Origin of the sequence: Gordonia neofelifaecis NRRL B-59395 (assembly GCF_000192435.1) — a bacterium.
In the GTDB taxonomy this organism is placed as follows: Bacteria; Actinomycetota; Actinomycetes; order Mycobacteriales; family Mycobacteriaceae; genus Gordonia; species Gordonia neofelifaecis.
The window spans coordinates 1-57,671 of record NZ_AEUD01000021.1 but is presented as its reverse complement, the minus strand read 5'-3'; the positions used below and the strand labels follow the sequence as shown (position 1 = coordinate 57,671).

Below are 57,671 nucleotides of genomic sequence, written 5' to 3'. Positions count from 1 at the left end.
GCGTCTCCGTCGACGACGTCGCGAAGCGCTTGGCCGACTACGGCTTCCACGCGCCGACGATGAGCTTCCCGGTCGCGGGCACGTTGATGGTGGAGCCCACCGAGAGCGAGAACCTCGCCGAGCTCGATGCCTTCATCGACGCGATGATCGCGATCCGCGGCGAGATCGACAAGGTGTCCGACGGTACCTGGGCGGTCGACGACAACCCGCTCGCCGGAGCCCCGCACACCGCGGAGTGCCTGGTGGGCGAGTGGTCGCACGGTTACGACCGGCTGACCGCGGTCTACCCGAACGGCCTGCCGTCGTCGGGCGCTCGTGCCAAGGTGTGGCCTGCCGTCCGCCGGATCGACGGCGCTTTCGGCGACCGCAACCTGGTGTGCAGCTGCCCGCCGATCGAGGCCTTCGCCGAGTAGGCCCCGGGTCGGTCCCCGGCTGATCGAGAACCTTCGCCAGGTGCCTGTGCCGTTGATCGTGACCACCAGATGGTCACGATCAACGGCACAAGCACTCCTCGTGCAGCGCACCCGGGTCGACTAACGTTGGCGGCACCGACAGGAAGGCCGCGATGTCCAAGGTCCGTGTTCACAACCTCAACATCTCGCTTGACGGGTTCAGCGCCGGCGGAACCGTCACCTACGACAAGCCGATCGGTGAGGCGTCCCGCCTGTTCGATCACTTCGACGGCCGCGTCATCTGGGGCGTGCACGGCATCGGCGGCGAAGCGATCCGCGCCGACCACATGCTGACCAGCGCCTGGAACCAGGGGATCGGCGTCGAGATCATGGGACGGCGCAAGTTCGGCCCGCAGACCGGCCCATGGGGCGACGACGACTGGCGCGGATGGTGGGGCGATGAGCCGCCGTTCCGGACGCCGGTGGTCGTACTGACGCACCACGAGCGTGCGCCGATCGAGTTCGAGAACGGTACCGTGTTCCACTTCGTCGACGCGCATGCGGCGGAGGCGCTGGAGTTCGCGCGAGGACTCGCCGACGGCGATGTTCGGCTCGGCGGCGGACCCACGTCGATCCGAGAGTTCCTGCAAGCGGACCTGGTCGACTTCATGCATCTGGTGACCGTGCCGGTGGTCGTCGGTGCCGGCGTGTCGATCTGGGACGGCTGCGCGGACTTGCAGGACCGATTCGACGTGGAATCGGTGACGACCGGCAGCGGCCTCACTCACCAGCTGTGGAACCGGAAGCGCTGAGGGGCTCGATGCGGCGGTCTCGATGCGCCTCGTCGCTGCGCTCCTCGGCTTACTCGACCGGCCTGAAGGGGCCGCCCGTGCCTACAGCGCCGCGGCCGGGTAGACGATCTTGCTGACGGCTACCGAGGCGGCCGGTTCGGGGAGCGGCATCTGGTCGGTGACCTCGCCGAAGCCGATCGTCGCTGTCGGTGCGGGCAGCGGGCCCGAACCGCGGAATCCGGCCCTGGTCAGGATCTCCATCTGCGGAGGCTTGCGCGCAAAGGTGATGAACTGCGAGATCGCGTCGCTCACGTGCGCCGGAACGAGTGGTCCGGCCAGCTTGACGACCGGGTAGTCGGCGACCGGAGTCGGGCCCTTGGGGGCGACCGCCGCGACGCGGGCCGTCTGATCGTCCTTCGTGAGAACGTACAGATGCTGTTCGGTGACGGAGACGGCGCGAACCGGCGCGTCCGCCGGATCGGTGGTGTCCGCGATGGACCTGACCGCGGCGTCGATGGAGCCGTCGCCGACCTTCGGCGGCGCCGACATCAGCTGATCGAGAGCGCCGACGACCGGTGGCGACTGCGCCTGGGCGAGGGTGAGCGACTGCTGCGTCGGCACGGTCGCAGCCGCGACGGCCTGGGCGCCGAGCGCGGTCGCGTCGGACTGCGGACCGGTCGGCATGGCGATTCGCATCGAGCCCCACGACGCCCTGCCGTACTGTGCGAGCGACCGTGCCTTGGTCTGGTCCGGGAGTTCGGCCCAGGCGATCTGATCGGCGCCCGCCTTCGCGATCTCGGGCTCCATGGCGAGACGGATCGGCGACGACACGAGCGACTCCGGCTGCCCTTGCAGCGCATCGGGCTTGGCGGTCTGCAGGGCCGCCGACCAGATCGACGACTCGGGAATCCACGCCGCGGGGAACTCGCCGTAGGTCTGCGCGTCCCAGTCCTTCGCGGTCAGGCCCTCGAGAGTCGCGCGAGCGTCGGCTGGCCGGACCTCCACGGTGATGCAGTGATCGCGGACGATGGGCTTGGTGGCGTCGAAACTCTCGGCGATCTTCTGCAGTCCGGGGGCGATGGCGGGATCGGCGAGCACGGACACCTTGGCCGGGCCGTCGAGGCATTCGCTCGCGGCCACCGGCTGCTCGTCGTCGATCTGATCGCCCAATTGACGCCACGCGGTGACGATCCCGGCGACCAGAATCAGCGCGAGCGCGAACGCCACCAACGGGCGACTGACGTAGTGCCGACTGCGTTCACCCGAATTGTGCTTCGCCACTGGTCGTCCCTTCCTCAGGCGATTTCCGTTCACATGCCAGGTCGATACACGTTCACCGGGAAGACGCACCGAGCCCGGACCGAGATTCCGGTCCGGGCTCGGTGGTCTACACCTTCTCGTGTATATCAGGCGTTGGCGGCCTTGTACTCGCGGCGCGCGGCGTGCAGCAGCGGTTCGGTGTAACCGCTCGGCTGCGACGTGCCCTTGAGGATCAGATCCTTGGCGGCCTGGAACGCGATGTTGCCGTCGAAGTTCGGAGCCAGCGGACGGTAGTCCGCATCGCCTTCGTTCTGACGATCGACGACCGGAGCCATGCGCTCGAGTGCGGCGACGACGTCGGCCTCGGTCACGACGCCGTGGCGCAGCCAGTTGGCCATGTGCTGGCTCGAGATGCGCAGCGTGGCGCGATCCTCCATCAGTGCCACGTCGTGGATGTCGGGCACCTTGGAGCAGCCGACTCCCTGATCGATCCAGCGGACGACATAGCCGAGGATCGACTGGCAGTTGTTGTCCAGTTCCTCGCGCTTCTCCTCGTCGCTCCAGTTCGGGGTCGGGGAGAGCGGGATGGTCAAGATGTCGTCGACCGACGCCGGGTCGCGCTTGGCGATGTCGTCCTGACGCTCGAAGACGTCGACCTCGTGGTAATGCAGAGCATGCAGGGTCGCGGCGGTCGGCGACGGCACCCACGCGGTGTTCGCGCCTGCCATCGGATGACCGATCTTCTGCTTGAGCATGTCGGCCATCAGATCCGGCATGGCCCACATGCCCTTGCCGATCTGCGCCTTGTGCTGCAGGCCCGCGTGCAGGCCGGTGTCGACGTTCGAGTCCTCGTAGGCGTTGAACCATGTCTGCGCCTTGATCTCGGCCTTGCGGACGAACGGTCCGGCCTCCATCGAGGTGTGGATCTCATCGCCGGTGCGGTCGAGGAATCCGGTGTTGATGAAGACGACACGCTCTGAAGCGGCCTTGATGGACGCCTTGAGGTTCACCGACGTGCGGCGCTCCTCGTCCATGATGCCGACCTTCAGCGTGTTCTTCGGCAGGCCGAGGACCTCCTCGACGCGACCGAACAGCTCGCTGGTGAAGGCGACCTCGTCGGGGCCGTGCATCTTCGGCTTCACGATGTAGATGGACCCGGTCCGCGAGTTCTGCAGGCCCTCCGAGCTCATGCCGTGGATGCCGATCGCCGAGGTGACCAGCGCGTCCATGATGCCCTCCGGAACCTCGTTGCCGTCGGCATCGAGGATGGCGGGGTTGGTCATCAGGTGCCCCACGTTGCGAACGAACAGCAGCGACCGTCCGTGCAGCTCCACCTGGCCGGAGCCGTCGGGGGAGGTGTACGTGCGGTTCTCGTTCAGTCGTCGGGTGAAGGTCTTGCCGCCCTTGCTGACCTCTTCGGCGAGATCGCCCTTGTTCAGGCCGAGCCAGTTGTGGTAGCCGAGGACCTTGTCCTCGGCGTCGACCGCGGCGACCGAGTCCTCGAAGTCCATGATCGTGGTGACCGCGGACTCCACGGCGACGTCCTTGACGCCCGCGGCGTCGGTGGAGCCGATCGGCGACGCGGCGTCGATCTGGATCTCCAGGTGCAGGCCGTTGTGGCGCAGCAGGATCCCGGTCGGCGCGGCGGCGTCGCCGGTGTAGCCGGCGAACGCGGTCGGATCGGCCAGGGCGGTGGTCTGACCGTCGCCGAACACGGCGACGACGTCGCCGTCGACCACGGTGTACGAGGTCACGTCGGCGTGGCTGCACTGCTCGAGCGGCACGGCCTTGTCGAGGAAGGCCTTGGCGAAGGCGATCACCTTGTCACCGCGGACCTTGTTGTAGGAGCGGCCCTTCTCGGCGCCGTCGGTCTCCGGGATCGCATCGGTGCCGTAGAGCGCGTCGTACAGCGAACCCCAGCGGGCGTTCGATGCGTTGAGCGCGAAGCGGGCGTTGAGGATCGGTACCACCAGCTGCGGGCCCGGGATGTTCGCGATCTCGTCGTCGACGTTCTCGGTGGTGATCTCGAAGTCTTCGGGGACCGGCACGAGGTAGCCGATCTCGCTCAGGAAGGCTTTGTACTCGGCGAAGTCGACGGTGTCGTGGTCGCGGTGCCAGGCGTCGATCTTGTCCTGCAGCTCCTGCCGGACCGCGAGCAGCTCGCGGTTGCGCGGAGCGAGGTCGTTGATCACGGCCGCCGCGCCTGCCCAGAACTTCTCGGCGTCTACGCCCGTACCGGGAAGGGCCTCGTTGTTGACGAAGTCGTACAGGACCTCGTCGACCTGCAATCCGTTGACGTTGACGCGTTCGGTCATGGCAACCTTTCCTTTGCGAAGTGCGTGTTGCGGGAACGTCGACCGCGTGCCGAGATGTTCCGGGGCGCGGTCTGCCCACAATCATCCATGTTACAAGGGGTTACCAGCGAGTATTTATTCGAGGTCCGCTGCTGTGAGCAGCTCGTCGCAGGTTGTGACCAGGGCCTCACGCAGTTCCGCGCCGCGGCGGGCGAGTGCGGCCTGCTCGCGCACGTACTGTGCGCGCCCGTCCGGGGTCTCGATGGGAACGGGCCGGTATCCGTACTCGGCGAGGTCGTACGGGCTGGCTCGCATGTCGAGTTCGCGGGCGTGGAGCGCCAACTCGAAACAGTCCGCGAGCAGTTCTCCCGGGACCAGCGGGGTCAGCCGCAGGGCGTATCGATACAGGTCCATGTTGGCGTGCAGGCATCCCGGCTGCTCGTTGTCGATGGCCGCGGCGCGGGTCAGCGGGGTCGCGTTGAGCGGCACCGCATCATCGGTGAAGAAGCGGAAGGCGTCGAAGTGCGTGCATCGGATGGGGTGAGCGCGCACCACGGCGTCGGTGCCCGCCGATCCCAGTCGCAGCGGCACCTCGTGCCGGGTCTCGTCGGTCCGGTAGACCATCGCCCACTCGTGCAGCCCGAAGCAGCCGAAGCGGGGTGCGCGGCCGGCCGTCGCCCGGGCCATCGCGACGGTCGCGGTCAACAGTGAACGACGTGACGACAGATGATCCCGCGTGACGCGTGCGGTGCCGTCGCGGTCGACGTGGTACCCACGCAGGCCGTCGTACCGCTGCCCCTGCGCGAGCCCGGCGCCGTAGCCGGGATGCCACCGCGTGACCTGTCCCGGCCGCGCGGAGTAGTAGGTGAAGAGGAAGTCGATCACCGGATGTTTGCGGCCCTGTCGCCGAGCGGTCGAATACGGTTCGATCAGCGACTCGATCCGGTCCCGGTGGGCCCGGGCGCGCGGCATCCACTCGGCGTGCGGAAGGACGAGGTCGGCGGACATTCAGATCCGGTGCGTCGAGTCCCGCAGGTCGCCGACGAAGGCCTCGGCGAGGTCGGCCAGTGCGATCACCCCGACGATCGCGCCCGCACCGTCGACGACAGCGCCGAGATGCGCGCTGCTTCGGCGCAGGACCACGGCGGCCTCGTCGAGCGGGGTGGTGGCGTCGACCTTCGGCAGGGGACGGATCTGGTCGACGCCGATGAGGGACTCCGGGCCGACGGATTCGTCGAGGATGTCGTCGAGGACGTCCTTGATGTGCAGATAGCCGATGAGCGAGCCGTCGAGCCCGCGTACCGGGAATCGGGAGTAGCCGGTCTCGCGAACCGCTCGCTCCACCGAGCCGAGGCGGGGTCCGAGGCCCCCGGTCGCGGCGTCGAGCTGGACACGCACGCTGCGGACCGTCGTCAACGGGATCATCAGCTCGGCGACGGTCCGCTCGACGGTCGTCAGCGCGCGGGTGAGCCGCTCGTGCTCGTCCGCGTCGAGCAGACCGAGCTCGCGCGACTCGCCGATCATGTCGGCGAGCTCGGCTTCGTTGACCGTCGAGGCCAGTTCGTCCTTCGGCTCCACGCCCATCGCCCGCAAGGAGATGTTGGCGAGTGCGTTGTAGAACCAGATCAGTGGGCGAGCGATCCGCATGAAGACCAGATGCACCGGAACCACCAGCATCGCGACGGTCTCGGGGCCGGCGAGGGCGATGTTCTTCGGGACCATCTCGCCCATCAGGATGTGCAGCACGACCACGATCGCGAGGCCGACGGCGAACGCGATCGGGTGCAGCAACTCGCTCGGCACGTGCAGGAACTCGAGCGGCGCGCTGATCAGGTGCGCGATGGCCGGTTCGGCGACGCGGCCGAGGAGGATCGAACAGATCGTGATGCCGAGCTGTGAGCCCGCCAGCATGAGCGAGAGGTGCTCGGAGGCCTCGATGACCGTCCTGGCGCGCTTCTTACCGCTCTCCTCGAGCGCCATCAGCCGGTCGCGACGCGCGGCGATCAGTGAGAACTCGCCGGCGACGAAGAATGCGTTCGCCGCCAGCAGTACGACCGTCAGCAGGATTCCCCACCAGTCACCCACGATCGGCCTCGTCTCCATCGGTCTTCGCGGTGCCGTCGATCACCGTCATCCAGACCTTGTCGACGCGGCGCTGGTCCATCTGGACGACCGTCGCACGCCAACGCGGTTCGGGATCGTCGAACGTTGATTCGCCGCCGGCCTCGCGCTGAGGGAGATCGACGACGTCTCCGGTCCGCGGAATGCGGCCGAGGCAGAACATCACCAGGCCGCCGAGCGTCTCGTAGCCGCCCTCGGGTGCGCGATAGCCGATGCCGCTCTGCAGTTCGTCGAGCCGCAGCAATCCGGAGCAGCGGAAGCCGTTGCCGACCGGGGTCACGTCGGACTCCTCGACGTCGTGTTCGTCGGTGACGTCGCCGAGGATCTCCTCGACGATGTCCTCGGACGTGACGAGACCGGCGGTGCCGCCGTATTCGTCGATGACCACGCACACCTCGAGACCGTTCGACGAGATCCGGTCCATCAGCGAGTCGCTGTCCAGGCTGTCGGGCACGCGCGTGATCGGCCGTGCCAGCGATCGCAGGGAGGTCGTGGCCAGACTCTGCGGGGGCAGAGTGAAGGCTTGCTTGATGTGAACGACGCCGACGAGATTATCGAGGTCCCCACCCTCGGCGATCAGGAAGCGCGAGTGGCCGGTGCGCGACGCGGCGGCGATGAGATCGCGTACCGAGTCGGAGGGTTCCAGTGACTCGATCCGGACGCGCGGGGTCATCAGGTCCTCGGCGGTCAGCTCGCCGAATCGCAGGGAGCGGTCGACGAGCACCGCGGTGTCCGGGTCGAGCGCGCCACGCAGGGCCGAGTTGCGGACGAGCGCCGCCAGCTCGGCGGCGGAGCGAGCGGACCCCAGTTCCTCGGTCGGCTCGATGCCGAGCCGGCGGACGAGCGCGTTCGCCGCACCGTTGAGCCCGTTGATCGCAAGCCGGAAGAACGACGAGAACACTGCCAGCGGGCCCGCGGTGGCGCGGGCGACCGCGAGCGGCTTGGTGATCGCGAGATTCTTCGGGATCAGCTCGCCGAGCACCATCGACAGCGAGGTCGCGATGATGAGCGCCAGCGCGAGCGAGATCCCGCCCGCAACACCCTCGGGGATCCGCATCGCTTCGAGGACCGGCCCGATGAGCGTGTCCAACACCGGCTCGGCGAGATAACCGGTGATCAGCGTGGTGATGGTGATGCCGAGCTGGGCACCGGACAACTGGAACGACAGTGAGCGGTGCGCACGGTCGACGGCCCGTGCGCGACGGTCGCCGCGACGTGCGACGTCGCCCGCGATGGTCGAGCGTTCGAGCGCGGTGAGCGAGAACTCGCCTGCGACGAACAGCGCGGTACCCAGCGTGAGCGCGATGAACCCGGCCAGGCTCGCGATGATGATGAGAATGTTCACCGGGGCGGATCACCACCCGCCCGGCAGCGGGCGGCCCTCGGCGAATCCGGCGGCGGACTGAACGCCCAGAACCACCTCGTCGTGCAGTTCCTGCAGGGTCGACGCGCCGGTGTACGTAGCGGTGCTCCGGACTCCGGAACAGATGTGATCGATCAGGTCTTCGACGCCGGGACGTTCGGGGTCGATGCGGATGCGCGAGGACGAGATGCCCTCCTCGAACAGCGCCTTGCGCGCACGGTCGTAGGCGGCGTCGGCCGAGGACCGGGCGGCGACCGCGCGCTTCGACGCCATGCCGAAACTGACCTTGTACTCGCCGGACGCGTCGGTGCGCAGGTCTCCGGGCGATTCGTAGGTCCCGGCGAACCAGGAGCCGACCATCGCGTTCGAGGCCCCCGCGGCGACGGCCAGGGCGACGTCGCGGGGATGGCGGATTCCACCGTCGGCCCAGACGGCGGCACCGTGCTCGCGAGCGACGGCGGCGCATTCGGCGACAGCCGAGAACTGGGGGCGACCGACACCGGTCATCATGCGGGTGGTGCACATGGCACCCGGACCGACGCCGACCTTGACGATGTTCGCACCCGCGTCGATCAGGTCGAGCGTTCCGCGTGCGGACACCACGTTGCCTGCGGCCAGCGGGACGCCGAGGTCGGCGTCCGCGATCGCGGCCAGCGCGGTGAGCATCTTCTCCTGGTGTCCGTGGGCGGTGTCGACGACGAGCAGATCCGCGCCGGCGTTCACGAGACCGCGGGCCTTGCCGAGCACGTCTCCGTTGATGCCGACGGCGGCGGCGACCCGCAGGCGCCCGCTCGCATCGACGTTGGGCCGGTAGATTCCCGCGCGCAGTGCGCCGAGCCGTCCCAGCACGCCGGCGAGTGCGCCCGATTCATGGGTGAGGACGGCGAGGTCGGCGTTCGCGTCGACCAGCGCGTCGAACACCACCCGCGGATCGGTGTCCGCGGGCAGCACCACCGGCATCGGCTCGGCGGCGGAGGCCAGGTCGGTGAACAGGTCGACCTCGTGGCCCGGCGCGGTGCGAGCGACGAGGCCGATCGGCTCGTCGCCGTCCAGGACCACCGCGTAGCCGTGCGAGCGCTTCGGGATCAGCGCCTGTGCGTGCGCCATCACGTCGTTCGCCGACAGCGTCACCGGGGTCTCCGCCACCAGGTGCCGTGCCTTCACATAGCCGATGGTCTGCGCGGCGACGTCCAACGGGACGTCCTGCGGCAGCACCACCAGCCCGCCGCGGCGTGCCACGGTCTCCGCCATGCGCTTGCCCGCGATGGCGGTCATGTTCGCCACCACCAGTGGAATCGTGGTTCCGGTCCCGTCCGAGGTGGCCATGTCGACGTCGAACCGGGAGGTGACGGCCGAGCGGTTGGGGACGATGAAGACGTCGTCGTATGTCAGGTCGTAGTGGGGTGCGTGGCCGTCCAGGAAGCGCACGGGGAGCCTTTCACGTCGGTCTCGAGTCGGTTCAACTGTGGGAGATCAGGCGGCTGAGCTCAGTGAGCCAGGGGATGGCGACGGCCATCGTCGGGATGATGAGGATCGCCGCGGCCAGCGTGTATGCGGTGACGGAGATGGTCCGGGCCGAATGCAGGTAGGCGAGGCGACGGACGCGGACCAGGGTGGTCGGTCCGCCGACGGCCATGGCTCCGCGCGGGGCGGTGGCGTCGGCGCAGGCGACGAGCGCGCGACCGAGTGTGGTCGGTGTGGTGGCGCGTGCGGCCTGATCGTCGGCGAGGGCCTCGGCCAGCAGTTCGACGGACCCCAGCGCGGACTTGGACCGGACGAACCGGGGGAACGCTTCGTGGAGTGCGATGAAGGCCTCGAGGACGAGGTCGTGCCGGGCGCGTAGGTGGGCGCGTTCGTGTTCGATGACCGCGGCGAGCTCGCGGTCGTCGAGCCGGGCCAGCACGCCCTCGCTGAGCACCACGCGGCGTCGAAGACCCGGGAGGCAGTAGGCGAGCGGCGCCGGGACGTCGAGGATCCGGATGTCGCGTCCCGCTTCGAGACGGCGGTCGACGTTGTCGACGAGGTCGATCAACTGGCGGTGGGCGTTCCGGCGGGCGCGTGTGCGGATTCCGACTCGAAGCACCGTGTACATGAGTCGCGCGCCGATCAGCAGGGTCACCGCGAACACTGCGACGTACACGGTCCAGAGGAACCAGCCCAGGCGGTGGATCTCTTCGAACGGATTGCTCGTCGGTGCGCCGTCCGGGCCGGGCGACAGCAGGTTGGCAGCGATGGCGAGTCCGGTGCTGAAGGCCGACAGGACGGCGGCCAGCGCGATGGACTGCCAGAGCGTCATGGCCGCACGCGGCGCATACAGCGGCCAGGTGGCACGTGAGAGAGCGGAGGGGATCGGTCCGACCAGGGCGATCGTGAGGATGCCGAACAGCAGCGCCGTCATGGCCCTCCTCGCTTGGTCGGTGGTCTCAGATCAGGGTAGTCAACGATGGCTGGGGCGCGTGGCTTCCAACTCGTCGAGTGCCTCGCGGAGTGCTGCCGCCTCATCGGCGCCGACACGTCCGACGAAGGAGACGAGTGCCGCGTGGCGAGATCCGGGCGCGTCGGCCGAGCTCAGCGCGTCGACCATCAGCTTGGCGACCAGATCCTCTCGCGGCGAGGTCGCGGTGTACTGGTGCGCGCGGTCGTCGCGGATCTGGGTGACCAGGCCCTTCTTGGTGAGACGCTGGAGGACCGTCATCACCGTCGTGTAAGCGAGAGTCCGGCTCTTGGCCAGCTCGGCATGGACCTGGCGCACCGTCTGCGGCGTCGCCGAAGCCCACAACGTGTCCATGACCGCACGCTCGAGGTCACCCAATCCGTTCATCTTCTTCATCTTACGTCGGCTTCCTGTCTTCTCGGCTTCGGGTCGGTCACACCGCCTCGGGAATGCTCCCGTGACCGTTCACGACTGTGCAACGTACGGCGGCGTGTAGTAGTTCCCGCCGCGGCGCCGGCGGATGTTTGACACTGGACTAAGGGTAGCCTACATTCAGTTGCAAGGATCGCGAGAGAGTCCTGAGGGCTGCAGAGACCCCCGATCCGCGGCGGTGGCCCCCGTGTTCGAGGATGAACGCGGGGGCCACTGGTGTGTCGTCTTCGGGTGGTGGCAAGGTGCAGAGCATGGATACTCCCGCACACGCGCTCGATGCGACCGAGGCTCGCGGCCTCGACAAGCTCCTCGGATTCACCGTGACGCACGCCGACGGCGAGGGGGTGCGCGGCACTCTCGACATCTCCGAGATCCACCACCAACCGTTCGGGATCACGCACGGCGGCGTGTACTGCGCGCTGGCGGAGAGCGCCGCGAGCATCAGCGCCTACTGCTGGCTGCAGGAGACGGGGATCGGCGGATCGGCGGTCGGGGCCAACAACTCGACCGACTTCCTTCGGCCGGTCGCCGGCGGCGTGCTGTCGGTGTCAACGACGCCGATTCACCGCGGCCGCAGGCAGCAGCTGTGGCAGGTCGACATGACCGATGCGGACGGCAAGCTCGTCGCGCAGTCACGCGTGCGGCTGCAGAACATCGAGATGCCGACCGCCTGAGCGCGCTGCGCAGAACGATTCGAGCGCCTCGCCGTAACGGCGAGGCGCTCGATCTGTGCCTTGTGTCAGCCGGCGTCGTTCGCCTGCTGACCTCCTTCTTCGGCTTTCGCCGCCTCAGCGAGTCGGAGGCGTTCGAGATACGACAGCTCGGTCAGCGCCGAGCGCGCATAGACCTGCTGCTCGGTGACGGCGAGCTGGGTGCGTCCGCGCGAGTTGAACGCGAAGAACCAGTTGATGATGGTGTTCAGCCGATTTCGGAAGCCGACCAGATACACCAAGTGGAGGGCGAGCCAGCCGAGCCAGGCGATGTAGCCCTCGGTCTCGAACTTCTTGCTGGTGCCCGGGATCGGGACCTGCATCACGGCGCTGAACCGTGAGACCGTGGCCATCGAGCCCTTGTCGAAGTAACTGAACGGCTTGCGCTGATCGGGAGTCTGTCCCTTGCGCATCTCGGCGAGGATCGCGTCCGCTGCGTAGCGACCGCCCTGGATGGCGCCCTGCGCGACTCCGGGAACGCCGTCGACGGCCATCATGTCGCCGACCACGAACACGTTCGGGTGGCCGGGAATCGTCAGGTCCGGCCCGACCTGCACGCGGCCGGCGCGGTCGAGTCGGGTGTCGGACTGATCGGCGAGCACCTTGCCGAGCGAACTCGCCTGAACACCGGCGGACCACACCTTGCACTGGCTCTCGATGCGCCGGGTGGACCCGTCCTTCTCCTTGACGGTCAGTCCGTCGTAGTCGAGATCGGTCACCATGGCACCGAGCTGGACGTCGACGCCCAGGCTCTCCAGGCGTCGCTTGGCCTTCTCGCCGAGCTTCGGGCCGAACGGCGGAAGCACCGCGGGCGAGGCGTCGAGGAGGATCACCTTGGCGTCGGTGGGGTCGATGTTGCGGAAGGCGCCCTTGAGGGTCTTCTCGCTCATCTCGGCGATCTGGCCTGCGAGCTCGACGCCGGTCGGTCCCGCGCCGATCACCACGAACGTGAGGAGCTTCTGCTGCTCGGCGGGATCGTCGGACAGCTCGGCCTGCTCGAAGGCGCCGAGGATGCGTCCGCGGAGTTCGAGCGCGTGATCGATCGTCTTCATACCGGGTGCGTACTCGGCGAAGTGGTCGTTGCCGAAATACGACTGGTCGGCGCCCGCGGCGATGATCAAGTCGTCGTACGCGGTCTCGGTGACCCGCTCCAGGAGCTGGGACCGGACCACCTGGGTCTTCAGATCGATGTCGAAGACCTCGCCGAGAAGGACGCGGGTGTTCTTCTGCTTGCGGAGGACGACGCGGGTGGCCGGCGCGATCTCACCTTCGGCGATGATGCCGGTCGCCACCTGATAGAGCATCGGCTGGAAGAGGTGGTGGGTCGTCTTCGCGATGAGCGTCACGTCCACGTCGGCCTTCTTGAGGCGCTGCGCCGCGAACAGGCCGCCGAAGCCGGAGCCGATGATGACGACCTGACGGCGGCGGCGCAGGCTGGTGGCAGGGCTGCTGGTCATTGAATCTCTCCTGGGTATGGGTTCAATCGACGAGGTGTAGCGGATCGTGCGCGTCGGTGCCCGATGCTGCGGTCGAAGCCGGACCGGGCCCTCCGACCAACGGTAGTCCGCCGCGCTCAGGCGGTCATCTCGGCCGTCCCGGGTCCTCGCGGTCGATGCCTGCCCGGCCGGGCGGCCGCCGCGGGCAGCCGGTTACGTCGCCAATCGGCCCGGATCACCTCGTACTCCACGTCGTGCCCGATGAACGCGTCGTCGAAGTGCTCGGGTCGCAGATGTTCGGTCGCCAGCCGCATGCCGAGCTTCTGCATCACGCGCTGCGACCGCACGTTGTCGGGGTGCGTGCTCGCGAAGATCCGTTCGGTGTCGGTCGTGGTGAACGCGACGGTGATCAACGCCGTCGCCGCCTCGGTGGCCAGCCCCCGGTGCCACGACTCGCGCTGGAGCCGATAACTCAGCTCGAGTTCGGGAACCGCAGAGTGCCGGGGGACTCGCAGCCACACCCAGCCGGCGAACCGCGCGGTCCGCCGGTCGAAGGCGACCCACAGCCCGGTTCCGTGGTCGCGGAACTGGGCTTGCGAGCGCGGAATCACCCAGTCGGTGATCGTCGCGGCCGACGTCGCGGCCCCGCCGGTGACGAACTGCATCACCGCGGGGTCGGTGTCGAGCCGGTGGAGGAGCGGGGAGTCCTCGGGCAGCACCGGCCGCAGCCGAAGTCGTCGAGTCCCGATGTCCACCAGGGGAGTGTATCGGCGACGTCCGACGATGCGTCGCCACTCGGGTCGCGTCGGCGAGGCGCGGGTTCGGCGACGCCGGGCCGACATCCGGCGGGCGGCGGTGTCGGAGGTGAGCGATATGGTGCACGCATGTCCGACTCACCGTTCGTCGTCGAGATCCAGTTGCGCTGGGGCGACATGGATCCGCTCAGCCACATCAACAACGTGCAGTTCGCGCGTCTCCTCGAGGAGGCACGAGTGCGCACCATGCACGCCTGGTTCCCGAAGGACGAGCGACAGCTGGGCTTCCTGATCGCCCGCCAGGAGATCGAGTTCGTGACACCGCTGCTCTATCACCACGATCCGGCGCAGATCGAGATCTGGGTGTCGCGGATCGGTGAGAAGTCATTCGACTACGGCTACCGGATGCGGTCGCCGCACGGTGAACTGACGGCCCTGGCGGAGACGACCTGCGCCGTCATCGACAAGCAGACCGGGCGTCCGGCGCCGATCCCCGAGGCGATTCTGGCGGGCCTGCGCAGGCACACGGGCGACGAGGTGGAGTTCCGCCGACGCCGGTGAGACGCACCGCCGACGGCCGGAGACGAGAAGGAGACCGACAGTGCTGACCGTGCATCGTGCCGAACAGGCGGGGCAGTTGGTGGATGCGCTGGCGCAGACGCTTCGGACACCGCTCCGGGACCCGATGCAGACCGAGGTCGTGGCGGTGCCCGAGCGCGGGGTCGAACGCTGGCTCCGGCAGCAACTGTCGACCCGCCTCGGGACCGGCATCGGCACCGACGGCATCGCAGCGAACATCGCCTTCGACTCGCCGGCGTTCCTGCTCCGGCAGGTGCTCGACGCGACCGCGGCCGACCCGGACGCGGCGGAGAGCTGGTTCGCCGATCGGCTGCGCTGGCCCGTGCTGCGAGTGCTCGACGCCAACCTCGAGGATCCGCGGCTGAAGGTGCTCGCAGCGCACGTCGCGGGCCGAGAGGGAGACGGGCTCGCGCGCGGCGGTCGCCTGTCGACGGCGTCGACCATCGCCGGGCTGCTGAGTTCGTACGGCTGGCAGCGTCCGTCGATGATCGCGCAGTGGGCCGAAGGCGCGGACACCGACGGGGCCGGCGAGCCGCTGGCCGAGCACCTTCGCTGGCAGCCGTGGCTCTGGCGCCTGGTCCGTGACGAGGTCGGACACCCGCATCTGGCGGAGGAACTGCCGCGGGTGGCCGAACGACTCCGCGAGGAGCCCGCCGCGGTCGCGCTTCCGGATCGTCTGGCACTGTTCGGGGCGACGCGGATTCCGGCGACTCTGCGGACGGTTCTCGCGGCGCTGTCGGAACGCCGCGAGGTCGCCCTGTATCTGCCGCACCCGTCACCGGAACTGTGGACCGCGGTGGCGGCCGCGGCACCCGATGCCGGCGTGCGGCCGCGGTCGGCGCGCACCTCGGTGCGCGTCCGGCATCCGCTCCTCGCGAGCCTGTCTCGCGACGTTCAGGAGCTGCAGGAGGTGATCGCGCCGGCGGTGCGCGAGAGCGTCCATCACGCGGCGACCGGCGCGACGTGCGGCACGTTGTTGTCCGCACTCCAGGACGGCATCCGCCGGGACGACCCGGGCCCGGCGGCGACCGCAGCGGACGGCAGCCTGGAAGTGCACGCATGCCACGGCCCGCAGCGCCAGGTCGAGGTGCTGCGCGACCGTCTGCTGCACCTCTTCGACGCCGACCCCACGTTGGAACCGCGCGACGTGCTCATCATGTGCCCCGACGTCGAGGCCTACGCGCCGCTGATCGGCGGCGTGTTCGGGCAGTCGAGCAGGAGTGGTGACCACCCGGCGTTCTCGCTGCGGGTCCGATTGGCCGACCGCGGAATCCGCAGGCAGAACGCCGTGCTCGACGTCCTGGCCCGGGTACTCGACCTCGCGGCCGGACGGGTGCGGGCCGGCGATCTGCTGGACCTGGCCGCAGCCGAGCCCGTCCGTCGGCGGTTCGGATTCAGCGACGACGACGTCGACACCATCACCGGCTGGGTTCAGCGGTCGGGCATCCGGTGGGGAGTCGACGACACTCAGCGGCAGCGGTTCGGTCTCGGCGGGTTCCCGCAGGGGACGGTCCGCACCGGTCTCGACCGGATCCTGCTGGGCGTCGTCGCTGAGGAGTCGGAGAACGAATGGCTGGCGACGGCCCTGCCGTTGTCGGGCATCGATTCCACCGACACCGATCTGGCCGGCCGATTCGCCGAGTTCGCCGATCGGCTCACGGCGACGCTGGGAACGGTGTCCGCGCGGCACACCACGCACGAGTGGCTCGAGCTGCTGATCCGCGCCGTCGACCTGCTGACGGACACCGACTCCGACACGGAATGGCAGCGCGCGCAGACGGTCGGCATGATCACCGATGCGCTGACCGTCGGCGGCGAGGCTCAGGCGTCGGAACTGGAACTGGCCGATCTGCGAGACCTGATGGGGCAGCTGCTGCGCGCGCGGCCGACCCGGTCGAACTTCTGCACCGGCGAGCTCACCGTCTGTTCGATGGTGCCGATGAGGTCGGTGCCGCACCGCGTGATCGTCGTGCTCGGCATGGACAGCGGGGCGTACCCGCGTGCCGGAGCGCTGGACGGCGACGACATCCTGCAAGTGGTCCCGATGGTCGGCGAGCGACACGTCCGCGATGAGGACCGCCAGGTCTTTCTCGATGCGATCTGCGCGGCTTCGGACAACCTGCTCGTCTTCTACACCGGAGCCGACGCCCTCACCGGGGCGCAGGTGCCGCCCGCGGTGGTCGTCTCCGAACTGCTCGACGCGGTCCGCCGAGTTCTCGGTCTGCACACGGGGGACCCGGTGCCGGTGCTGCATCGTCACAGCCTGCACGCCTTCGACGAGCGGAACTTCGTCGTCGACGGGACCGGCCCGTTCAGCTACGACGCCGCGCTGCTTCCCGGGGCGAGGGCGCTCAGCGAGTTGGCCCGCTCCCGGGCGCGCGGGCCCGCCGTGCCGGTGATCGCCGACGAGTCGCTTCCGCCGACCGACCTCACCGGCGACCTGGACCTCGACGAATTGATCAGCTTCTTCGCCGCACCGGTCGACGGTTACGCGAGGCAGCGACTCGGTGTCGGGTTGCCGGACGAGACGGACGAGCACCGCGACGAGTTGGCCGTCGAGCTGGACGGCCTGGAGCGCTGGGGGGTCGGCAATCGGTACCTCGGAGCACTTCTCGGCGGAGCTGACGCCCGCGCCGCGCAGGGCGCGGAACTGCGACGGGGAAGCCTGCCGCCGTTCGCCTTCGGCGCCCGCGAGTTCGGTCCGATCCGTGACAAGGCGCAAGCGGTGGCGACTGCCGCGCACGGCTATCGCAGCGACGCCGCCGACGCCGTCGACGTGCGGGTCACGCTCGCCGGCGGTCGTCGACTGTACGGAACCGTCGGCGACGTCTTCTCCGGCCGACTGGTGCCCGTGGCCTATTCGCGACTCGGACCGAAGCATCGTCTCGCCGCATGGATTCGGCTGCTCGCGATCGCGGCCGGATCCGACGAGACGGTGGCCGAGGCGATCGTCATCGGAAGCGCGTCGGGACGCTATCCCTCGGCGAAGGTCAGCAGACTCAGCACGCCGTCGGAGGCGACCGATCTGCTGAACCTGCTCGTCGCCGTCCGCGACGCCGGTCTGACCGCACCGATCGGCCTCACCCTCGACGCCGCGGAGGCCGCCGCGTCGGAGTTCACGAGATCGGGGTCGCCGGACAAGGCGCTCCGGCGTGCGGAGTGGGCGTACAAGAAGTCGTACGCGGACGGCAGCGGTTACGCCGGTCTGGTCTTCCACGGAGACCCGGATGCACCGGTCGACTTCCCGACGCTGCGTCGTGCGGTGCCCGCCGCGGAGTCGTTGGCGAGCATCGGCGCCTGGTTGCCGGGCGACGAGTCGACCGACATGTACATCCGTCTCGCCGCGGCCCTCTTCGGTCCGCTGCGCATGCACGAGGAGGATCGATGACCGTCGATCACGGCGCCGTCGCCTTCGACCTCACCGGTCCGCTCCCGGACCGGACCCTGGTGCTGGAGGCCAGCGCGGGCACCGGCAAGACCTACGCGATCGTCGCTTTGGCCGTGCGCTACATCGCACACGGGGTGCCGGTCGCCGACCTGCTGATGGCGACCTTCTCGAACGCGGCCTCGGCGGAGCTGCGCGACCGGACGCATTCGCGCCTGACCGAATGCGTCTCCGCGCTGGCCGATCCCGAGGCGGCCCGGACGTCCGACGACGATCTCGTCGCCTTTCTCGCCGACGCGGACGTCGCCGAGGTCGTCCGTCGGCGCGAGTATCTGACCGACGCGCTGTCGGACTTCGATGCGGCGACGATGGCCACCACGCACACCTTCTGCAATCGGATGCTCGCCGTGCTCGGCTTCCTCGGCGGCCGCCAGCAGCAGTTTCCGATCTTGGAGAACGTCGACGAGATGGTCGCGGAGATCGCGCGCGATGCATACCTCTCACGGTTCTCCGGCGACCCCGACAACGCCCCGTCCTACGCGGAGGTGGAGCAGATCGCCGTCGCCGCGGTGCGCGATCCGGCAGCTGTCCTCGCACCGGATCGGGAGGACGAGCGGACCGACGAATCCGACATCCGGGTGTGGATGGCAGAGCAGGCGCGCAAGCACACTGCGATGCGCAAGCGGTTGGCCCGGATTCGGACGTACGACGACCTGCAACAGGCGTTGTACGAGATCGTCACCGATCCGGATATCGGCGACGAGGCGTGCCGACGGATCAGGGAGCAGTTCTCCGCGGTGCTGATCGATGAGTTCCAGGACACCGATCCGCAGCAGTGGGAGATCGTCAAACGCTGCTTCCACGGTCATCTGCCGCTGATCCTGGTCGGCGACCCGAAGCAGTCTATCTACGCCTTCCGCGGTGCCGAGGTGCTGAGTTATCTGAACGCCGTCGAGGCGGCGGGCGAGCAGCGCAGGCTGACGGTGAACTGGCGGTCGGACGCGGCGGTCGTCGACGGGCTCGCGGCGATCTTCGAGGGGTCGACGCTCGGTCACCGGCAGATCGCCTACCAGCCGGTGCAGGCGCGACGCGCCGGCTCGCGGGTGCACGGTGCGCCGGCGGTCCGCATCCGCGGATTCATGCGGGGCGACTTCACCACGTTCACCCAGGACGGCACCGCGCCGCTCGTCGCAGAGGTTCGCAGCCGCGTGACAGAAGACGTCGCCGACGACCTGGCCCGGCTGCTGAACAGCGACGTGACCATCGACGACGGCGGTCGGACGCGCCCGGTGAGACCGGGTGACGTCGCCGTCCTGTTGCGCGCCAATCGCACGATCGCGCCGCTGCAGCAGGCGCTCGGCGATCGCGGCATCGCCTCCGTCGTCACCTCGGGGACCTCGATCTTCGCGACGCCCGCGGCGCGCTACTGGTGGTACGTCCTGTCCGCCATCGACACGCCGTCGCGTCAGCCGCGGGTGCGGCTGGCCGCCTTTACGCCGATCATCGGGCTGTCGGCCACGACCCTCGAGCGTCAGGGCGACACCGGCGTCGGCACACTGTCGGGACAGCTGGCCGAACTCGGCCGGGTGTTCGTCGACGGCGGTTTCGCGGCGATGGCCGCCCGGCTGTTCGGTCAGTTCGGCACCGCCGAGCGGCTTCTCGGGATGGACGGCGGGGAGCGACTGCTCACCGACGTTCTCCAGATCTCGGAATTGTGCAACCGTCAGGCGTCCGACACCTCGGCCGGGATCGCCTCGCTCGTCGACTGGCTGGGCGGGCAGATCGACGACGGGGCGCAGTGGGGCCAGCAGCGGGACGCGACCCGCAGGCTCGACCGCGACACCGAGGCGGTTCAGATCATGACGGTGCACGCGAGCAAGGGGCTGGAGTTCCCGATCGTCTACGTCCCGTTCGGGTGGGACGGTGCCAGCCACCCCAACCCGGCGACCTTCCTGTTCCACGAGGACGATCGGCGTCATCTCGACGTCGGCGGCAAGCAGGCTCGCGGCTACGCGCGCCGAGACCGTCAGTCGCGGATCGAGGGCGCGGGTGAGGACCTGCGACTGCTGTACGTGGCGGCCACCAGAGCACGGAGCCAGGTGGTGCTGTGGTGGGCACCCAGCACGACCACCGCGCGTGGCGCGCTGCACCGACTGCTGTTCACCGCCGAGGACCGTCGGATCGCGGCGCGATCGGGAGAGATCTCGCCGATACCCGAGACGGTGCCGATTCCGCCGATCGACTCCGACTGCGTCGCAATCCTCCGGGGCGTGGCCGCGGCGAGTCCGTCGGTCGTCGTCGAGCCGGCGGCCCGGACCGGCCGTGTCGAGTGGCGACCGCCCGCGCCGAGCGCGACGTCGCCGATCCTCGACGTCGCACGGTTCGGGCGGCGGATCGACCAGCAGTGGCGGCGGACGTCGTACTCGGCGATCGTCGCTGCGGCGCACGCGGCCGTTCACGCCGAGACGCCGCCCGCTGCGGCGACGGTTCAAGCGGGCAGCGAGCCGGAGGACGTCCATCGGCCGGACGAACCCGACGACGCGGGCCTCGCCGCGCCGGGCGCGGCGTCCGCCGAGATGACCGGGCCGCCGTCGTTGATGAACGGACTGCCGTTCGGCGCGGCATTCGGCACCCTGGTCCACGAAGTGCTCGAGCACGTCGACACGTCGTCGGCGGATCGGGACGAACACGTCCTCGCCATGTGCCGGCAGGGCGCCGCCGCGCGGGCCGTCGACATCGACGTCGACGTCCTGGCGCGCGCCCTCGTAGGCGTCCTGACCACACCGCTCGGCTTCGGCGATCTGTGGAGCGTTCAGCCGAGCAGACGGCTGGCAGAACTCGACTTCGAACTGCCGTTGTCGGCGGAGGGCGGCGGATTCGGCCTCGGTGCCGTCGGCGATCTGCTCGCGCGGCATCTGCCCGCAGACGATCCGCTCGTCGCCTACTCCGACTCAGTGCGGACCGTCTCCTCGGAGACCTTCAGCGGATATCTGACCGGCAGCATCGACTCGGTGCTGCGGACCGACGACGATCGATTCGTGGTGGTCGACTACAAGACGAACCGGCTGCGTGCGGGCGACCTGTCGGTCGAGGACTTCGACCGGGAGTCGATGGCCGCGGAGATGATGTCCGCTCATTATCCGCTGCAAGCCCTGTTGTATTCGGTCGCATTGCACCGCTATCTCCGCTGGCGGCTCGCCGACTACCGGCCGGAGCGTCATCTGGGGCCGGTGCAGTATCACTTCGTGCGCGGGATGGCCGGGCCCGAGACTCCTCCGGGATGCGGGGTGTTCGAGTGGAACCTGCCGTGGCGACTGGTGGTCGAGATGTCGGATCTGTTGGCCGGACGAACCGAGGGAGCGACGCCGTGACGACATCCGAACACCATGCGCAACACGTCGCGTACGGCGCCGACCGGCTGACGGCGTTCAATGCGGCGGGGGTGCTCAGCGCGGCCGACGTGCACGTGGCCCGGCGGGTGGCGGCGCTGTCCGGTGCACCGGTCGACGACGACGTGCTGCTCGGCGCGGCGCTCGCCGTCCGCGCGGTCCGGACCGGCTCCACCTGCGTCGAGTTGGATCGGATCGAGGAGCTCGCACCGCCGACGCCCGACGGCGCGGAGCCGCTGTCGTGGCCGCGACCCGGCGCGCTCCGCGAGGCGTTGACCGCGTCGCCGCTCGTCGTCGGCGCACCCTCCGGCCCGCTGCGTCCGCTGGCACTGGCCGACTCCGACGAGGGGCCGTTGCTGTACCTGCGGAAGTTCTTCCGCCAGGAGCAGAGCATCCGTCGCATTCTCGACGAGCGGGCGGCGAGTCGGCCGGAGGTGGATCCGGCCGTCCTCAGCGCCGCGCTCGACATCGCGTTCGGCGACGGCGACGCGGGCGGCTACGACCGCCAGCGCGCTGCCGCGGCGCTGGCTGCGACATCGTGGACGACCGTCCTCGCCGGCGGACCCGGCACCGGGAAGACCTACACGGTGGCCCGGATCCTCGCGGTGATGGAGACGCTGTTCGGCGGCGACCTCCGCATCGGACTGTGCGCCCCGACCGGTCGCGCGGCCGCCCAGCTCCAGTCGGCCATCGGGGAGTACCGGCGGGAGCATCAGACCCTCCGCAGTGACCCGGTCGCAGTGACGGTGCACCGGCTGCTCGGTTCGCGGCCGGACGGCACGTTCCTGCGCGGGTCCGGCAACCGATTGCCGTTCGACGTGGTGGTCGTCGATGAGACGTCGATGCTGCCGGTGACGATGATGTGCCGCCTGCTCGAGTCGCTGCGGGCCGACACCCGGCTGATTCTCGTCGGCGATCCGCACCAACTGGTGTCGGTGGAGGCCGGTGCCGTGCTCGCCGACCTGGTGGACCGTGATTCCACGTCGCACGTGCAGGCGGAACTGCCGGACGCCTTCGTCGCGACCACCTCGCTCGACTCGGCGGACTTCGATCCGGCCGAGGAGTCGTCGCTCGGTCGCGGTGTCATCACCCTGCGTCGCGGACACCGGTACGGCGACCGCATCGGTGAGGTCGCCGAGGCGGTCAACGCGGGCGACGCGGACCGGGTGCTCGAGCTGATCGGTGCGGGCGCCGGATCCGACCACCCGGTGCGACTGATCCCGCCGGACGCCGACGACAGCGTTCGCCGCGAGGCGGTCGAGTGGGCTCGAAGCCTGCGCGAGGCGGCCCACGCGGGCGACGCCCACGCCGCGGTCGTCGCGCTCCGTGGACACCGGGTCCTCTGCGCGCATCGCGACGGCGCATACGGCGTCGCCGGCTGGTCCAGGCGGGTCGTCGGGTGGATCGCCGACGATCTCGGCGGCGGCCTCGGCGCCGACCGCTGGTACCCGGGCGAGCCGCTGCTGGTCACCGCGAACGATCGCGCGCAGGGCGTCTACAACGGCGACTCCGGCGTGGTGATCGCCGACGGTCAGGGGGTGGCCGCGGTCTTCGAGCGCGGCCACGAGATCAAACGACTGCACCCGAGCCAGCTGGCGGACGCGGTTCCGGTGTACGCCATGACGATTCACCGCAGTCAGGGCAGCCAGTTCGGCACCGTGACGGTCGTTCTGCCGCCACCGGATGCGGAGTTGCTGACGCGCGAGCTCCTGTACACCGCGATCACCCGAGCCGAGCGGGAAGTCACCATCGTCGGGACCCCTGAGTCGCTGCGCGCCGCGGTCGGCCGCCGAGTGGCTCGCGCATCGGGACTGCGCACCGACCTCACCGAGTACGTGGCTCCGGGTGGCGGCTCCGCCTGAGTGAAGCCAGGCCGTGACGCGGCCTACGCGAGGTCCGCGCCACCGGGGACCAGGTCGCGCCGCAGGTACGACTCCCAGCGCAGGAAGAGCTGCTGCGGATCGCGGGGCAGGGCGCCGAAGTCCTTCATCGACGCGCTGCGGGAGATCTCCGTCTTATGCGCCAGGATCGCGCGGATCTTGTGACCGAGGCAGTCACCGATGTCGAGAGCGAGGTCGATCCGCTCGTTCGGCGTTCCGGTCAGCGGCAGGTGCGAATCCTCCTTCAAGTGAGGCCGCAGCGCGGTGACGGTCGCCTCCGGAATGGTGATGAAGTAGAGCGAGGACGGTTGCCAGGGATCGCCGAGCTCGGGGTGGTAGGCGCCGATCGCGGCGGCATCGGCGGCCGCACAGGTCAGCCGGTTGGCGTGGATGTGGTCGGGATGGCCGTACATGCCGAAGGCGTCGTAGGTGACCAGGATGTGCGGCCGGAGCTCCCGGATGTGTGCGACGAGCGCGGTGACCTGCTCGTCGAACGGCGCGAGCACGAACGATGTGGCGCCCGGCGCCGATTCGGGGACGAAGCTGTCGGCGTAGCCGAGCATGATGGGCTCGCGGGCCAGGCCCAACTCGTCGGCGGCGTCGAGCAGTTCGCCGTGGCGCGTCGTCCCGCGGTCCCACGTGCAGGTCACCAGGGAGACCTCGCCGCCGCGGCGCGACGCTCGCGCGATCGTGCCACCGGTCCACAACGATTCGTCGTCGGGATGGGCGTGAACGAACAATGCACGTGGGACGCCAGACACGTCCCTCACAGTACGCGTCGGCTCACCGGTAAACTCGTCGGCGCGAAATCAGCTCAACGATGAGGAGTCATGCGGTGACCTCGCAGGTGTACGAGTTCCAGGCCCAGGCGCGACAGCTTCTGGATCTGATGGTCCATTCGATCTACTCCAACAAGGACAGCTTCCTTCGGGAGCTGATCTCGAATGCTTCGGACGCGGTCGACAAGCTGCGGCTGGAAGGACTGCGGGATAAGGACCTCGACGCCGATATCTCCGACCTCGCGATCCGCCTCACTCCCGATGCCGAGGCCCGCACGCTGACGGTCTCCGACAACGGCATCGGCATGACCCGCGACGAGGTCATCGACCTCATCGGCACGGTCGCCAAGTCGGGTACGGACGAACTGCGCCGCAAGCTGGCCGAGACCGACGCGAAGGACGCCGGTGAGCTCATCGGTCAGTTCGGCATTGGCTTCTACTCGGTGTTCATGGTCGCCGACAGTGTCGAACTGGTGACGCGGAAGGCCGGCGAGAGCGTCGGCACGCGATGGTCGTCGACGGGCGACGGCACCTACACCCTCGACGAGGTCGCCGACGCGCCGCAGGGCACGGCCATCACCCTGAGCCTCAAGCCCGTCGACGATGAGAACGCCGTCCACGACTACGCCGATCAGAACGTGCTGCGCCGATTGGTGAAGAAGTACTCCGATTTCATCTCGTGGCCGATCCGGATGACGGTGACCAAGCAGGTGCCCGCCGATCCTGACATCGAAGGCGCCGAACCGACGGTCGAAGAGGTCGACGAGACGCTCAACTCGCAGAAGGCGCTGTGGGCGAAGTCGCCCGGCGAGGTCTCCGACGAGGAGTACGCCGAGTTCTACCGTCACGTCTCGCATGCCTGGGACGATCCGCTCGAGACGATTTCGCTGCACGCCGAGGGAACGTTCGAATACCAGGCGCTGCTGTTCATTCCGACGCAGGCACCGTTCGACCTCTTCATGCGCGAGCGCGCCAGCGGCATCCACCTGTACGTCAAGCGGGTGTTCATCATGGACGACGCGACCGAGCTCATGCCCGAGTACCTGCGCTTCGTTCAGGGCGTCGTCGACGCCGCCGACCTGTCGCTGAACGTCTCGCGCGAGATCCTGCAGCAGGACCGGCAGATCCGGGCGATCCGTCGGCGACTGGTCAAGAAGGTCATCTCCTCGGTGCAGGAGTTGCAGGACCGTCGTCCGGAGGACTACCAGACCTTCTGGGGCAACTTCGGCCGCGTCTTCAAGGAAGGCCTGATCAACGATCAGGACAATGCCAAGGCGATTCTGAAGGCGTCGGTGTTCGCGTCGACGAACAGCGAGACCGAGCCGACGACGCTCGTTGACTACCTCTCGCGGTGCAAGCCCGAGCAGGACGTCATCTACTACATGACCGGCGAGTCGCGGACCCAGATCGAACGCTCGCCGCACCTGGAGGCGTTCCGCGCCAAGGGGATCGAGGTGCTGCTGCTCTCGGACCCGGTCGACGAGGTCTGGGTGTCGTCCGGCATCGACTTCGAGGGCAAGCAGCTCGTGTCGGTCGCGAAGGGTGTCGTCGACCTCGACGACGCGGACGCGGCGGATACGGACGAGGACAAGTCCAAGCGTGACGAGCAGTTCGCGCCGCTGCTGTCGTGGATGGGTCAGACCCTGGCCGATGACGTCTCCGAGGTCCGTCTCAGCTCGCGGCTGACCGAGTCGGCGGCGTGCCTGGTCGGTGACGACTTCTCGATGACACCGCAGCTGGAGAAGCTGTACCGGGCGTCCGGCCAGCCCGTGCCGAAGTCGAAGCGGATCCTGGAGCTGAATCCGGACAACGCTCTCGTCACCGCGCTGCAGGGGAGGTTCGGCGGCGCCGACGACGATCACGCCGCGCTGGAGCCGACCGCCAAACTCGTCTACGCGACCGCGGTGCTCGCCGAGGGCGGTGACCTCGACGATCCGGCCGAGGTGGCCAAGCTGCTCGCCGAGACGCTCACCCGAACGCTCGGCTGACGCGTGGGGATCCTCACCCGGCTGGCGATCCTGATCGGGTCGATCGCCTGGCTGCCCAAGTACCTGCCGTGGATCGTCAAGGCGGACAAGCTGGTCCAGAAGGTCTCGGGCGGTCGAGTCGACTTCCTTCGGATCGCCGGCCTGCCGGGGATCACGATCACCGTGCCCGGCCGGCGCAGCGGTGTCCTGCACTCCACGACGATGCTCGCCGCCCCGGACGGTGACGACTGGATCGTCGCGGGCTCGTACTTCGGCGGACCCAAGACGCCGGCCTGGGTGTTCAACATCCGCGCCGCGCAATCGTTCGACGTCGAGGTGCACGGCGTCGCGCGCCGCATGTCGGCGACGGAGCTCTCCGGGGTCGACCGCGACGCGGCCTGGGCCCAGCTGCTGGCGATCTGGCCGAACTTCACGCTGTACGAGGAGCGGACGAACCGCGTGATTCCGCTCTTCCGGCTGTCGAACACCGCCAGCTGAGCGGGCGCCCTCCGTCGGTTGAGCGGGCGGCCCCTTCTGTTGGTTGAGCGAGCCCCGCCTTCCGTTGGTTGAGCGAGCGGGGCGAGTCGAAACCGGGGTGACGTGTGGCTGGGTCCCAGCGTGGGTGTCGGGGGTTTCGACTCGCTGCGCTCGCTCAACCAGCGAGGTTGCTGGCTCAGCTATCGGTGGTCTGTGTGGTGAGCCATTTGGTTATGCGGGCCCCGCCTTCCGTTGGTTGAGCGAGCGCAGCGAGTCGAAACCAGGGTGACGTGTGGCTGGGTCCCAGCGTAGGTGTCGGGGGTTTCGACTCGCTGCGCTCGCTCAACCAGCGGGGTCGCTCGCTCAACCTGCGTGAGGCGCGGCTACTCGCCCTTGAAGGCCGGGGGACGCTTCTCGAACACCGCGCTGACCGCTTCGGTCAGGTCGTTGCTCGGGAGGAAGGCGGCGTTCCAGGCGGCGACGTAGCGGAGGCTGTCGTCGACGCGGGCGGCCCGGCTGTGATCGAGCACGTCCTTCACGCCCTGGACGACCAGCGGGGCATTGCCAGCGATCTCGGCGGCGATGCCGCGCGCGGCGGCCAGGGTGGCCTCCTTGTCCTCGTACACGTCGCTCACCAGTCCAATCTTCTCGGCGCGAGCGGCGTCGATATCCTTGCCGGTCAGCGCGAGTTCGCGGGTATGACCCTCGCCGATGATCAGCGGCAGTCGGGCGAGCGAGCCCATGTCCGCGACGATCGCGACCTTGACTTCGCGCACGCTGAACTTGGCGTCGGCGCTGGCGACACGGATGTCGGCGGCGGTGATCAGATCGACCGCGCCGCCGATGCACCAGCCCGCCACGGCGGCGATCACCGGCTTGCGGCAGTCGGCGACCGCATTGATCGCACCCTGCATGCTCTTGATCATGGTGTGGAACTCGGTGCGGGGACCGGCCTTGGCGTCGGGCGCGAGTACCTTGCCGAAGTCGCCCATCATCGCGGGCAGGTCGAGACCGAACGAGAAGTGCTTGCCCGAGCCCGTCAGCACGACCGCCCGCACCTCCGGGTCGGCGTCGAGCGCCTGGAACAGCGGGGCCGCCTCCGTCCAGAAGTCGGGGCCCTGGGCGTTCCCCTTGCTCGGGCCGATCAGCGTCACCTCGGCGACGTGGTCGGCGACGGTCACCTGGAACGCCTGGTAACGGTGTGTCCGGTAGGCGGGGAGTTCGTTGGCAGTCTTGTCCTGAGTCACGGGCGTGATTCTACCCGCCGAAGTTACCGGCCAGTAATGGTCCCTGACCGGCAACTTGCTTCAGTCTCGATGCAGTCGAGGGAGCAGCGCGGCGGTCTTCTCCGCGGTCCAGCCGGGCGGGGACAGGATCGCCGCCCACGCGTGGGGAATCGCTTCGAGGTAGTGGTGACCGTGACCGTCCGGAACATCGACCGCCACGGCCATGTCCGCGGCCACCTGGAGGAAGGTCACGAACGGCATCCACTGCACCGACGGCAGTACGTCGGATCCGCGCGGCTCCTTCAGCCAATCCGGCTTGTTGAGGATCAAGTCGGGATTCCACCAGCTGATCGGGTCCGACGCGTGCTGCAGATACACGATGCGTCCGGGCTCCCACGGCTTGTCGCCGAAGGCCGCCAGATCCTTCTCCGTGTTGATGAAGCGGACCTCGTCGCCGTCGTTGACGGTCGGCAGCACCTCGAGGGATCCGGGGTCGCGATCGGCCGTGGTGTCGACCCACGTGGTGTTGCTGAACGTCGGACCGGTCAGCAGAGCGCCGTCGGTGCGGGCATTCATCGTGGCGACGGATCCGAACGGTGCCTCGGCACCGAACGAGCCGAGGCTCTCGCCGAAGACCACGATCTTGGGTCGCTGGGCCTCGGGGATCCGGCGGACGAGCCGATCGACAGCCTCGAACAGGGCTCGGCCGGCCTGCCGGGCGCGTTCCTGGTCCACCAGGAACGACAACCAGCTGGGCAGCATCGAGTACTGCATGGACACCATCGCGGTGTCGCCGTTGTACATGTATTCGAGTGAGTCGAGGTTCGCCTGATTGACCCAACCGGTCCCGGTCGACCCCGCGACACCGACCACCTTGCGCTGCAGTCCGCCGGTGCGGACCAGTTCCTGTGCGGCGAGTTCGGCGCTCGCCTGGATCGAGTCGGTCGACTCCAGTCCGGCGTAGACGCGGATCGGCTCCTTCGCCGGGGCCTTGTTGAACTCCTCCAACTGCGCGACGGTCGGTCCGGTGGAGACGAAGGTGCGGCCCATACGGCCCAGACTCTCCCAGCTGACCAGTGACTCCGGGCCACCGGAGCGCAAGGTCGACGTTGGCGGCGCGGAGTCGGGATTCGTCTCTTCGTTGAGTGCGGCGAACGAGTTGTTCAGCGCCGTCATGCCGTAGTCGGCGACCGCGCCGTTGAGGATGAAGACGCTGACGATCACCACGGCGGTCGCAGCGGTGATTGCGGAGATCCGCGGCGGAATGCGCCGACTCAGCCACCGTGCGAGCATCCGCACCAGTGCGCCCCACGCCTGTCCGATCCCGAGCAGGATCGCGAACACCACGACCGCGACCGCGACGATGATCGGGTACGCCGTCCAATCGAGGTGCTCGACGCCCATCAGGTCACGGAGTTCGTCCTGCCAGCGGCGGTACCAGTACAGCATCACCCCGGTCCCGACGACGAAGAACACTCCGAGACCGACCCACCACCAGCGGCCGGGTCGCGGCCACGGCTCCTTGCGGGAGACGAGGTAGCGGGCGAGCCAGGTGAAGAACGCGCCGATCGCGTAGCCGACCGCAGCCGCGGCGGCGCTCACGAGGCCCTGGAACAGGGGCCCGCGCGGCAGCAGTGACGGGGTCACCGAGAACCACAGCAATACGGTCGCCACCACCAGGCCTCCGTACGACAGTCGCGCGATGTACCTCGACCAGGCGTGGCCGGGGGCATTCGACGACTTCGACGGAGTGTCGCGCTCTGGCGGGGTGTCGACGTCGCCCCCGTCGGTCGTCACCTCGTGATCGATCGGGTCTTCCGCTGTCATGAGCGAGCCTTCCTGCGCCTGATGGGACTCCTCACTCTAGTGTCGGGCGACCTCCCGATCGCGTATGCCACGATGTGTCCGTGACCCCGATCTCCGACCCGTTGGCCGTCAGCGACGTTCACGTGAGCCTTCCGGTGGCCGACGCGCCGGCGGCGCGCGCAGTGTACGACCTGCTCTTGGGAGATTTCGGCGGACCTCCCTGGCGCGCATCCAATGCGTCTGTGGGCCTTGCGGATCCGCAGTCTCCGCTGACCATCGACCTCCGTGTCGCCGACCTGGCGCGCGCGGCCGATCTCCTTCGACGGCGCGGCCTGCGCCTGGACGAGTCCGACCACCGGATCGGGCTGGCGGACGCCACGCCGTTGCGCCTGACCGACTCGGGTCGGACGTGCCCGGACGCGCGCATGCTCGACCACATCGTGCTCACCGTCGCCGACTCCGAGCAGGCGATCGCGCTGTTCGGCGGTCGCCTCGGGATCAGCCTGCGTCTCGTCCGCGACCTGGGCGACGGGATCTCCCAGCTGTTCTTCCGGACGGGCTCTGCGGTCATCGAGGTGGTCGCCGGCGCACCCGACGCCGGCGACGGGATCGGACTGATGGGAATGGCCTGGCGCAGTGACGACATCGTCGCCGAGCAGCGTCGGCTGGCCGACGCGGGCCTGAACATCAGCGAGGTCCGCACCGGCCGGAAACCGGGCACCCGAGTCTGCACGATCCGTGAGTCCGCTCTCGGCACGGCGACTCTTCTCATTCAGCAGTAGAAGTCGCTGCGGTCGCGCGGCGGTGGACCGTAGCGTTGTCGAAGCACCGAACGGTGTCACCGATTCTTCGAAAGGATGCTCATGCCCGCCCATCTGAACCCGTACCTGATGCTCGGCGACACCGCGCGTCCCGCCCTCGAGTTCTACCGAGGCGTCTTCGGGGGAGAGATCGAGATGCGCACGTATGCAGATGTGCCCGGCACACCGCCGGAGAATGCCGATCGCGTGATGCATTCGTCGCTCACCACGTCCGACGGCCGCGTCATCATGGCGGCGGATTCGCCGGAGGGTGCGCGTCCGCCGTCGGGGGACAATGTCGCGATCTCGGTCAGCAGTGCCGACCGCGACGTCAATCAGGCCTGGTGGGACGGCCTCTCGGCGGGCGGCACCGTCGAGGTCCCCTTCGTCGAGGCTCCGTGGGGCCACCGGTTCGGGATGTGCATCGACAAGTTCGGCATCCGGTGGATGGTCAGCGACGACGAGTGATGTCGACGTCGTTGGCGATCCGGTGCAGCCGACTGCGGTAGAACACGATCGGATCGGCTCCGGGCTCGGCGCGATGATCGGCGACGGCCAGCACCGCGATCACGTGATCGCCCGCCGTCACGATCTGACGCACAGTAGTGGTGAACTCGGCCGCGGCGCCGTCCAGATGGACGGCGCCGTTCGCCGTCGCACGCCACGACACGCCGTCGAAGCGCTCGCGGGACGGTCGGCGGAAGGCGTCGGCGACGTGATGCTGGTCGGCGGCGAGCACGCTGATGCCCCAGGACTCGGCGTTGAGCAGGCGCGGCAGCGTCGTCGAATCGTTGGCGATGTTCACCGACACCAGCGGAGGGTCGAGCGACACCGACGTGAAGGAACTCGCGATGAGTCCGACGGGACCGGATCGGGCGAGGGCGGCGACGGCCACCAGTCCGGAGGGATAGCCGGACATCGTGCTGCGCAGTCCGGCTCGCGCCTGTGGCGGGACCGATGGCGTCGGGATGGAAGCGGCCGGTGCGGGAACGCTGGTGGTCATCGCGGAATCCTTCGATCGGCGGCGGTTCAGTGCGCGGCGGCCAGGAACGGCGTCGCCGTCGGCGATCGATCCGAGCCGGGAGGCACGAACAGGCCACGCTGCGTGAGCTGTGGGATCACGCCTTCGCCGAACCAGTACAACTCCTCCAGATGCGGGTAGCCGGACAGCACGAATTCGTCGATCCCCAACGCGGAGTACTCGGCGATCCGGTCGGCGACCTCGGCATGGCTGCCGACGAGCGCGGTGCCGGCACCGCCGCGGACCAGTCCCACCCCGGCCCAGAGGTTCGGCGCGACCTCGAGCGCCCGAGGATCCCGCCACGATCCGTCGGCGCGATGACTCGAGTGCAGGTCGCGCATATTGGCCTGTCCGGTGGATTCGCTTCGTGCGAGTCCCGCCTGGGCCGCCCGCACGGTGTCTTCGTCCAGCGCCTCGAGCAGCTTGCCCGCCGCCGCCCAGGCGTCCTCCGAGGTGTCGCGAGCGATGACGTGCAGGCGGATGCCGAAGCGGACGGTTCGCCCCTCGCGGTCGGCGAGTCTGCGGATCCAATCGATCTTGGCCGCGACGGCGGCGGGAGGCTCGCCCCACGTCAGGTACACGTCACTGTGGCGTGCGGCGACCGGACCGGCCTCCGGAGACGACCCGCCGAAGTAGATGGGGATCTCCGGCGACGGCAGGGTGCCGAGTGCCGCGTCGTCGACTCGAAGATGCTCGCCGTGATGGGTGACGCGCTCGCCCCGCCACAGCCGGGTGACCACCGAGAGGAACTCGTCGGCGCGGGCGTAGCGGGCGGGTTTGTCGAGGAAGTCGCCGAACGCGCGTTGCTCGTGGGATTCGCCGCCGGTCACGACGTTGAGCAGAAGGCGTCCGGGAGCGTGGCGGCTGAAGGTCGCCGCCATCTGTGCGGCGAGGGTCGGACTTATCAGTCCGGGCCGCAGCGCCACCAGGAAGCCCAGGCGCTCGGATTCGCGGGCGACCATCGCCGTCGTCAGCCAGGCGTCTTCGCACCACGCGCCGGTGGGTGTCAGCGCGGCGGTGAACCCGAAGTCTTCGGCCGCCCGCGCGATAGAACTCAAGTAGCCGACGGACGCCGGTCGATCGCTGTGTGCGGTGCCCGCGGGCAGGCCGTGGCCGCCGCCCACGATGAATCGGGAGTCGCCGTAGGTGGGCAGGAACCAGTGGAGTTTCAGTGACATGGAGTCTTCCTGTGAAGGGTCAGATGTTTCCGTGAACGGGCGGGGGAGTCTTCGTCAGCGCCCAGCGGCCGAGGTGCACGACCTTCCACCGTTCCGGGTCGTGGAGCGTGTGCGTGCGGGCGTCACGCCAGTAACGGGAGAGGTTCGCGGGTGCCGCCGCGGCTCGGGTCCCGCCGAGGTCGAACAGGACCTCGCCCGCCTGTCTGGCGGCACGACCGGCGGCGACCTTCGCCGCAGCGGTGGCGAGCGAGGCCTCGGCGACGAGTTCGGGAGTCTCGCCCCCGGCTTCGGCGGTCTCGATCGCCCGGACGGCGGTGTCCAGCAACGACTTCGCGGAGCGGACGGACAACTCGACCTCGCCCGCGGCAGCCACCAGCAGGGGATCCTCCACCGCCCGCCGGACGCCGGCCTCGAACCACGGACGTGCATGCTGCGCGGTCTCCCGCCCGGCGGCGAGCGCCCCGGCCGCCAGGCCCGCGTCCACGGCTGCGTGCAGGATCTGTGCCCGGGCACCATAGGTGCTCGGGGCCGTGAACAGCGCGTCGAAGTCGACCACCTGATCGGCCGTCACCGCCACATCGTCGAACTCGACGGTCCCCGAGGCGGTGGTCCGCTGTCCGACGGCATCCCAGTCGTCGCGCACGGTGACACCGGGCGCGTCGACCGGGAGGTACACCAGCACCCGGCCGGTCGGTCCGACGGCGCGGACGGCGAGGAGATCGGCCAGTACCGCGCCGGTGCAGTAGAACTTGGTGCCCGTCAGACGCAGGCCCTCTTCGGTGGGCAGGAGCGTCGTCGAATCGTCGAGCACGGTGGCACCGCCGCGTTCGCTCTGGGCGTTCGCCAGCCGGTCGCCGGCGAGGACTCGGTTGAAGACGCGGCCCGTCAGCGCGGGTGAACCGACCCGGCGGAGTGCGTCCAGAAACGTGAAGTGGCTCTGCGGGATCTGGGCGAGGCTCGGGTCGACGGCGGCCACCGACGCGGTGAGCGCCACCGCCGACCCGATGCCCAGGCCCGGTCCGCCGTGCTCGGCGGGCACGGTGATCGCGAGGAGACCGGCCTTCGACAACGCGTCCAGTTCGGCTCGTGGCAGAACACGGTCCCGGTCACGGTGTGACGCGGCGTCGGCGATGCCCGGCAGGAGATCGAGCAGTGCCGCGTCGTGGAGGGTGGAAGTCATGATGCGCGAATCACTTTCGGTGCGGATCGGGTGGATGGTGGGCTCAGCTGTAGAGGGTGAACTGCGGTGCTCGCCGGTTCAGCGTCCAGTCGCCGACCTCGCGTGCCTTGTACGCGACCGGATCGTGGACGGTGTGGGTGCGCAGATTGCGCCAGTGCCGGTCGAATCCGTATGCCGTCGTGGTCGCACGAGCCCCCTGGATCTCGAACAGCCGCGAGGCGACGTCGAGCGAGACCTTGGTCGTGACGTACTTGGCCTCCGCGATGGCGACGGCGGTCTCCGCGCGCTGTTCGGCGGTCAGGTCGTGGCCGATGTCGAGGGCACGCTGCAGCGCGTAGCCCGCGCGATCGGCGAGGAGCGCCGCCGCGGTGACCTCCGACCGCAACTGTCCGACGAGTTCGAGGATGTAGGGATCGTCGGTCGCGCTCTCGAGCCCCGACGTCTCCCACGCGGAGGCGTTCAGACGCGTCCAGTCGAGAGCCTCCTCGAGAGCGCCCTCGGCGGTGCCGATGTAGAAGTTCACGAACGCCAGCTGCCAGTGCGGTGTGATCAGGGTCTGGAAGGCGTCGGGCACCCGGCCGGTCAGCGGATCGTCGCCGAGGATCTCGTGTCGCTCGATACGGGCGCCGTCGAACACCACGCCTCCGGAGTCGGTGAGGCGTTGGCCGATGTTGTCCCAGTCGCCGAGCGCGGTGAACCCTTCGCGGCGCGTCGGGATCGACAGGAACACCAGATCACCGTCGAGGGTCGCGGTGACCGAGAGCTGATCGGCGACACCGGCGCCCGAGGCGAAGGTGCGACGACCGTCGAGTCGGAAACCGGAACCGTCGCGCGTCAGAACCAGTCCGGAGGCGCCGCGCGGGTTCTGGACGCCGCCCCAGAACGGCTTGTACTGGGCGTTGCGGCGGGACTGCTCCTCGGCCTGCTCGGGCGTGCCGAACAGATGGGGGATCCGCTGCTGCGCGTAGTGGTAACCCAGCAGGTGAGCGATCGAGGTGTCGCCGCGCGCGATGCGGCGGGTGATCTGCTGCGACTGCGCGTAGCTGAGTCCCGAGCCGCCGTACTCGGCCGGCTCGCCCACTTGGAGCAGGTCTGCTTCGCGGAGCAATTCGATCTCGGCCAGCGGGGGCCGGTTGGCGCGGTCGCGTTCGGCTGCGGTCGCGCGGAGTTCGGCGGCGACGAGGTCGGCTCGGTGCAGTGCGGCGTCGAACTGTGCGCGGTTGTCGGTGGAGGTCTCTGCGATGGTCATGTCGGTTCTTCTCTCTGGGTGTGGGGTTCAGGACGCGGTCAGGACGCCGTGGCGGGCGAGTTCGGACTCCAGGCGGCCGCTGACGGCGAGGTCGTTCTCCAACTCGCGAACCAGCGGCAGGATCTTCTCGCCGAAGTAGACGACGTCCTCGTGGTAGTGCAGGAAGCCGAGGAGCAGCAGATTCACTCCGCGGGTCTTGTACGCGACGATCCGCTCGGCGACCTGTTCGGGTGTGCCGATCAGCCCTGTGCGGAAACCGTCGTTGTACTGGACGAGGTCGGCGAACTCGGAGTCCTGCCACATGCCCTTGCCGTCCGCCGTCGACGAACCCGCCTGCTTGACCGCAGAGCCGAAGCCCTCGACGGCCTCGCGGTCGGCCTTCGCGACGATCTCGCGGAGCACATCGCGCGCCTCCGACTCGGTATCGCGGCCGATGAGGAAGCCGTTGAGTCCGAACTTGACCGTGCGGTCGTGCAGGGCGGCTTCGGTGAGGACGTCGGTCACCTGTTCGGTGATGCCGTCGAAGTCCTTCCCGTTGCTGAAGTACCAGTCCGACACGCGGCCGGCCATGGCCCGTGCCGCCGTGGAGTTGCCGCCCTGGAAGATCTCCGGGTGGGCGCGGCCGGGCAGGTCGAGCGGCTTGGGCTTGAGATCGAAGTCGTGGAGCCGGTAGAAGTCACCGCTGAACTCCGCATGCTCGTCGGTCCAGATGCGTCGCAGGTAGGTGATGAACTCCTCGGCACGGCGATAGCGCTCGTCGTGTTCGAGCCACGGCTCACCGAGTTTGGTGAACTCGTCCTTGAACCAGCCGCTCACCACATTCACGGCCGCGCGGCCGCCGGACAGATGGTCGGCGGTGGCGAGGAACTTCGCGAGCACACCCGGCTGCCACAGCCCCGGGTGGACGGCGGCGATCACCTTGAGGCGCTCGGTGGCGAGCAGGAGGGCGAGCGAGAAGCTGGTCGACTCGTGCTGGTAGGCGGCTCCATAGGATGCGGTGTATCGGACCTGGCTCAGCGCGTAGTCGAAGCCGTTGTTCTCGGCGAGTTGGGCGAGCGTCCGGTTGTATTCGTAGCCCCAATCGGTGCGCTGCTCGATGTTCGAGACGACGAGTCCACCGCTGACGTTGGGGACCCAGTAGGCGAACTGGAGTGGTGCGGACGCCGCCTGTAGGAGTCGGTCGGAAAGCTTTTCTGGCATGACGGAATAGACCTCCGGTGAGGGGGTTGAGAATCGGTGTCGTTCGGCGGTGACCGGTGCCGGGTCAAGCCGCGGATGTCAGCGACATCGGCGGGCGGAGCACATGTTCGCAAGCACGTTGTCAGTCTGCGGTGGGGCCCACGGAGCGGCAACGGTTCGAATCAGGATGGGCGCAACGCGGTGCCGGGTACCCTGATCGGCATGAGGGAGATGCCGATGTTTCCGCTCGGAGCGGTGCTCCTGCCGGGGGAGCAGCTTCCCCTCCGAATCTTCGAACCGCGTTACGCCGCAATGGTTCCCGTCGTAGAGAAGGACGATGGAAAGTTCGGCGTGGTGTTGATCGAACGCGGGTCGGAGGTCGGCGGCGGCGATGTCCGGTCGATGGTCGGCACCATTGCACAGATCGATCGATTCACGCAATCCGGGCCGGGCCGCTATTCGCTGCTGTGCAACGGCGTCTCACGGATCCGAGTGCTCGAATGGCTGCCCGACGATCCGTATCCGCATGCGATCGTCGAGGATCTCCCCGAACCGGAGGTCGGATACCTCGAGTGGTCGGAGCTGATGGAGAAGCGCGCACAGCTGCAACTGCTCTGCGGTCAGGGCGGTCGCCAGGATCCGCAGTTGCGATGGATCGCCTCCCAGCTGTCCACGACGGTGGAGTACGAATCGGGGGATCAGACGACCGCGTCGTTCCGCGCTGCGTCGGACCTCCCGCTCGGTCCCGCCGACCGGCAGAGTGTTCTGGAGGCACCCGATCCGGGTGCGCGGATCGATGTGATCGACGCTGCACTCGACGACCTGATCGCCGCTTTGAGATTTCGACTGAAGGGGTAGTGCGATGAGCAATATGGAGGCCGAGCCGGCCGAGGTGGAATGCGTGGCCGACCCGTCCGCAGGCGTCGAGGTGATCGAGCCGCGGCTGGTTCCGCTCGGCGGCATCCGTGCGATGAAGGTGAATCGCACGCTGCCCACCCGCGACCGGTCGATGGTCGGCGCGTGGTGCTTCGCGGACCACTACGGGCCCGAGCCGGTGTCGCAGTCCGGCGGGATGCAGGTGCTTCCGCATCCGCACACCGGCCTGCAGACGGTCAGCTGGCTGTTCGAGGGCGAGATCGAGCACCGCGACAGCGCCGGAGTGCAGGCGATGGTCCTGCCCGGCCAGATGAACCTGATGTCAGCAGGTCACGGCATCAGCCACTCCGAGATCTCGACCGACCGGATCGAGATGCTCCACGGGGTGCAGCTCTGGGTGGCCCTGCCGGACGGGGTCAGGGACGCCGAGAGCGGTTTCCAGCATTACGAGCCGTCCGCGGTGGGACTCACCGATTCCTCCGGTGACGACGCGGGAACCATGCGGGTGTTCGTCGGCGAACTGGGCGGATCGGCGGCGGACATCGTGACGGCGACGCCGCTGCTCGGTGCCGAACTCCTGATCCGCCCTGGAGCCACCGTGGTGCTCTCGGTCGACCGGACCTTCGAACACGGCGTCCTGCTCGACACCGATGCGCTGGAGGTCGACGGCGTCGCGATCGGTCGGGCGTCGATGGCTTACGTCGGCCCGGGCCCGGAGTCCCTCGAGATCGCGAACCCGACCGGTGAGGTCGCGCGGGTGATTCTGCTCGGCGGTGAACCGTTCTACGAGGACATCATCATGTGGTGGAACTTCGTCGGCCGGACCCATGAGGAGATCGTCGCCTACCGCGAGGAATGGCAGGCCCGCGCAGAGCGTTTCGGAATGGTGGACGGCTGGGATCGAGAGGATTGGATTCCCGCGCCACCGCTGCCCACCACACGACTGAAGCCGCGCAAGAGGCCGCGTCCCCGAGGATAGGACGACGATGACTGCAGCAGAACAGATCGAGGTCAAGCGGAACGACGCGGCCGGCCGCTACGACATCCTCGTCGACGGGGAGCAAGCCGGATTCACGATGTTCATCGATCGCGGGACGCAGCGGATCTTCCCGCACACCGAACTCGACGACCGATTCAGCGGCCGCGGACTCAGCTCGATCCTGGTCCGAGAGGCCCTGGCCGACACGCGGGCCGCCGGCCGGCGCGTGGTCCCGGTGTGCCCCCTGGTCGCCCGCTATGTGAGCAAGCACGACGACGTCGCCGACATCGTCGATCCGGTGACCCCGGAGATCCTCCAGTTCCTCCGCAGCTGAGCGCTCGCGGTTCTACGCCCGTACGTCGTGTCGATACCCTCGTCGCTCTCGCGGTGAACCTGGAGCGTTTATGCCGTTGGTCGTGACCACCACGTGGTCACGACCAACGGCACACGTACCGGGCGGGGCAGCTACTCCTGCGGTGCGGCGGCGTCCGCTGCCTGCTGCTTGTCGGCGCTCAGGTTCGACAGCATGCCGGCGATATCGATGCCGGTGGCGCCCTGGATCAGTTCCATCGTGCTGACCAGTCCGGTGCTGGCCCCCTTGGCGACCGGGCCCACCGAGTCGCCGACCAAGGTGATGTTGGCGTCGGCGAGCGGCGCCGACGCCGCGCGGACGATGTCGGGGAGCTTGCTCAGCACGAGTTCGAGTTGACCGACCTGGTCGAGCTTTCCGAGTGCCTCGGCGCGCTTCTCGAGGGCCTGCGCCTCGGCCTCACCGGTGATCCGGATGCCCTCGGCCTTCGCCGCGGCTTCGGCGACGATCTCTGCCTTGCGGGCTTCGGCGCGCTGCTGGGCCGCGTACAGCTCGGCTTCGGCCGGTCGGCGCACCTCGGCGTCGAGCTGGGTGTCACGCAGCCGGGCGTTCTGCTCGGCGACCTCGTTGTCCTTCTCCACCTGGATGCGACGGCGCTCGGCCTCGACCAGCGGTCGGACGGCGTCGGCCTCGGCGGCGGCCCGGTCGGTGGCCTGGCGGGCGCCCTCGCGCTCGATGTCGAGCTCGCGCTGCTGCTCGATGATCGCCTGTTCGTTCTCGATGCGGCTCTGTTCAGCGACCCGGTGCGCCTCGGCCCGCGAGCGCGCGGCGATGGCGGCCTGATCCGACCGTTCCTTCGCCGCGAGGTCCGAGAAGTACTGACCGTCGGAGTCCTGGACGTCGTTGATCGAGAAGCTGTCGAGCACCAGACCCTGGTTGCCGAGGATCTCCTTGATCGACCGCGCCACCTGATCGACCAGCTGCTGCCGATCGACGAGGATGCTCTTGGCGGTCATGGTGCCGACGATGGAGCGGAGCTCACCGGAGAGCTGCTCGGTCACGAGTGCTTTGACGCGGTTGAGGTCGTCGCCGAAACGGGGACCGGCCTTGAGGATCGCCTCGGGCGTGTCGCCGACCTTCACGACGGCGACGCCGCGCACCTTGAGTTCGATGCCGTCGTTGGCCGGCGTCGAGGTATCGAGATCGGCCTTGACCGACGACAGCTGCACGCGGGTGGCGCGCTGGACGACCGGCAGCACGAAGGTTCCGGTGCCGCGGTAGACCTTGCCTTCGTGGCCCTTTCCGGTGCCGGTGACGATGAACGCCTCCTCCGCGCCGGGTACCCGATAGCGGGACAGGACGAGGATGACGATGAGGACGAGCAGGACCACGATGGCCACGACAGCGCCGATTACGGCTCCCATTTGCGGTGGGTTCCTTTCATTGGATCGGTTCGACGACGAACCGACGGGTGGGTCAGTCGGTGAGCGAGACGCGGGCCACCAGGAAGCTCTCGTTGTCGCCGATCTTCTCGACGACGACCGCTTCGTCGTTGTGGTCCAGGGCCTCGTCGGCGGTGACGGTGATCTGCCTCGTGCCCAGTGACGTCCGCACCTCGCCGAGTCCATACCGCCCGGGAGTGACCGGTTCGACGATCCGGACGGACGACCCGATCAGGTCGAACGAGGGGAGTTCCTCCTCGGCGTCGACCAGATAGCCGAGCACGACCACCGCGGCGATCGACAGGATGATGCCCGCCAGCGCTCCGGTGAGCAGGGCGATCCAGGTCTCGGTTCCGGTGAAGGTGAGCAGACCGCCGGCGATCAGCCCGAATCCGGTCGCGAACGGTGTCACGATCGACAGCAGTCCGGCACCGGAGTCCCCGAGGTGGATGTCGACCCCGCCGGCATCGACGCCCAGCACCGAGAGCAGCGTCAGCACCAGACCGACGCCTCCGACGATCAGCAGAACGATTCCCAGCACGCGTACCCCCGTAGCAGTCACCTGTGACCCCAGTGTGGCACACGGGCGGTAGCGGACCATTCGGACGTCCGAGGAGGCCGGTTCAGATCAGGGCGAGTCAGATCAGGGCGAGCATGATGCCGACGCCGACGAACAGCACGCCGAAGAGCCGGTTGATCCGTCGCCGTCCGCGTTCGGTGCTGCTGATCCTCCGGAACGAGCGACCCACGAGGGCGAAGAAGAGCCACATCACGAGGACGTCGACGGCGACGATCGTCGCACCGATCTCGGTGTACTGCAGTGTCGTATCGCTCTCCGGTCGGACGAAGCTGGGAATGAAGGCGACGAGGAAGACGATCGCCTTCGGATTCAGCAGGTTGACCCACACTCCCTGGGAGTACATCGATCTGGCGGAGGCGGTGCCGACGGTCGCGGTCGAGGCGTCCGGCGCGTCGGGCTTCGTCAGGAACTGCTGTACGCCGAGGTACACGAGGTACACGGCGCCGACGTAGCGGATGACGGCGAACGCGGTCGGCGAGTCGGTGACCAGGAGTCCGAGTCCGGCTGCGACGATCACGAGCTGGATCAGCAGTGCGGTCTGCTGCCCGAGAATGCCCCAGATGGAGCGACGGAAGCCGACGTTGAGGGCGTTGTTCATCGTGTTGATGGCACCGGCGCCCGGCGTGAGGCTGATGAGCAGGCAGGCGCCGAGCAGCGCGAGCCAGGTGGATGCGGTCATGTCGCTCTCAGGTTAGAGGCGGACGGTGGCCCAGCTCAAAACGACCGTTGACCCATACCCCCTATGGGTATAGGTTCGGACTATGGACACGATGGATCGGCACGAGCACGACGCCCACGAGCACGCCACGCACGACGGTGCCTCTCACGAACACAGCGCACACGAACACAGCGCACACGAACACGGCGGCCACGAACACGGCGGCCACGCGACGAACGGTGACGCCCACCACGGCGGCGACCACGTCGCCGTGTTCCGGCGACTCTTCTGGGGGACCGCGCTGATCGCGATCCCGGTCGTCGGATTCGACCAGATGTTCGCGAGCCTCCTCGGCTACGACGTGCCGGCGTGGGGGCGCTGGATCTCGCCCGTACTGGGCAGCGTGATCTACCGGTGGGGCGGTCGACCGTTCCTCACCGGCGCCGTGAGCGAGATCCGGATGCGCAAGCCCGGCATGATGCTGCTCATCGGCCTCGCCATCAGCGTCGCGTTCGTCTCATCCTGGGGGTCGAGCCTGGGCCTGCTCAGCCACGAGTTGAGCTTCTGGTGGGAGCTCGCACTGCTGGTGGTGATCATGCTGCTCGGCCACTGGATCGAGATGGCGTCGCTGGCCCAGACCACGTCGGCTCTCGATTCCCTGGCCGCGCTGCTCCCTGACGAGGCCGAGGTGGTGGACGGCGCCGGGGTCCGTCGTGTCGCTCCCGCAGAACTGCGACTCGGCGACGTCGTGCTGGTCCGGCCGGGTTCGTCGATCCCCGCCGACGGCGTCGTCGTCGAGGGCTCGGCGAGCGTCGACGAATCGATGGTCACCGGAGAGTCCCGCTCGGTTCGGCGTTCAGCGGGCGATGCGGTGGTCGCCGGAACCGTCGCCACCGACTCGGGGCTGCGGGTCGAGGTGACCGCGGTCGGCGATCAGACGACGCTCGCCGGGATCGCTCGCCTCGTCGCCGACGCGCAGGCGTCGTCGTCGAACGCGCAGCGGCTGGCCGACCGCGCCGCCGGATGGCTGTTCTGGTTCGCCATCGGCTCGGCGACGCTGACGGCGATCGTCTGGATGGCCCTCGGCATGCCCGATACGGCCGTGGTCCGCGTCATCACCGTCCTGGTCATCGCGTGCCCGCATGCGCTCGGCCTGGCGATCCCGCTGGTCGTCTCGATCGCGACCGAGCGCGCCGCACGTGGCGGAGTCCTGGTGAAGGACAGGCTCGCACTGGAGCGGATGCGCTCGGTCGACACCGTCCTCTTCGACAAGACCGGAACTCTCACCGAGGGGGCGCCGTCGGTGGTCGGCGTCGAGCCCGCCGCGGGACGTGATGCGAACGAGATCCTGGCACTGGCAGCGGCGGCCGAAGTCGACAGCGAGCATCCCCTGGCGAAGGCGATCGTGGAAGCGGCCGTCGACCGGGGGCTCGTCGTCCCCGTCGCCGCCGAGTTCACGTCGGAACCGGCCACCGGCGTGAGGGCCGTCGTCGACGACCGCCGGGTGGAGGTGGGCGGCCCGCGCATGCTGGCCCTCCACGCGTCGTCCGAACTCCCCGTCGCCGAGCGCTGGCGGACGGAGGGTGCGATCATCCTGCACGTCGTGGTCGACGGCGAGGTGGCCGGCGCGCTGAAACTGGCCGACGACGTCCGGCCGGAGTCACGCGACGCCGTCGACGCCCTGCACCGACTCGGCGTGAGCGTCGTGATGATCACCGGAGACGCCCGCGCGGTGGCCGACACCGTCGCGAGCGAGCTCGGAATCGACCGGGTGTACGCCGAGGTCCGACCCGAGGACAAGGCCGAAGCAGTCGCCGAACTCCAGGCCGAAGGGCGAGTCGTGGCGATGGTCGGGGACGGCGTCAACGACGCTCCGGCGCTGGCCCGCGCCGACGTCGGCATCGCGATCGGTGCGGGCACCGACGTGGCGATCGCATCGGCGGGGGTGATCCTCGCGAGCTCCGACCCGCGTTCAGTCCTGTCGGTGGTCGAACTCTCGCGAGCCGGCTACCGGAAGATGAAGCAGAACCTCTGGTGGGCCGCGGGCTACAACCTGGTGTCGGTCCCGCTCGCGGCGGGTGTGCTGGCTCCGATCGGGTTCGTCATGCCGATGAGCGTCGGCGCGATCCTGATGTCGGTGTCGACGGTGGTCGTCGCGCTGAACTCGCAACGGCTGCGTCGACTGGACCTGGACCCGGCGGCCGGAGTCGACCGGATCCTAGGGGATCGGTCGCGTACTCCGAACCGCCGGGGCTGACGGCGCGCTGTCCGGTCAGGCGTACGACGGAACGAACGTCAGCCGAGTGTTCTGACGCTTCGCTTCGTCGCGGAAGTTGTCGAGCGCCCGCTTCATGTGGAAGTCGTTCGTCACGATCACCGCCCCGGAGGCGTTGAGTCCCTTGAGCATCGCAACTGTCCGCTGGGCGTTCTCGACGGTGGACATCGCCGTCGGCTCCTCGATCACCTTCAGGGGAGTGACACCGCGTTGCGCGAGCTGGGCGTGCATGAACATCGCTTCGGGCACCGGCAGCCACCAGCTGTTGCCGCCGGTGACGATGATGCGGTTGAACGGATTCGCGCGCGCCAAGGACGCCGCACGGTCGAGCCGCTGGGCCAGGATCTTCGGTGGATTGCCGAGCGTCTCCATGCGCGCACCGAGGACCACGATGTAGCGGCCTGGAGGATTCGCGGCCAGGAACTTGCCGGGCGACGGCTTCGGCTTCGGCTTCGCCGGCGAGGTCGTGCCCTGGTCCGGAGCAGTCGTGACGGGCGGTGCCGCCGCAGCCGTCGGCGCAGCCAGGACCGCCATCGTGCTCGCCACCGCGAGGCTGCCGAGTACGACTCCCGCGCGGCGGCCTCGTCGCGAACGACGATCGGCGCGTGCGGTCGCGAATGTGCTGTGCATCGTGTTGGTGCTCCTTGTCACTCGACGAACCCCGACCCGCTCATCACGATGGCAGGCGCATGTCCTCTGTTCAACCGACACGCGCGATTCTTACCGAGCGTTCAGGTGTACGCGTCGCACCACTTCCATGACCTGGCAGGTCATCGCTTTCATGCCGGTCAGGCGGCATCGTCGACCGTGCAACGACCGAGAACGAGAGGAACAGAGATCATGACCACTCCGACACACGCACAGTCGACCGCCGAGGTCTACCTGCAGACGTGGAACGCCCGGGGAGCCGATCGTGCGCGACTGCTCGCCGACCACTGGACCGCCGACGCGGTGTACGTCGACCCACTGGGTGCGGCGACCGGCCATGACGGCCTCGCGGACCTGATCGGCGGTGTGCAACAGCAGTTCCCGGACTTCGTGTTCCAGCCGGTCGGCGAAGTCGACGCCCACCACCGGCAGATGCGCTTCCAGTGGGGCCTGGGTCCCGCGGGAGCACCGCCGCTCATCGTCGGCTTCGACGTGATCGTGCTCGCCGACGACGGCCGCATCGCCGACGTCCGGGGCTTCCTCGATCAGGTGCCGTCATGACGGCGCCGGGCTACGCCGTCGGGTACCTCGAGAACGTCGACGTCGGACCGGAGATCATCGAGTACATCGTGCGGATCGAATCGACGTTCGAGGAGTTCGGCGGCCGCTGGCTGGTACACGGGACGCAGCCGGAAGTGGTCGAGGGACCGCTCCCGGGAGCGCTGGTCGTGATCGAGTTCCCGTCACTCGCTCACGCCCGATCCTGGTATGAATCGCCTGCGTATCAGGACATCGCCGATCTGCGTGTCCGGCACTCGGACTCCCGCGTCGCACTCCTGGAAGGCGTCCCGCACGGGTATCGGGCACAACGCACCGCCGACGCGATGAACGAGGCGATCGGGAACGGGGCGGCATAGCGCCGCGTGCCCGGGCGCCCGGATCAGTTGCGGATCACCCGCATCGGTCCGGGCGTCCAGGTGCCGGTGTGGTCCTCTTCGGTCAGCGTGATGTCGGCGTCCCGCTGCGGGAGCAGCGGTGTGAAGCGCTGCAGTGAGCCCCAGTCGCGGCCCCAGTCGTTCTCGAGATACGCGGGGACTTCGGTGGGGCGGAGCTCGTTCTCGGTGATGCCGAGCGGGCCGCCGTAATCACCGGCCATCCACTGCGCCGAGTTCACCCGCTCGCCGACCGCATCGGGAGTGATGCGCCACTTGGGAGTCTCCAGCACCCCGTGCACCGCCGCCGCCGGTCGTTGACACGGGAACGCGAACGCGACCTCCCAGTCGAGCAGTACCGGATCGTCGCTGCCGACGAGCGAGTTGAGCGTCTGCAGCTTCGTCGCGCGCGGTGGGGTCACCGCGAGCCAGGCGTCGTAGTTCGGCGACGTGTCGTCCGCGACGATCCGGACCACGGTGGCGGCGTGCGGAATCGCGCTCATCGGGAACCGCAGATTGCGCCACTCGGGGGCACCGCCCGCGTCGAACGGAGTCAGCGACGCGACGGTCTGGACGGTGCCGTCCGGCTCCACGCGTCCGGCCTCGAGGCGGAGCTGCTGGCCCGGATGCCGCACCGCGAGCTCGTCGACGGACTCGACCGCACCGGCTGCCGACAGCGTGATCAGCGGCTGCTCGGCCGACCGCGCGGGCAACTGGTACCAGCCGGACGTCAGGTGTCCGCCGCCGTCGCCGGACCCGAAGCTGCCGAGCACCGGCACGCGTTGCGGGTCGAGCCCGAACGGCAGCTTGACCGACGATCCGTTGACGCCGCGGCTGCCGGTGGTGCCGCCGCTCGTGTCCGAACGGGGATCCGACGTCGACTGCGTCTGCTGCTGGTCGTCATCGACCGGTTGGGCGGGATGAGCGTTGCTGTCACCGCTGTCGGACGTACCCTCCTCGGCGCTCTCGAGGTGGCTCGGGACACCGTTCGGCGAGAAGCCGGCCGGAGCCGTGGGACCGCCGGCGAGCGCCTGCCCCGCAGTGAGCGCGGGCTGTCCCGGCAACCGCGCGGGCTCGAGGACGCCGGTGTTCGGATCGGCCTCGACCAGCACGGCATCGGCCAGGGCGCAGGGGTTCCCGCGCATCGATGCGATGTTCGAGCTCGCCCAGGTCCACGAATCGGACTGGGTCCTGGCGGCCTTGCCGAACGAGATCATGTTGAACGCCAGGATCACTGCCGAGACCACCACGAGCGAGTACATCGGTGCATTGGCGAATCGACCGGGCTCGGGGCGGGTGTACGGCGCGGTCCGGTCGGCGAACTGCGCGCGCCCGTCGTCCCGGTAGTACTGCCACAGGCCGATCGCGGTCAGGACGACGGCGACGACGAAGATCGGCCAGAACAGTCCGATCCCTGCGATGTGCGGCGTGTCGTCGGACCACGGGATGCCGTAACTGCCCACGTACCACCACTGATTGCGGCCCGCGAACGCCACGGCTAGGGCATAGGCCGACGCCGCGGCGAAGAACGTTCGGTTGCACGACCGCCGCAGGACGTGCGGCTGCAGGAACGCGGTCGCCGCCGCTGCCAGCGGACCGGCCAGCGATGCGAAGATGCCCATCTGGTGGGTCGCCTTGGTCGGCACGAAGGCGAGCACCGCGACCGCGCCGCCGGTCACCGCGACCAGTCGCCACAGCGCCGCCGTCGCCACTCCGGGCACGCTGTGGCGACGGATCAGGACCAGGACCACCAGCAGGACCGACAGGATCGTCACGAAGATCCCGACCCGGCGCGCGATCGAACCGTCCGGTGTCGGATTGAGGAGGATGTAGTACCGCATGGCCTCGGTCCACCATTTGTTGGTGGGGCCGACGACGCCCTGGGCCTTGACTCCCTCGAGGATCGTGGCCAGCGGTTGATCGGCGAAGATCTCGTACAGCACCACGAGTCCGGCCGCGACCAGCGGTACCAGCATCGGCGCCAGCCCGTCACGTCGGCGGCGGTACCCGACCCGCTTCAGGAGGGGACGGAGACCGGCCAGCAGTGCGACGGCGGCGACCGCCCCGACCGGGTGAATGGTCAGGGTGAAGGCGGCCGAGACGATCGCGAGGCCGAACGGCAGCAGCCGCCCGGTCGCGATCGCGCGCTCGACCAGGACCCAGGTCAGCAGGATGCCGACGGTGATCGCCGGCTCCACGCGGAGCCCGTTGTTGAACGGCAGCCACACCGCGAGGAACGCGAGCGCCGCGGCCCACCGGGCGACGCCGGAGCCGGCGACGGTCCGGCCCAGGCGCGGAATCGCGACGCGGCTGATGAGGAACCAGCCGGCGAGGGCGAACAGCAGCGGCAGCAGCCGCAGCCACGGAATCGCGGTGCTGACCTCCATCCACTTCGCCAGATACTGGTAGTGCCAGCCGAACGGATCCTGCGGGACGCCGAAATAGCGGTAGTAGTTGTCGAGGTAGCCTGCGCCAGGAGCCACCCGGCCGACGGTGACCTGATAGCCGTCGTCGGCGGTGTTGCCACCGATCATCAACCAGATCAGGAGGACGGCGGTCACGAAGCCGTCGAGCAGCGTCGGTCGCCACCATCTGCGGGGGAGCAGACGTCGCAGACGGCGACCGTCGCGCGCGTCGAGCACGGCCAGCGCGATGAGCGAGACGATCGTCGAGATCACGCCGACGATCAGCAGCGTCCGCTTGAGCGCGGTCGGACTGGTGCTGAAGCGATTGTCGATGGTCGACCGGAAGCTGAGACCTGCGGTCGGCGCGGAACTCGGCAGATCCGTGTAGACACCGATGATCTGCGGCCGAGCGTTCGGGTCGCGGATGTCGAACGAGGCGTCGGGCAGGTCCATGCCCTCGACGCCGCCGCGTGTGCCGGTGGTGTCGGCGTGGACGACGATCCGGCAGTCCGGGTTCCGCTGAGCCTGATCACGCGGGATCGACAGCAGCACGGCGTTGCGCTGCGAGACCAGCAGGTTGTCGTGGGTGGCGTTGATGAACAGGCCGACCTTGCGTGCGTCGACGCCGGTCTTCGGGACCGTCGACAACAGCACGCCGCCGTCGGCGGGCAGCAGCGTCGCCAGCGAGCAGGGCACCGCGACGTCCATCGACACCGGGTTGAAGGACACGTTCGGCGCGGCGATGTTCTCCACCACCGGAGCCGACGACGACGCCGACGCCTGCGGCCAGGCGATCTCGGCTTTGGTGTAGGTGACCGGAAGGAACGGCGACGCGACGGCGAGCAGAATGCCGACGGCACCGGCGACGACGGCGACGATCTTGGCGGCCTTCACCGTTCGGGCCGACGGACCGCGGGTCTGGGAGGGAAGCTCAGTCATCGGTGCCTCCCGCCACGATGGTGCTGGGGTTGCGCCAGCCGGGCTGTCGGACCGTTGCGGTGTTCAGACGCGCGGCGGGCGCGCCGGGCACCAACGGCTCGAGTTTCAACAGATTGCCCCAGTCTCGATACCAGTCGTTCTCCAAGTACGTGGCCACCGTCGACGGCGCGGTCAGGGACTCCGAGACCGCGAGGATGCCGCCCGCCGACGTGGCCTGCCAGCTCTTCGACTTCGAGAACGTCGTCGCACGGTCGGGCGTGATCCGCCACTGCGGAACGTTGTAGACGCCGTCGCGCGCGGTGATCGGCTGCTGGCAGGGGAACTGGCTCCCGACCGAGAGGTCCAGCAGTACCGGCGACTCGCTGCCGACCACCGACTGCAGGGTCTTCAAGTGCGGTGCGCGTGGCGGCGTGACGGCCAGCCACTCGTCGGGGCTGAGATTCGAGTCGACGGCGACGATGCGCATCGCCGTGGCCTTCGCCGGGACCGCCGTCATCGGGATCCGAAGGTTGCGCCAGGGCCGATTCGGATGGTCGGGTCCCGGGTCGATCGGGACCACCGGAGCCCCGACGGGCTGGAACTCGCCGCCCGCGTCGATCCCGAACTCGACGTGCAGATCGCGGCCTGCGGTCGGAGCGCCGTCCTGGCCGATCGAGAAGATCGAACCCGCCGCACTGATCACGATGATCGGCGAGGCGGTGCGGTCGGGGAGTCGGTACCAGCCGGTGGTGAGCTTCGCGGTGCCGTTGTCGTAGCCGTAGCTGTCCTGTTCCACGGAGGCACCGTACGTTGCGACTCGGACCCGACACCGGGAGCCGAACAGCGTCCGGAAGAGCGACGGTCGACCCGTTGATCGTCTTGGGGCCGGTGCCGCCGGTGGTGCCCTCGGGGGCGCCCTCACCCGAGTACGACCGCCCGGGCGTCGCGGTCCGAATGGTGCCTGCGCCGAGGCGGATCGGCTCCGGACTCAAATCGCCTGCCACGCCGTCGGGGGTGAAGCCGGTCGACTCGCCCGCGAGAGCCTTCGAGGCGTCGTCCGTGCCGATCGGACTGAGCGTTCCGGTGTTCGGGTTCGGCTCCACGAGAACACGATCGGCCATCCCGCAGGTGTTGCCGGTCAGGGCACGGGCGTTCGCGCTGAGCGCGGTGTAGGTGTCGGATCGGTTGATCGCGGCCTTGCCGAAGAGTGCGAACTCGGCGAGCACGAGCGCGGCGGCGATCACCAGGACGGGCAGCGCCGCGAGAATCCGACGTCGGCGCAGGGCTGCGGGGGCGGGCGGTCGTGCGTCGTGGGGCCGGATGCTGACCCACACCAGGATCAGGAACGAGATGCCCGTCAGGACGAGGAACAGCGTGGAGACCGGGTGCCCGGCGAGGACCGGCGCCTTGTCGAACCACGGAATGCCGTAGTCGTAAGCCCAGCCCCAGGCGTTGTCGCCCGCGGTGGCGATGGCGCAGGCACCGAGCAGGACGGTGACGTACGACCACAGGACGCGCGGCGACCGTGCCCCGACCCGGATCACGACGGCCGTCGCGACCGCGGCGCAGGCCGCTGCCACACCGGCGAAGACGCCGAACTGCACCGTCCACTTCATCGGGACGAACGACAGCAGACCGATGGTGACGAGCACCGAGCCGACCAGGCGCCAGATCGGGCCGCGCGCGAATCCGGAGAGACGGCCTCGTCGAAGCATGACCGCGACGATCAGGCCGAGGGAGACGATCAGGATCAGCACCGGAATCCGTCGTGCGAGAGCACCGTCGGGGGTGCCGAGCGTCAGGAAGTAGTAGCGCATCAGCTCCTGGTACCAGGAGAGGGTCGGTCCGACGATATAGCGGACACGGACGGCTTCGACGACGCCGCCGAAGGTCTGGGTGCGGAACACGATGAAGGCGACCAGCGACACCGAGGCGGCCAGGGGAGCGAACAACGGGAGCAGCCCGTACTGGCTGCGGAGCGTCCGGACGATGCGCAGCATCGGGCGCGAACCGACGATCAGCACGGCCACGGCGATCACGCCCTGAGGCGCGGCCGCAAGGGTGATGAGCGCGGTGAACGTGGCGAGCGCGGCGGGCAGGAGCCGACGTGTAGCGATCGCGGTCTCGACGAGCCACCAGGTGATGAGCGAGCCGACGACGATGATCGGCTCGGTGCGCAGGCCGCTGCAGAACGCGACCCAGAACGCGACGAAGACCGCGGCGCCGCTGAACATCGCCCACTGAGACGACCGGACCGCCGAGCCCAGCCGCGGCAGGATCACGCGGCTGAGAATGAACCAGGACACGAGTCCGGCGATCAGGGCGGGCAGACGCATCCAGACGCCTGCCGAGCTGATCGTCGCCCAGTGCGAGAGGAACGAGTAGTACCAGTCGAAGGGAGCTTCGGGAACGCCGAAGTAGCGGTAGTAGTCGGAGAGATAGCCCGCGTCGGTCGCGTTGCGACCCATGACCATGACGTAGCCGTCGTCGGAGGTGCCCGCGCCGAGGAAATGCCAGACGACAAGAGCCGCCGTGACGGCGAGGTCGGTGAGGCGCGGAACCAGAAGTCCGGGGAATCGGCGCCGCCGGACGGCCGGCCCACGGAATCGGGACACCGCATCGAGACGGGCGAGTGCGACCAGCGCGATGATTGCGGCGATGACGCCGATCACGATCACGGCCGTCTTGATCCACGTCCGGGAGACGTCGAAGGCGTTGTCGACGTCGACATGCGCGGTGAGGCCCGGCTGTGCCCGCTCGACCTGGTCCCGGGTGAGATCGGTGAACACGCCTGCGACTGTCGGACGGTCGACCGGATCGCCCCGAGCCGGTGGGAGCGCGCCGACGAACTCGGCGCCGAGATCGGCATCGGTCGCCCAGAACTTGAGTTCGGAGCACTTCTCCAGCGCGGCGCGGTCAGCGGTGGTCAGCACCGAATTGCGGACGGAGACCGATGCGCCACCCGGTCCGGAGGTGATGGCCAGCGCGGTGTTCCGGATGTCGCGAGGCGCCGTCACGGGCGCGGTGGCGACGATCACCGTGTTCGCGTTCCGGGCGCCCGCGTCGTGCAGAAGGCGGCAGCTGATCGTCACTTCCAGTCCGCGCGCGGTCTGGGTCACCAGGGGCGAGGTGACTGACGCGTTGTCCGCCGAGAGGTCCTGTCCGCGCGGCCAGTCGAACGACGACGACTGTTCGTCGACCGGCAGGAACGGCGTCGCGATCGCCGCAGCCAGGGCGATCAGCCCCGCGACCGATGCGATCACGGCGAGTCCCCGCGCCGACACCCTCCGCGCCGCCGCACTCTGTGAAGTACTCATCGAGAGTGAGGATAGGCGGTGTCGCTTAATCTTCACCAAGAGGCGCTGCGGGGCGGGTCGCGTTCTTCCGGCTCGTCAAGGGCGCGGGTGCACGTTGTATCGACTCAGAATCGACACGCGATTGAAGGCGTTGATCGCCGTCGCTCCCCAGATCACGGCCGAGATCTGGTCGGCGTCCAGGACGTCTGCGGCGCGCTCGTAAGCGCAGTCGGCTGTGTCGTGATCGGGGAGGCGGGTCACCATCTCCGCGATCTCGAGCGCGGCGCGCATCTCGTCGGTGTACAGGGAGGGAGCGTCGCGCCAGGCGGGCAGTACGGCGAGTTGCTGATCGGTGACACCCGCCGCGCCGGCGGCCTCCCGATGCAGACTCAGACAGAAGGCGCATCCGTTGATCTGGGAGCAGTGCATGTTCACCAGCTCCATCACCGATCGGGGAAGTCCGGCGGTCTCGGCGGCGACCGCGACCTCGGTGCTGACGGCGATGAGCGCCTTGTATGCGGCCGGGGTCTGCTTGTCGATGCTCACTCGCGGTGTCGGCATGTCCTCACGGTAGCGGCATCGCGACATCCCGCCCAGCGGTCATGTGCAGTGGAAGTTTCGTCCGGCACAGTGTTGCGTACGTCATATCCGTCATCGGACATCTCGTCTGCATGTCTCTGGCATGCCGTCCGGACGGTGGACTCGGCGATTGACCACGAATAAGGGCTCAAGCCCTGGGCAGAAGGAGATGGCATGGATGACTTCACAGACCGCGTAGTACTGATCACCGGCGGTGCACGGGGGCAGGGGCGGACGCACGCCGTCGCATTCGCCGAGCGCGGCGCCGACATCGTGCTGTGCGACCGCTGCGAGGACAGCGACGACGTCGCGTACCCGCTGGGCACCGCAGAGGATCTCGCGGAGACAGTGCGACTCGTCGAGGCCACCGGTCGTCGATGCATCGCGGTCAAGGCGAACACCGCGGATCGTGCGGCGGTCGAAGCGCTGGTCGCCCGGGCCGAGGCGGAGTTCGGCCGGATCGACATCGCCATCGCGAACGCCGGCGTGTCCGCGAACGGCACCATCGACAACCTCCCCAGCAGCCAGTGGGAGGAAGTGATCGGAAGCAACCTGACCGGTGTCTTCCATACGGTCGCCGCCGTCGCGCCGGGGATGATCGAGCGCGGGTACGGCCGGATCGTCACGATCTCGTCGATGCTGGGCCGCAGTGCTGCACCCGGCCAGGCCGCCTACGGTGCCGCCAAGTGGGGCGTGATCGGCATGACGAAGAGCGCTGCGCTCGACCTGGCTCCGCACGGCATCACCGTCAACGCCATTGCGCCGGGCAACATCTCGACGCCGATGGTGCACAACGATTCGCTGTACAAGCTCGTCCGACCCGACCTGGAGTCGCCGACCCGAGAGGATGTGGAGCCGGTGATGCAGATGCTGCACGGGCAACCGGTCGCCTTCCTCGAGCCCGAGGAGGTCACCCGCGCGGTGCTGTTCCTCACGGCGGAGGCGAGCGCCCACATCACCGGCACCGTCATGCCGGTCGACGCCGGCGCCGCCGCCCGCGTGACCGCCTGAGGTCTGCACATCCGCGTAGTCCACCGCTGAACGCGTCGTCCGGGACAACGCGTCTGTCGGCGGACTGCGCGGATGTGGACCCGCGGGGCACCGACGGGAATCAACGCGCTCACCGGTCTGTTGAGCGGTACGTGAACGAGATCGAATTCGGACTGGACACCTTCGGCGGCGTCACGCGCGACGCGGACGGTCGGCCCGTGCCGCACCCGCAGGTGATCCGCGACCTGGTGGAGGACGCGGTCGTCGCTGATGAGACGGGCCTCGACTTCTTCGGCGTGGGGGAGCACCACCGGCCCGACTTCGCCGTATCGAGCCCGGAGATGGTGCTCGCAGCCATCGCCGCACGAACCGAGCGAATTCGTCTGGGCTCCGCGGTGACGGTGCTCAGCTCCGACGATCCGGTGCGCGTCTTCGAGCGTTTCGCGACCCTGGACGCGGTGTCGAACGGCCGGGCCGAGATCGTCGCGGGCCGAGGCTCTTTCACTGAATCGTTCCCGCTGTTCGGCTACGACCTCGCCGACTACGAGGTGCTCTTCGAGGAGAAGCTCGCACTGCTGGCCGAACTCCTGAAGGAGGAGCCGGTCACCTGGGACGGCAGCACTCGCGCCGCGCTCACCCGGCAGAGCGTCTTCCCCACGACGGCCGGTGGTCTCACCGCCTGGGTGGGCGTGGGCGGCAGCCCCGAGTCGGTGGTGCGGACCGCTCGTCACGGCTTCGGCCTCTTCCTCGCGATCATCGGCGGCCCGGCCGAGCGTTTCGCGCCGTACGTCGATCTGTTCGAGCGGGCGCAGGACGAGTTCGGCGTGCCGCGCCGTCCGGTCGCGGTGCACTCGCCCGGACTCGTCGCCGAAAGTGACGCCGCGGCAAAGGATCTCGTCCGCAAGGGGTGGTTCGAGATGCGTGAGCGGATGGGTCGAGAGCGCGGTTGGCCGCCGCCCGCCGTCGGCGACTTCGACCGTGAGATCGAGTCCGGATCCCTGTACGTCGGCTCGCCGGAGACGGTCGCGAACAAGATCGCGCACACCGTCCGCGCGTTGAATGTGAACCGATTCGACTTGAAGTACGACCAGCCCGTGCAGCACGCCGATCAACTCGAGTCGATCCGGTTGTACGGCGAGCAGGTGGTGCCGCTGGTCAAGGAGATGCTCGCCTGACCGATCGCCTTTTTCGTCCGCGCGGTCGTCGCCGCATATGGGACGGTGATCGTCGGATGGGAAGGGCGTGATGACTGTGACGGAACGACTGGACGATTGGTCCGGCCTCCATGCCGACGAGGCGCTGCTCCGATACGCACCGGAGGCGGTGCGCGGACTGGAATCACTTGTCGCGCTCGCGCCGTCCCTCGTGGGCGGCGATCTCACGGAGCTGGTGAGAACCGTATGCGCGGACACCCTCGGACTCGATGCTCTGCCGTCTCCGCGGGGACGGCAGCAGCGGGACACGTCCGGTGCGGTGGACGAACTGCTGACCGAGTTCGCGGGCCAGTTCACCGTTGACGTCTCGGTGATCGACGACGCTGCCCGGAGGGACGTCGTCGCAGCGTTCGGCACCGACCTCGGCGCGGTCATGGCGATGATCTACGTCGCGGACTGGACGCCGAGGACCCGCCGCGCGCTGGATCGGCTGTTCGGGGCGCCGGTAGACGGCTGGCCGGTGCCTGACCGGTGGGATGACTCGGCCGTCGACGCGTGGGATCGCGTGGACGCGTTCATGCGGAGCGTCGCGCGGCTGCGCGAGGTCGATCCGGTGACGACAGAACTGGTGCGGCTGCGCGAGGCCCGGCAGCACAACTGCCGGATCTGCAAGTCGCTCCGGAGTCGCTCGGCGCTGACGGCGGGCGTCGACGAGAGCACGTTCGACGAGATCGACCATTACGAGGACAGCACGCTGGATCCGCGGCAGCGGGCGGCGCTGGCGCTGGCGGACGCGATGATCTGGCAGCCCGGGCACATCGACGACGCAGTGTTCGACGATGTCCGGGCGCACTTCTCGCCCGCCGAGGCGGTCGAGCTCGTCCTCGATCTGATGCGCAATGCGAGCTCGAAGATCGCCGTAGCGACCGGCGCCGACCAGGCCAACGTCGCCGAGGGCGTCGAGATCTATGACGTCCGGTCCGACGGAACGGTGGAGTTCGGACTGTCGGCGCCCGTCGGGTAGTTCAGGCCACGCAATCCGGCGCTTCGCCGGAATTGTCAGTACCCCGGTCTACGCTCCGGTCACTCGCCGCGCACGAGGTTGCGCGGGAACTGAAGTGGCTGGAGCGTGCAATGGCGCAAGGGAAAGAGTCCAACAGCGGATGCCTGGGAATCGTCGGCGTCGTCCTCGTTGTCGGCGTGATCGCGATGATCCCGAAGGCCGTCTGGATCGCCATCGGCGTCATCGCCGGCCTCGCGGTCCTCGTGTGGATCGGCGTCGGACTGCACCGTGCGTGGACCAACAGGCGGGCGTCGCGCCGCGCCGAGATGGAGGAGCACCGGGTGCGCCAGGAGGCTGCGGTCAGACAGCAGCGCGTAGAGACGCTCGGCGCGGCGAATTCTCAGTGCGTGGAGGAGTCGCTGGCCGCGGCCCGGGAGGTCGCCGAATCCGAAGCGGCGCTCGTGGGGTGGCTCGGCGACGTCGACTTCACCGCGGACATCGACCAGATCGTCGCATCCTTCGAGCGGGTGCGGTCCTTGCGGCGAGTCGCCGGTGAGCTCGGCAGACTCGACGAACCCAACGACGACGATCGGCGGCTGCTCGCCGAAGCGCGGGAGGCCGCGACCCGGCTCGAGGCGGCTGCCACCGCGCGAGCACAGCTGATCGTCCGGTGCGCCGAGGAGGCCAGACGGATCGACGAATCGATCCAGCGCGAACGCGACGAGGCCCGCACGGCCGACGAGCGGGATCGGCTCCACCGTGAGTTGACGGGGATGCTCTACGGCACCGAGAACGCACCGGCGGGCGGTCAGCCGGAATCGGCCGCGGATCGAGTGATGGCGCGAGTCGCCGGATATCGGGAGATCAAGGAGCAGATCGTTCGCGCGCGCGAACCGGACGTGGGTTGATCCTTCGCTCGAGGTCTGTCGCCGGAGGCGGTCGATGGCTAGCCTTGATGAAGGACTGCACGGTGCCGACAAGTGAATCGAGCGACCATTGATGTCTTCCGCAGTTGAACCGCCCACCGGCCTCGATCCGCGGCGCTGGAACGCTCTCGTCTTCATCTGTCTCGCGCAGCTGATGGTCGTACTCGACGGAACCGTCGTCAACATCGCGCTGCCCAATGCGAAGGAAGAGCTCGGGATCAGCGACGCCAATCAGCAGTGGGTCATCACCGCGTACGCGCTGGCGTTCGGTGGTCTGCTGCTCTTCGGCGGTCGTATCGCCGACATGTGGGGCCGGCGCCGGGCACTCATGGTCGGACTCGTCGGATTCGCCGCGGCCTCCGCGCTCGGCGGTGCGGCGGTGAATCAGGAGATGCTGTTCGGTGCGAGGGCATTGCAGGGCGCGTTCGGCGCTCTCCTCGCGCCCGCGGCGCTTTCACTGCTGACCGTGATGTTCACGGCGCCGGCCGAACGAGCGAAGGCGTTCGGCATCTTCGGTGCGATCGCCGGCGGCGGTGCCGCACTCGGCCTGATCCTCGGCGGGTTTCTGACTCAGGTGCTCGACTGGCGCTGGACGATGTACATCAACGTCGCCATCGCAGCCGTGGCCCTGCTCGGTGCGATCTTCGAGATCAAGGAACCGCCGAGGATCGGTGGACAGGCGGTCAAGCTCGACTTCCTGGGCGTCGTACTGGCCGGAGTGGGCCTCGCGCTGGTCGTGTACGGGTTCAGCCGTGCGGCGGAGAAGGGGTGGGGCGACACCGGCACCATCGTCTGTCTTGTCGCATCGGTGGTGTTCCTGGCCGCCTTCGTGTTCTGGCAGACGCGCTCGCGGCACCCGCTCCTGCCTCTCCGCGTCGTCACCGACCGGGCACGCGGCGGTGCCTATCTGAGCGTGGGCCTGGCGACGATCGCGATGTTCGGGTCGTTCCTGTTTCTCACGCTGTATATGCAAGACGCGCACCACTACTCGCCGCTCAGCGCCGGATTCGCCTTCTTGCCGATGGTGTTCGGCATGCTGATCGGCTCGACCCAGATCGCTACGCGACTCATCACCCGCGTGCCACCGCGCATGCTCATCGTTCCGGGGGCCCTCGTCGGGGCCACCGGAATGCTCTTCCTGAGTCAGGTGTCGCCCGACTCGACGCGGTACTGGTCGGTGATCTTCCCGGGTCTTCTGCTGCTCGGCGCCGGTATGGGAACGGTGTTCATGACGACGATCAATCTGGCCACGCACGGAGTCGAGCCGCGCGATGCCGGCATCGCGTCCGCGATGGTGAACACGTCCCAGCAGGTCGGCGGGGCGGTCGGCACCGCACTCTTGAACACGATCGCCGCGAACGCCGCCGCCCGGTATGTCACCGATCATCGGGGAGACATCCACGGACCCGCAGACGTCGCGGACATGAAGATCTCGGCGCTGGTACACGGCGAGACGGTGGGGTTCTACTTCGCGGCGGCCATCCTGGTGCTGGTCGCGATCGAAGCGGCGCTGCTGATCAACGTGCGCAGACCGATCGGTGTGGAGCAGGAGCCGGAAGCCGCATCGGCAGTGGCCTAGGTGTGATGTCCAGGGACGTTGTTTCGGCGACATGGCCG

At 68.7% G+C, this 57,671-nt stretch carries 47 protein-coding genes and 1 pseudogene (1 of these 48 running past the window's edge); 22 read left to right on the top strand and 26 right to left on the bottom strand.

Going from position 1 to position 57,671, the window contains the following annotated elements:
• Positions 1–413, top strand: partial view of an aminomethyl-transferring glycine dehydrogenase gene (gene gcvP / locus SCNU_RS18260; RefSeq protein WP_009680901.1) — the 3' end only. It extends 2,461 nt beyond the left edge of the window; only the last 413 of its 2,874 coding nucleotides appear in the window; its start codon lies off the left edge, out of view; the stop codon is at positions 411–413.
• A 152-nt stretch (positions 414–565) separates the two neighbouring features.
• Positions 566–1,204 carry a dihydrofolate reductase family protein gene (locus SCNU_RS18255; RefSeq protein ID WP_009680900.1) on the top strand — a complete coding sequence of 213 codons (639 nt, stop codon included), beginning with the start codon at positions 566–568 and terminating at the stop codon, positions 1,202–1,204.
• 81 nt (positions 1,205–1,285) lie between these two features.
• Here SCNU_RS18255 and SCNU_RS18250 read toward each other — a convergent pair whose 3' ends face one another.
• The 8 genes from SCNU_RS18250 to SCNU_RS18215 form a co-directional block, all read right to left on the bottom strand.
• Positions 1,286–2,464 (bottom strand): substrate-binding domain-containing protein, encoded by a 1,179-nt coding sequence (locus SCNU_RS18250; protein WP_009680899.1) that lies wholly within the window; start codon positions 2,462–2,464, stop codon positions 1,286–1,288.
• 125 nt (positions 2,465–2,589) lie between these two features.
• The gene (locus SCNU_RS18245; RefSeq protein WP_009680898.1) at positions 2,590–4,758 is read right to left on the bottom strand and encodes a malate synthase G; all 2,169 of its coding nucleotides are present in this window, start codon (positions 4,756–4,758) and stop codon (positions 2,590–2,592) included.
• Between the two features lie 114 nt (positions 4,759–4,872).
• Positions 4,873–5,745 carry a hypothetical protein gene (locus SCNU_RS18240; RefSeq protein ID WP_009680897.1) on the bottom strand — a complete coding sequence of 291 codons (873 nt, stop codon included), beginning with the start codon at positions 5,743–5,745 and terminating at the stop codon, positions 4,873–4,875.
• Positions 5,746–6,840 (bottom strand): hemolysin family protein, encoded by a 1,095-nt coding sequence (locus SCNU_RS18235; protein WP_420795031.1) that lies wholly within the window; start codon positions 6,838–6,840, stop codon positions 5,746–5,748. It lies immediately after the preceding gene.
• Complete coding sequence (locus SCNU_RS18230; protein ID WP_009680895.1) at positions 6,815–8,203, bottom strand: hemolysin family protein; 1,389 nt, start codon at positions 8,201–8,203, stop codon at positions 6,815–6,817. The genes SCNU_RS18235 and SCNU_RS18230 overlap by 26 nt, the downstream gene beginning before the upstream one ends.
• Before the next feature lie 9 nt (positions 8,204–8,212).
• Positions 8,213–9,649: a GMP reductase gene (guaB1, locus tag SCNU_RS18225; RefSeq protein WP_009680894.1), complete on the bottom strand. Its 1,437-nt coding sequence runs from the start codon at positions 9,647–9,649 to the stop codon at positions 8,213–8,215.
• Positions 9,650–9,680: 31 nt separating this feature from the next.
• Positions 9,681–10,619 carry a M56 family metallopeptidase gene (locus tag SCNU_RS18220; protein ID WP_009680893.1) on the bottom strand — a complete coding sequence of 313 codons (939 nt, stop codon included), beginning with the start codon at positions 10,617–10,619 and terminating at the stop codon, positions 9,681–9,683.
• Between the two features lie 39 nt (positions 10,620–10,658).
• Complete coding sequence (locus tag SCNU_RS18215; RefSeq protein ID WP_009680892.1) at positions 10,659–11,051, bottom strand: BlaI/MecI/CopY family transcriptional regulator; 393 nt, start codon at positions 11,049–11,051, stop codon at positions 10,659–10,661.
• Positions 11,052–11,338: 287 nt separating this feature from the next.
• On the opposite strand from SCNU_RS18215, the gene SCNU_RS18210 reads away from it, so the two are divergent.
• Positions 11,339–11,761, top strand: a complete 423-nt coding sequence (locus SCNU_RS18210) for a PaaI family thioesterase (protein ID WP_009680891.1) — start codon at positions 11,339–11,341, stop codon at positions 11,759–11,761.
• Positions 11,762–11,826: 65 nt separating this feature from the next.
• On the opposite strand, the gene SCNU_RS18205 is transcribed toward SCNU_RS18210, so the two are convergent.
• Together SCNU_RS18205 and SCNU_RS18200 are read right to left on the bottom strand one after the other, a co-directional pair.
• The gene (locus SCNU_RS18205) at positions 11,827–13,254 is read right to left on the bottom strand and encodes an NAD(P)/FAD-dependent oxidoreductase (protein ID WP_009680890.1); all 1,428 of its coding nucleotides are present in this window, start codon (positions 13,252–13,254) and stop codon (positions 11,827–11,829) included.
• A gap of 116 nt (positions 13,255–13,370) precedes the next feature.
• The gene (locus SCNU_RS18200) at positions 13,371–13,988 is read right to left on the bottom strand and encodes a GNAT family N-acetyltransferase (protein WP_009680889.1); all 618 of its coding nucleotides are present in this window, start codon (positions 13,986–13,988) and stop codon (positions 13,371–13,373) included.
• Positions 13,989–14,117: 129 nt separating this feature from the next.
• Between SCNU_RS18200 and SCNU_RS18195 the strand changes: the two genes are divergently transcribed.
• From SCNU_RS18195 to recD, 4 genes are read left to right on the top strand one after another with little or no spacing between them, the layout of a single operon-like run.
• A complete protein-coding gene (locus SCNU_RS18195; protein ID WP_009680888.1) occupies positions 14,118–14,549 on the top strand; it encodes an acyl-CoA thioesterase in 432 nt (143 codons plus the stop codon).
• A gap of 40 nt (positions 14,550–14,589) precedes the next feature.
• Positions 14,590–17,955 carry an exodeoxyribonuclease V subunit gamma gene (recC, locus tag SCNU_RS18190; RefSeq protein ID WP_009680887.1) on the top strand — a complete coding sequence of 1,122 codons (3,366 nt, stop codon included), beginning with the start codon at positions 14,590–14,592 and terminating at the stop codon, positions 17,953–17,955.
• Positions 17,952–21,323 (top strand): UvrD-helicase domain-containing protein, encoded by a 3,372-nt coding sequence (locus tag SCNU_RS18185; RefSeq protein ID WP_009680886.1) that lies wholly within the window; start codon positions 17,952–17,954, stop codon positions 21,321–21,323. Before recC ends, SCNU_RS18185 begins: the two co-directional genes overlap by 4 nt.
• Entirely contained in the window at positions 21,320–23,203 is a 1,884-nt protein-coding gene (gene recD / locus SCNU_RS18180) for an exodeoxyribonuclease V subunit alpha (RefSeq protein WP_009680885.1), read from the top strand. Before SCNU_RS18185 ends, recD begins: the two co-directional genes overlap by 4 nt.
• Before the next feature lie 23 nt (positions 23,204–23,226).
• On the opposite strand, the gene SCNU_RS18175 is transcribed toward recD, so the two are convergent.
• Positions 23,227–23,991: a PIG-L family deacetylase gene (locus tag SCNU_RS18175; RefSeq protein ID WP_139026125.1), complete on the bottom strand. Its 765-nt coding sequence runs from the start codon at positions 23,989–23,991 to the stop codon at positions 23,227–23,229.
• Positions 23,992–24,041: 50 nt separating this feature from the next.
• On the opposite strand from SCNU_RS18175, the gene htpG reads away from it, so the two are divergent.
• The gene (gene htpG, locus SCNU_RS18170) at positions 24,042–25,988 is read left to right on the top strand and encodes a molecular chaperone HtpG (protein WP_040518853.1); all 1,947 of its coding nucleotides are present in this window, start codon (positions 24,042–24,044) and stop codon (positions 25,986–25,988) included.
• A 3-nt stretch (positions 25,989–25,991) separates the two neighbouring features.
• A complete protein-coding gene (locus SCNU_RS18165; RefSeq protein ID WP_009680882.1) occupies positions 25,992–26,465 on the top strand; it encodes a nitroreductase family deazaflavin-dependent oxidoreductase in 474 nt (157 codons plus the stop codon).
• 362 nt (positions 26,466–26,827) lie between these two features.
• Here the strand turns inward: SCNU_RS18165 and SCNU_RS18160 are convergent, their stop codons facing one another.
• A complete protein-coding gene (locus SCNU_RS18160; RefSeq protein ID WP_009680881.1) occupies positions 26,828–27,691 on the bottom strand; it encodes a crotonase/enoyl-CoA hydratase family protein in 864 nt (287 codons plus the stop codon).
• Positions 27,692–27,751: 60 nt separating this feature from the next.
• Positions 27,752–29,497, bottom strand: coding sequence for an alpha/beta hydrolase (locus tag SCNU_RS18155; protein WP_009680880.1), 1,746 nt, complete (start codon positions 29,495–29,497; stop codon positions 27,752–27,754).
• 80 nt (positions 29,498–29,577) lie between these two features.
• Here SCNU_RS18155 and SCNU_RS18150 point away from each other — a divergent pair, with 80 nt between their 5' ends.
• Both SCNU_RS18150 and SCNU_RS18145 read left to right on the top strand, forming a co-directional pair.
• Positions 29,578–30,258: a VOC family protein gene (locus SCNU_RS18150; RefSeq protein ID WP_009680879.1), complete on the top strand. Its 681-nt coding sequence runs from the start codon at positions 29,578–29,580 to the stop codon at positions 30,256–30,258.
• A gap of 81 nt (positions 30,259–30,339) precedes the next feature.
• Positions 30,340–30,744, top strand: coding sequence for a VOC family protein (locus SCNU_RS18145; protein ID WP_009680878.1), 405 nt, complete (start codon positions 30,340–30,342; stop codon positions 30,742–30,744).
• On the opposite strand, the gene SCNU_RS18140 is transcribed toward SCNU_RS18145, so the two are convergent.
• From SCNU_RS18140 to sfnG, 5 genes are read right to left on the bottom strand one after another with little or no spacing between them, the layout of a single operon-like run.
• Positions 30,728–31,279 (bottom strand): flavin reductase family protein, encoded by a 552-nt coding sequence (locus SCNU_RS18140; protein ID WP_009680877.1) that lies wholly within the window; start codon positions 31,277–31,279, stop codon positions 30,728–30,730. The two genes, SCNU_RS18145 and SCNU_RS18140, sit on opposite strands and share 17 nt — an antisense overlap.
• Positions 31,280–31,305: 26 nt before the next feature.
• Positions 31,306–32,475, bottom strand: coding sequence for an LLM class flavin-dependent oxidoreductase (locus tag SCNU_RS18135; RefSeq protein WP_009680876.1), 1,170 nt, complete (start codon positions 32,473–32,475; stop codon positions 31,306–31,308).
• Between the two features lie 19 nt (positions 32,476–32,494).
• The gene (locus tag SCNU_RS18130; RefSeq protein WP_009680875.1) at positions 32,495–33,655 is read right to left on the bottom strand and encodes an acyl-CoA dehydrogenase family protein; all 1,161 of its coding nucleotides are present in this window, start codon (positions 33,653–33,655) and stop codon (positions 32,495–32,497) included.
• A gap of 43 nt (positions 33,656–33,698) precedes the next feature.
• Positions 33,699–34,904, bottom strand: a complete 1,206-nt coding sequence (locus tag SCNU_RS18125; protein WP_009680874.1) for an acyl-CoA dehydrogenase family protein — start codon at positions 34,902–34,904, stop codon at positions 33,699–33,701.
• A 27-nt stretch (positions 34,905–34,931) separates the two neighbouring features.
• The gene (sfnG, locus tag SCNU_RS18120; RefSeq protein ID WP_009680873.1) at positions 34,932–36,104 is read right to left on the bottom strand and encodes a dimethylsulfone monooxygenase SfnG; all 1,173 of its coding nucleotides are present in this window, start codon (positions 36,102–36,104) and stop codon (positions 34,932–34,934) included.
• 201 nt (positions 36,105–36,305) lie between these two features.
• On the opposite strand from sfnG, the gene SCNU_RS18115 reads away from it, so the two are divergent.
• The 3 genes from SCNU_RS18115 to SCNU_RS18105 are packed head-to-tail and all read left to right on the top strand — an operon-like array spanning position 36,306 to position 38,272.
• Positions 36,306–36,941, top strand: coding sequence for an LON peptidase substrate-binding domain-containing protein (locus tag SCNU_RS18115; protein WP_040518865.1), 636 nt, complete (start codon positions 36,306–36,308; stop codon positions 36,939–36,941).
• 4 nt (positions 36,942–36,945) lie between these two features.
• Positions 36,946–37,938: a pirin family protein gene (locus SCNU_RS18110; RefSeq protein WP_040518850.1), complete on the top strand. Its 993-nt coding sequence runs from the start codon at positions 36,946–36,948 to the stop codon at positions 37,936–37,938.
• 7 nt (positions 37,939–37,945) lie between these two features.
• Entirely contained in the window at positions 37,946–38,272 is a 327-nt protein-coding gene (locus SCNU_RS18105; protein WP_009680870.1) for a GNAT family N-acetyltransferase, read from the top strand.
• Positions 38,273–38,403: 131 nt separating this feature from the next.
• On the opposite strand, the gene SCNU_RS18100 is transcribed toward SCNU_RS18105, so the two are convergent.
• The 3 genes from SCNU_RS18100 to SCNU_RS18090 form a co-directional block, all read right to left on the bottom strand.
• Positions 38,404–39,672, bottom strand: a complete 1,269-nt coding sequence (locus SCNU_RS18100) for a flotillin family protein (protein ID WP_009680869.1) — start codon at positions 39,670–39,672, stop codon at positions 38,404–38,406.
• A gap of 52 nt (positions 39,673–39,724) precedes the next feature.
• The gene (locus SCNU_RS18095) at positions 39,725–40,231 is read right to left on the bottom strand and encodes a hypothetical protein (protein WP_009680868.1); all 507 of its coding nucleotides are present in this window, start codon (positions 40,229–40,231) and stop codon (positions 39,725–39,727) included.
• A gap of 97 nt (positions 40,232–40,328) precedes the next feature.
• Complete coding sequence (locus SCNU_RS18090) at positions 40,329–40,949, bottom strand: LysE family transporter (protein WP_009680867.1); 621 nt, start codon at positions 40,947–40,949, stop codon at positions 40,329–40,331.
• Between the two features lie 91 nt (positions 40,950–41,040).
• Here SCNU_RS18090 and SCNU_RS18085 point away from each other — a divergent pair, with 91 nt between their 5' ends.
• Positions 41,041–43,185 (top strand): heavy metal translocating P-type ATPase, encoded by a 2,145-nt coding sequence (locus SCNU_RS18085; RefSeq protein WP_009680866.1) that lies wholly within the window; start codon positions 41,041–41,043, stop codon positions 43,183–43,185.
• Positions 43,186–43,200: 15 nt separating this feature from the next.
• On the opposite strand, the gene SCNU_RS18080 is transcribed toward SCNU_RS18085, so the two are convergent.
• Positions 43,201–43,833, bottom strand: a complete 633-nt coding sequence (locus tag SCNU_RS18080; protein ID WP_009680865.1) for a YdcF family protein — start codon at positions 43,831–43,833, stop codon at positions 43,201–43,203.
• A gap of 210 nt (positions 43,834–44,043) precedes the next feature.
• Here SCNU_RS18080 and SCNU_RS18075 point away from each other — a divergent pair, with 210 nt between their 5' ends.
• A complete protein-coding gene (locus SCNU_RS18075; RefSeq protein ID WP_009680864.1) occupies positions 44,044–44,412 on the top strand; it encodes a nuclear transport factor 2 family protein in 369 nt (122 codons plus the stop codon).
• On the top strand, positions 44,409–44,768 hold the full coding sequence (locus SCNU_RS18070; RefSeq protein WP_009680863.1) for a DUF1330 domain-containing protein: 360 nt from the start codon (positions 44,409–44,411) through the stop codon (positions 44,766–44,768). The genes SCNU_RS18075 and SCNU_RS18070 overlap by 4 nt, the downstream gene beginning before the upstream one ends.
• Positions 44,769–44,791: 23 nt before the next feature.
• Here the strand turns inward: SCNU_RS18070 and SCNU_RS18065 are convergent, their stop codons facing one another.
• The 4 genes and pseudogenes from SCNU_RS18065 to SCNU_RS18055 form a co-directional block, all read right to left on the bottom strand.
• Positions 44,792–48,127 carry an arabinosyltransferase domain-containing protein gene (locus SCNU_RS18065; protein WP_009680862.1) on the bottom strand — a complete coding sequence of 1,112 codons (3,336 nt, stop codon included), beginning with the start codon at positions 48,125–48,127 and terminating at the stop codon, positions 44,792–44,794.
• Positions 48,120–48,902, bottom strand: a complete 783-nt coding sequence (locus SCNU_RS21065) for an arabinosyltransferase C-terminal domain-containing protein (RefSeq protein WP_337998799.1) — start codon at positions 48,900–48,902, stop codon at positions 48,120–48,122. Before SCNU_RS21065 ends, SCNU_RS18065 begins: the two co-directional genes overlap by 8 nt.
• An 85-nt stretch (positions 48,903–48,987) precedes the next feature.
• A pseudogene (locus SCNU_RS18060) lies at positions 48,988–51,423 on the bottom strand (arabinosyltransferase domain-containing protein); the annotation flags it as partial.
• 75 nt (positions 51,424–51,498) lie between these two features.
• Positions 51,499–51,963 (bottom strand): carboxymuconolactone decarboxylase family protein, encoded by a 465-nt coding sequence (locus SCNU_RS18055; RefSeq protein ID WP_040518860.1) that lies wholly within the window; start codon positions 51,961–51,963, stop codon positions 51,499–51,501.
• A 192-nt stretch (positions 51,964–52,155) separates the two neighbouring features.
• On the opposite strand from SCNU_RS18055, the gene SCNU_RS18050 reads away from it, so the two are divergent.
• The 5 genes from SCNU_RS18050 (at position 52,156) to SCNU_RS18030 (ending at position 57,633) form a co-directional block, all read left to right on the top strand.
• On the top strand, positions 52,156–52,992 hold the full coding sequence (locus SCNU_RS18050) for a mycofactocin-coupled SDR family oxidoreductase (protein ID WP_009680859.1): 837 nt from the start codon (positions 52,156–52,158) through the stop codon (positions 52,990–52,992).
• A 131-nt stretch (positions 52,993–53,123) separates the two neighbouring features.
• A complete protein-coding gene (locus SCNU_RS18045; RefSeq protein ID WP_009680858.1) occupies positions 53,124–54,146 on the top strand; it encodes an Atu2307/SP_0267 family LLM class monooxygenase in 1,023 nt (340 codons plus the stop codon).
• Between the two features lie 70 nt (positions 54,147–54,216).
• A complete protein-coding gene (locus tag SCNU_RS18040; protein WP_050792864.1) occupies positions 54,217–55,149 on the top strand; it encodes a carboxymuconolactone decarboxylase family protein in 933 nt (310 codons plus the stop codon).
• Between the two features lie 110 nt (positions 55,150–55,259).
• Positions 55,260–56,036 (top strand): hypothetical protein, encoded by a 777-nt coding sequence (locus SCNU_RS18035; protein ID WP_009680856.1) that lies wholly within the window; start codon positions 55,260–55,262, stop codon positions 56,034–56,036.
• A 91-nt stretch (positions 56,037–56,127) separates the two neighbouring features.
• Positions 56,128–57,633: a DHA2 family efflux MFS transporter permease subunit gene (locus tag SCNU_RS18030; RefSeq protein WP_009680855.1), complete on the top strand. Its 1,506-nt coding sequence runs from the start codon at positions 56,128–56,130 to the stop codon at positions 57,631–57,633.
• Positions 57,634–57,671 lie beyond the last annotated feature (38 nt).

Excerpts from the sequence above, each read along its gene's own strand:
- SCNU_RS18205 (WP_009680890.1), bottom strand. The coding sequence starts at position 13,254 with ATGACCAGCAGCCCTGCCACCAGCCTGCGCCGCCGCCGTCAGGTCGTC.
- SCNU_RS18220 (WP_009680893.1), bottom strand. The coding sequence starts at position 10,619 with ATGACGGCGCTGCTGTTCGGCATCCTCACGATCGCCCTGGTCGGACCG.
- SCNU_RS18030 (WP_009680855.1), top strand. The coding sequence starts at position 56,128 with ATGTCTTCCGCAGTTGAACCGCCCACCGGCCTCGATCCGCGGCGCTGG.
- SCNU_RS18210 (WP_009680891.1), top strand. The coding sequence starts at position 11,339 with ATGGATACTCCCGCACACGCGCTCGATGCGACCGAGGCTCGCGGCCTC.
- SCNU_RS18080 (WP_009680865.1), bottom strand. The coding sequence starts at position 43,833 with ATGCACAGCACATTCGCGACCGCACGCGCCGATCGTCGTTCGCGACGA.
- SCNU_RS18075 (WP_009680864.1), top strand. The coding sequence starts at position 44,044 with ATGACCACTCCGACACACGCACAGTCGACCGCCGAGGTCTACCTGCAG.
- SCNU_RS18145 (WP_009680878.1), top strand. The coding sequence starts at position 30,340 with ATGCCCGCCCATCTGAACCCGTACCTGATGCTCGGCGACACCGCGCGT.
- SCNU_RS18085 (WP_009680866.1), top strand. The coding sequence starts at position 41,041 with ATGGATCGGCACGAGCACGACGCCCACGAGCACGCCACGCACGACGGT.
- SCNU_RS18040 (WP_050792864.1), top strand. The coding sequence starts at position 54,217 with ATGACTGTGACGGAACGACTGGACGATTGGTCCGGCCTCCATGCCGAC.
- SCNU_RS18130 (WP_009680875.1), bottom strand. The coding sequence starts at position 33,655 with ATGACTTCCACCCTCCACGACGCGGCACTGCTCGATCTCCTGCCGGGC.
- SCNU_RS18055 (WP_040518860.1), bottom strand. The coding sequence starts at position 51,963 with ATGCCGACACCGCGAGTGAGCATCGACAAGCAGACCCCGGCCGCATAC.
- SCNU_RS18195 (WP_009680888.1), top strand. The coding sequence starts at position 14,118 with ATGTCCGACTCACCGTTCGTCGTCGAGATCCAGTTGCGCTGGGGCGAC.
- SCNU_RS18140 (WP_009680877.1), bottom strand. The coding sequence starts at position 31,279 with ATGACCACCAGCGTTCCCGCACCGGCCGCTTCCATCCCGACGCCATCG.
- SCNU_RS18240 (WP_009680897.1), bottom strand. The coding sequence starts at position 5,745 with ATGTCCGCCGACCTCGTCCTTCCGCACGCCGAGTGGATGCCGCGCGCC.
- SCNU_RS18135 (WP_009680876.1), bottom strand. The coding sequence starts at position 32,475 with ATGTCACTGAAACTCCACTGGTTCCTGCCCACCTACGGCGACTCCCGA.
- SCNU_RS18090 (WP_009680867.1), bottom strand. The coding sequence starts at position 40,949 with ATGACCGCATCCACCTGGCTCGCGCTGCTCGGCGCCTGCCTGCTCATC.
- SCNU_RS18245 (WP_009680898.1), bottom strand. The coding sequence starts at position 4,758 with ATGACCGAACGCGTCAACGTCAACGGATTGCAGGTCGACGAGGTCCTG.
- SCNU_RS18235 (WP_420795031.1), bottom strand. The coding sequence starts at position 6,840 with ATGGAGACGAGGCCGATCGTGGGTGACTGGTGGGGAATCCTGCTGACG.
- SCNU_RS18065 (WP_009680862.1), bottom strand. The coding sequence starts at position 48,127 with ATGACTGAGCTTCCCTCCCAGACCCGCGGTCCGTCGGCCCGAACGGTG.
- SCNU_RS18125 (WP_009680874.1), bottom strand. The coding sequence starts at position 34,904 with ATGACCATCGCAGAGACCTCCACCGACAACCGCGCACAGTTCGACGCC.
- SCNU_RS18110 (WP_040518850.1), top strand. The coding sequence starts at position 36,946 with ATGAGCAATATGGAGGCCGAGCCGGCCGAGGTGGAATGCGTGGCCGAC.
- SCNU_RS18215 (WP_009680892.1), bottom strand. The coding sequence starts at position 11,051 with ATGAAGAAGATGAACGGATTGGGTGACCTCGAGCGTGCGGTCATGGAC.
- SCNU_RS18255 (WP_009680900.1), top strand. The coding sequence starts at position 566 with ATGTCCAAGGTCCGTGTTCACAACCTCAACATCTCGCTTGACGGGTTC.
- SCNU_RS18100 (WP_009680869.1), bottom strand. The coding sequence starts at position 39,672 with ATGGGAGCCGTAATCGGCGCTGTCGTGGCCATCGTGGTCCTGCTCGTC.
- SCNU_RS18035 (WP_009680856.1), top strand. The coding sequence starts at position 55,260 with ATGGCGCAAGGGAAAGAGTCCAACAGCGGATGCCTGGGAATCGTCGGC.
- SCNU_RS18105 (WP_009680870.1), top strand. The coding sequence starts at position 37,946 with ATGACTGCAGCAGAACAGATCGAGGTCAAGCGGAACGACGCGGCCGGC.
- htpG (WP_040518853.1), top strand. The coding sequence starts at position 24,042 with ATGAGGAGTCATGCGGTGACCTCGCAGGTGTACGAGTTCCAGGCCCAG.
- SCNU_RS18050 (WP_009680859.1), top strand. The coding sequence starts at position 52,156 with ATGGATGACTTCACAGACCGCGTAGTACTGATCACCGGCGGTGCACGG.
- SCNU_RS18070 (WP_009680863.1), top strand. The coding sequence starts at position 44,409 with ATGACGGCGCCGGGCTACGCCGTCGGGTACCTCGAGAACGTCGACGTC.
- SCNU_RS18185 (WP_009680886.1), top strand. The coding sequence starts at position 17,952 with ATGACCGTCGATCACGGCGCCGTCGCCTTCGACCTCACCGGTCCGCTC.
- SCNU_RS18115 (WP_040518865.1), top strand. The coding sequence starts at position 36,306 with ATGAGGGAGATGCCGATGTTTCCGCTCGGAGCGGTGCTCCTGCCGGGG.
- SCNU_RS18155 (WP_009680880.1), bottom strand. The coding sequence starts at position 29,497 with ATGACAGCGGAAGACCCGATCGATCACGAGGTGACGACCGACGGGGGC.
- sfnG (WP_009680873.1), bottom strand. The coding sequence starts at position 36,104 with ATGCCAGAAAAGCTTTCCGACCGACTCCTACAGGCGGCGTCCGCACCA.